Below are 56,680 nucleotides of genomic sequence, written 5' to 3'. Positions count from 1 at the left end.
CGCCCTCCAGGAGCGGGCCGCCGGCTTCGACGTCACCGTGGCCGACGAGTCCGCCGACACCTCGCTGGTCGCCGTCCAGGGCCCCGCCGCGCAGGCGATCCTGCAGGAGCTCGTCCCCGCCGAGCAGCAGGAGCTGGTCGCCGAGCTGAAGTACTACTCGGCCGCGCCGGTCACCGTCGCCGGGACCGACGTGCTGCTCGCCCGCACCGGCTACACCGGGGAGGACGGGTTCGAGCTCTACGTGCCCGACGCCCAGGCGGTGTCCCTGTGGCGGAAGCTCCTGGAGGCCGGGCAGGGCCACGGGCTCGTCCCCTGCGGCCTCGCCTGCCGCGACTCCCTGCGCCTGGAGGCCGGGATGCCGCTCTACGGCCAGGAGCTCACCCTGGACCTCACCCCCTACGAGGCCGGTCTCGGCCCGGTCGTCTCCTTCAAGAAGGAGGAGGACTTCGTGGGCCGCACGGCCCTGGAGGCCCGCAGGGGCGCCGGGACGGACCGCAAGCTGGTCGGTCTGCGGGGCGAGGGCCGGCGCGCGGCCCGCGGCCACTACCCGATCAGCGTGGACGGCGAGGTCGTCGGCGAGGTCACCTCGGGGGCGCTCAGCCCGACCCTGGGCTACCCCATCGCCATGGCCTACGTCGACAACGCGCACGCCGAGCCCGGCACCGAGGTGCAGGTCGACCTGCGCGGCAAGCCGGTCCCGTTCGAGGTCGTGTCCCTGCCGTTCTACCGGCGCGGGCAGTGACCCGGCCGGCTCCGGCAGCCCGTTCCACCACCAGTCGTCCTCCCCTCCTGCTGAAAGGTTCTCGATCATGAGCAACATCCCGTCCCACCTGCGCTACTCCGCCGAGCACGAGTGGGTGGACGAGTCCTCCCCCGTGAAGGTCGGCCTGTCCGCGGTCGCCGTCGACGCCCTCGGCGACGTCGTCTACCTCGACCTGCCCGAGGCCGGTTCCACCGTGACCGCCGGCGAGGTCTGCGGCGAGGTGGAGTCCACCAAGTCCGTCTCCGAGCTCTTCGCCCCGGTCTCCGGCACGGTGGTGGACGTCAACGCGGCCGTCGTCGACGAGCCCGGGCTGGTGAACTCCGACCCGTACGGGGACGGCTGGCTGTTCACCGTCGAGGTCACCGACGAGGGCGAGCTGCTCACCGCGGAGCAGTACGAGCAGGCCCAGGAGGACCAGGCCTGAGCACGCCCCCACGAGCGCAGCAGGACGTCGGGACCCTGGGCGAGGGCTGAGCACCGGCCGCGCCCGGGTACCGTCGAGGACCGTGGTGCGGGCCGGGTCCCGGCCCGCACCACGACCGTTCCACCCACCACCGCCCCGCACCGGGGCACCACCTCCTTTGGAGCATCACCGTCATGGCCATCAGCGTCTTCGAACTGTTCACCGTGGGCATCGGCCCCTCGAGCTCCCACACCGTCGGCCCCATGCGCGCCGCACGGCGCTTCGCCGAGACCCTGACCGGGGACGGGCTGCTGGAGCGCACCGCGGACCTGCGCGTGGACGTCTACGGGTCGCTGGCCGCGACCGGCCGGGGCCACGGCACCTTCACCGCGATCCTGCTCGGCCTGGAGGGCTACGACCCCGAGACCGTGCTGCCCGCCGAGGTGGACGAGCGGCTCGCCGACCTCGCCGAGACCGGGACGCTGCGGCTGTGCGCGGCCCTCGGGCAGCGCAAGGACCTCCCCTACCGGGTCGAGGACATGGTGCAGCACCCGCTGACCGTCCTGGAGCGGCACACCAACGGCATGCGCTTCCAGGCCCTGGACGCCTCCGGCGCCGTGCTGGCCGACGAGACCTGGTTCTCCGTGGGCGGCGGCTTCATCGTCCGCGAGGGCCAGGAGGGCGCCGCCGCGGCCGAGCTGGACGCCGCCAGCGCCCAGGTGCCCCACCCCTTCCGCACCGCCGCACAGCTGCTGGCCCACTGCGAGCGCACCGGCCTGCCGATCAGCGGGGTGATGCTGGCCAACGAGCGGACCTGGCGCGACGAGGACGAGATCCGGCAGCAGCTGCTGCACATCTGGACCGTGATGGAGGAGTGCAAGGACTCCAGCCTCCGGCGCACCGGCCCGCTGCCGGGCGGGCTGAACGTGGCCCGCCGCGCCCCCGAGTGGCACCGGCGCCTGCGCACCGAGGACCCGGACCGGGACCCGGGCTTCTGGCCGGAGTGGGTGAACCTCGTGGCCCTGGCGGTCAACGAGGAGAACGCCTCCGGCGGACGCGTGGTCACCGCCCCCACCAACGGGGCGGCCGGCATCATCCCGGCGGTGCTGTTCTACGCCACCCACTACTCCCCCGCCGCCCGCGCCGCCGCCGCGGAGGGCCCCGAGGCGCTCGCGGCCGCCCGGCGGGACATCGTGGTCCGCTTCCTGCTCACGGCCGGGGCGGTCGGGGTGCTCTACAAGGAGCAGGCCTCGATCTCCGGGGCCGAGGTGGGGTGCCAGGGCGAGGTCGGCTCCGCCTCCTCGATGGCCGCCGCCGGCCTCGCCGAGGTCCTGGACGGGACCCCGGCCCAGGTGGAGAACGCCGCGGAGATCGCCATGGAGCACAACCTCGGGCTGACCTGCGACCCCATCGGCGGACTGGTGCAGATCCCCTGCATCGAGCGCAACGCGATCGCCGCGGCCAAGGCGATCAACGCCGCCAAGATGGCGATGTGGGGCGACGGCACCCACCGGGTCAGCCTCGACGAGGTCATCGTGACCATGCGCGAGACCGGCAGGGACATGAGCCACAAGTACAAGGAGACCGCCCTGGGCGGACTCGCCGTGAACGTCGTGGAGTGCTGACCGTGAGACGCTGAGCCCGTCGGCCCGGACGGTCCTGTCCGTGCGGACCGGCGAGCAGCGTTGGCACCCATCGAGGAGACGAGACCGCACCGTGACAGCCCCCGCCCAGGACACCCGTTCCCCGCAGCGCCCCACCGCCCTGGTGGTGGGGGCCAGCGGCATCGCCGGTTCGGCGATCGTCGAGCAGCTGACCCGCACCGAGGACTGGGACGTGCTCGCCCTCTCCCGCAACCCCGTCCCCGGCAGCTCGGCCCGGCACCTCGGCGCCGACCTCCGCTCCCCCGAGAGCCTGGCCGCGGCCCTGGCCGGGGAGCGGCCCACGCACGTGTTCTTCACCGCCTGGTCCCGCCAGGCCACCGAGAAGGAGAACATCGAGGTCAACGCCGGGATGGTCCGCAACCTCCTGGCCGCCCTGGCCCACGCCCCGGTGGAGCACGTGGCGCTGATGACCGGGCTCAAGCACTACCTGGGCCCCTTCGAGGCCTACGGCAAGGGGGACATGCCCGACACCCCCTTCCTCGAGGAGGAGCCGCGCCTGCCGGTGGAGAACTTCTACTACGCCCAGGAGGACGAGCTCTGGGCGGCCGCCGGCCGCCAGGGCTTCCGCTGGTCCGTGCACCGGGCGCACACGGTCATCGGCCACGCGGTGGGCAACGCCATGAACATGGGGCTGACCCTGGCCGCGCAGGCGGCGATCTGCCGGGAGACGGGCCGCCCGTTCGTGTTCCCCGGCTCCGAGGTCCAGTGGAACAGCCTGACCGACATGACCGACGGGTCCCTGCTGGCCGAGCACATGGTCTGGGCCGCCACCGAGGAGGCCGCCGGCAACGAGGCCTACAACGTGGTCAACGGCGACGTCTTCCGCTGGCGCCGGATGTGGCCGGCGCTGGCCGCCTGGTTCGGGCTTGAGTGGGAGGGCTACCAGGACGCACCGCGGCCGCTGGAGCAGCAGATGCGCGGCGCCGAGGACGTCTGGGCCCGGATCGTCGCCCAGCACGGGCTCGCGGAGCCCGACCTCGCCCGCGTGGCCTCCTGGTGGCACACCGACGCCGACCTCGGCCGGCCCATCGAGGTGGTCGCCGACATGAGCAAGAGCCGGCTGGCCGGGTTCACCGGCTACCGCCGCACCCGGGACTGCTTCACCGGCCTCTTCGACCGCTGCCGGGCCGAGCACATCATCCCCTGACCCCCAGACAGGGACCCGGGAGGGGTCAGCCGCCCACGCGGGAGAGGATCGCGGTGAGGGCGGTCCGCACCCCGGTGGAGAGCGTCGGCTCGATCGCCGGGGCGAAGAACGGCGAGTGGTTCACCGGCACGGGTCCCTCCCCCTCGAGGACGGCTCCGTCGTGGCCGCCGAACATCCAGAACACCGAGGGCACCCCGATCGCCGCGCCGAGGGCCCCGAAGTCCTCCGAGCCCATCATCGGTTCGACCTCCACCACGTTGTCCTCCCCCAGCACCTCGCGGAAGCGCTCGACGAGAGCAGCGGTGGCCGCCGGGTCGTTGTAGTTGCGGGGGAAGGTCGAGAGCTCCTCGATGGTGGGCTCCGGGGCCCCCGAGGCCGCCGCCTCCGCGGTGATGATGCGCCGCAGCGCGCCCAGGACGTGGTCCCGGACGGCGGGGTCGAAGGTGCGCACGTTGAGCGTGAACTCGGCCGAGGCCGGGATGATGTTCTCCTTGAGCCCGCCGTGGAAGGTCGCCACGGTGACCACCGCGGCCCGGCGCGCGTCGATCTCGCGGGAGACGATGGTCTGGATCCGGGTGATCATGTGCGCCCCGAGCACGATCGGGTCGGTGGCGTCCTGCGGCTGGGACGCGTGGGCCCCCTTGCCGTGGACGGTGACCCGCCAGGAGTCGGCCATCGCCATGACGTCCCCCGCAGCCCAGCTGACCGTGCCGGCCCGGGAGGGCATCACGTGCTGGCCGAGGACGACCTCCGGCAGCGGCGCCCGCTCCCACAGCCCGTCCTCGAGCATCGCCCGGGCGCCGGCGGCGGTCTCCTCCCCGGGCTGGAACACGAGCACCACGGTCCCGGCCCAGGCCTCCCGCGCGCCGGCCAGCAGCTCGGCGGCCGTCAGCAGGGCGGCCATGTGCGTGTCGTGGCCGCACCCGTGCATCACGGGGACCTCGGTGCCGTCCTCCAGCCGCCCGGTGGCGGTGCTGGCGTAGTCCAGACCGGTGTCCTCGGCCAGGGGCAGGCCGTCGGTGTCGGCGCGGAAGGCCACCGTGGGCCCGTCCCCGTTGCGCAGCACCCCGACCACCCCGGTGCCGCCGCACCGGAAGTTCTCGATGCCCAGGGCGGTGAGCCGCTGCTCGAGCAGGGCCGCGGTGGCGTGCTCCTGCATGGACAGCTCCGGGTGGGCGTGCAGCTCGCGGTACAGCAGGTGCATCCGCCGGCGCAGGTCGTCGGTCAGCTGGAGGTCCGTGGTGGTGCTCATGGTGCGGGGTCCTTTCGGGAGAACGGTGCTAGCCGATGCGGAGGTCGTCGGAGGAGGCCTCCGGCTGGGGCGCGACGGGATCGGCCTCGGCCGACCTGTCGCGCAGGAACCATGCCAGCACAGCGGTGGCGATCACCGCGATGGCGGTGCCGAAGAACGCCAGGGTGGGCACGGTCGGCACCAGCAGGAACACGACGACCGCGGCGACGACGCCGGCGATCACCGTCATCCGCAGGTTGCGGGTCGAGACGACGGCCTGCACGAGCACCGCGCCCAGCACCGAGGGCAGGATGTAGGTCTGGACCACGGCGACGACGTCAGCGGGCACGACGCTCACCAGCCAGGAGCCCAGGAGACCGACCAGGACGAGCAGCGAGACCAGGTGCACCATGGCCGCTCCGCTGATGGCCATCACCGCCGCCAGCTCCCCGCGGCGGGTGCCGGGCTTCGCGCCGATGGCGGACTGGGCGATCAGCGCCGAGGGCAGCAGCTTGTTGGAGATGTTGCCGATCATGAAGGCCTGGTACATCGAGGCCTGGCCCAGGATCGGGTAGTAGGTCAGCGGCTCCACGATCCAGAGCACCCCGAAGGTGCCGGCGATGGCCAGCAGGGCGGTCCAGATCCGGGCCTGGTCCACGTCCAGGCCGGAGAAGAGCACGAGGTAGGCGGGGCCGGCCAGGGCGAAGAGCAGCCCGGCGATCATCGTCAGCCGGCCCCAGCGGGCGGTGGTCGCGTCGAACTGCTCCAGGGCGGGGACGGCGGCGGGGTTCACGGTGGTCATGGCAGAAGTCCTTCGGTGGGTCTGACGCACGGTCTCGGGCATGGGCTCAGGCGGTCGGTCTCAGACGGTCGGTCTCAGGCGGTCGGGAAGACACCGGCGCCGACGGTGGCGTAGGTGACGACCAGCGCGGTCAGGATGGCGATGCCCAGCGCCCACTCGCGGATCCACTGCGCCCGGAGGGCCTTGGCGATGCCCAGGCACACCGCCATCACGGCCGCGGAGGCGAGGAAGGCCACCACGTGGTTGCCCGACTTCGGCAGCTCCCCGAGCCCGAGGGCGAAGAACGCCCCGAGCAGGGCCGCCCCGGGGACCACGGTCATCACGGCGGGGTTGACCTTGCGCAGGCTGACGTCGCCGCGCTTGAGCAGCGGGGTGAGGACCAGCGTGGCGAGCATCCACATCGCCCCGCCCAGGCTCATCGCCATGAACGCCACGGCGAAGACGCCTGCGTGTACGTCGGGCCGCCCAGGTCGGCCCCCATGGTTCCCGCGGCGATGCTGGCCGCACCGGTCTCGAAGGACACCGACCCGATCAGCCCGATCCGCACCAGCACGGCGGGAGCGCCGAAGACGGTCAGCAGCGCGACGGCCACCAGGGCCACGGCCAGGGACGGCCCGATCGCCGAGACCGCCCCGGCGCGGAAGGAGGTCCTCAGCTCCGCCGGGCTCACCCCGGCGGCGGGGGCCGCCACACGGGCGGCCCGGACGTAGATGACGGTCTGCACGACGATGACGGCGAAGACGCCGAGGGCGCAGATCCACAGCACGGGCAGGTTGGCCACGGACAGGATGTCGGTGGAGGCGCCGTCAACAGCGGTGCGCAGGTTCATGGGAACTCCCGGAGGTGGTCGGATCGGCGGGGAAGGAGAGGCGGGGCCACGAGGAGTCCGTCGCCGGCGGACATCTGCTCCGAGCGTGACGTGACGCCGATCACTCTCATTGGAGATCTTCGATAAACTGCACCGAATGCACTCTCGACCGAAGGAACGAGCATGGAGCTACCACCGGAGGACCTCGAGCTCGTGCACGCCCTGCAGATTGCGCCGCGGGCGTCCTGGACCCAGCTGGGGGCCGCGCTCGGCCGCCACCCCACCACGCTGGCCGCCCGCTGGGACCGGCTCCGGGCCGACGGCCGCAGCTGGGTCACCGCCCACCTGGGCACCTCCGGCACGCAGGGCTGCGCCACCTTCATCGGCCTCGAGTGCCGCCCGGGCCGCCGGGCGGAGGTGCTGGAGCGGCTGTGCGCCGTCCCGGAGATCGGCACCGTGGAGGAGTCCGCGCGCGCCTGGGACGTCCGGCTCACCGTCCTCACCCGCAGCTGGGAGCAGATGACCCGGGACGTGCTGCCGCTGGTGCGCGCCGATCCGGCGATCCTGCGGGCCCAGCTCACGGTGGCCACCCGGCTCCACGCCATCGGCAGCAACTGGCGCCTGGACGTGCTGTCCCCGGAGCAGCAGCGCCGCGTGAGCGCACTGCGCTCGGAGGCGCACCGCCCGCACGGCGCCGTCCCCGCTCACCTCGAGGAGATGACGGCCGTGCTCCAGGCCGACGGGCGGGCCACCGCCGCGCAGATCGCCGCCGCGACCGGGACCCACCCGACGACGGCGGCCCGGCACCTGCGCCAGGCGCTCGAGACCGGCCTCGTGGCTCTCCGCTGCGAACTGGCCCAGCAGCACTCCGGCTACCCGGTGTCCTGCCAGTGGTACGTCCGGGTGCCGCCGGCGCAGCTCGAGGCGGCCGTGCGCTACCTGCGCTCCCACCGGACGCTGCGCCTGTGCGCCTCGACCACGGGCGACACCAACCTCACCTTCCTGCTCTGGCTGCGCACCCCCGGGGACATCTTCGACGTGGAGGCGGAGCTGCAGGCCGCCGCGCCGGGGGTCCAGGTGGTCGAGTCCGACGTGGGGGTGCGGACCCACAAGCGCATGGGCTGGATGCTGCGCGACGACTCGACCGCGACCGGCGAGGTGGTGACCGAGCTCGGTCGGGCCGCCCCGTGACGCCGTGCGCGGTCCTCAGCCCCGGCCCGGCTCCCGCAGGAGGTCCGCCGGGACCAGGTGGGCGTCCCGGACGCCCTCGAGCAGCCGGGGGTCGACCGGCGTGCCGCGCCGGAGGACGCTGATCGTGCCGGCGGCCTCGAAGACCACGCACGCGACCTCGTCGGGGCTGCGCACCCCGGCGCCCCGCAGCGCACCGAAGAGCTCGGACTCCACCACGTGGACCCGGCGGAGGTTGGCCTCCAGGACCCGCTCGCCGGCCATCAGCAGCACCGCCCGGTTGTTCATCAGCGCCGACACGCGGATCCCCGCGCGGAGCCGGCCGAAGCCCGCCTCGAGCGCGAACAGCGTGCCGAGCCCCAGCACGCCCGCGGCGAGCGTGGGCGTGTCCCCCAGGACCGCGCGCCCGGCCACGGCACCGAGCATGACCACCACGACCGCGTCGAAGGTCGACAGCCGGGACAGCACGCGCTGCCCCAGGACCCGCACCATGAGCAGGAACGCCAGGTAGATCCCCACCGCCGAGGCCACCACCGCCAGCGCCCCCGGGGCGTCCACGCCGAGGCGCGCCACGGCGTCGTCGAGCACCGGTCAGACCTCCTGGTCCGCGAACTGCGTCTCGTAGAGCTCCGCGTAGCGCCCGCTCACGGCGAGGAGCTCGGCGTGCCGGCCCCGCTCCACGATCCGGCCGTCCTCGACCACCAGGATCTGGTCGGCGGAGCGGATGGTCGAGAGCCGGTGGGCGATGACCAGGGCGGTGCGCCCTTCCATCGCCTCGCCCAGTGCCGCCTGGACGTAGGCCTCGTTGGTGGAGTCCAGCGCCGAGGTGGCCTCGTCGAGGATCACCACGCGCGGGGCCGCGAGCAGCAGGCGGGCGATGGTCAGCCGCTGCCGCTCGCCGCCGGAGAGCCGGTAGCCGCGCTCGCCCACCACGGTGTCCAGCCCGTCCGGGAGGGCACGGATCACGTGCTCCATGCGGGCCCGGGCCAGGGCGTCCCACAGCTGCTCGTCCGTGGCCTCCGGCTTCACCAGGGCGAGGTTGTCCCGGATCGACTCGTGGAACAGGTGCCCGTCCTGGGTCACCATCCCGATGGTCTCCCGCAGCGAGGCGAAGGTGGCGTCCCGCACGTCCGTGCCCCCGATCCGGACGGCCCCCGAGGTGACGTCGTAGAGCCGGGCCACGAGCTGGGCGATCGTCGACTTGCCCGCGCCGGAGGACCCCACGAGGGCCACCGTCTGCCCCGGCAGGACGGTGAAGCCCACGCCGTGCAGCACCTCCTCGCCGCCCCGGGTGTCGAGCACCGCGACGTCCTCGAGCGAGGCGAGCGAGACCTCCTCGGCGGAGGGGTAGGCGAACCGGACGTCGTCGAACTCCACCGACGCGGGCCCGGCGGGCAGCGACCGGGCCCCGGGCCGCTCCTGGATCAGGGGGACGAGGTCGAGGATCTCGAAGACCCGCTCGAAGCTCACCACGGCGCTCATGACGTCCATCCGGGCGTTCGCGAGCATGGTCAGCGGGGTGTACAGCCGGGTGAGGAGCAGGGCGAGGGTCACGACCGCGCCGGCGTCCAGGTTGCCGAGGATCGCCTGCGCGCCGCCGAGCCCGTAGACGAGCGCCAGGGCGAGCGCCGAGACCAGCGTCAGGGCCGTGACGAACACGGTCTGCAGCATCGCCACCCGCACGCCGATGTCCCGGACGCGGCCGGCACGGCGGGCGAACTCGGCGGCCTCGGCGTCGGGCCGGCCGAAGAGCTTGACCAGGGTGGCGCCGCCGGCGGAGAACCGTTCGGTCATCTGCGTGGACATGGACGCGTTGTGCTGGGCCGCCTCCCGCTGGAGGTTCGCCAGGCGCCCGCCCATGGCCCGGGCCGGGACCAGGAAGATCGGCAGCAGAAGCACGGACAGCGCGGTGACCTGCCACGAGATCGAGACCATGACGACGACGGTCAGGATCAGGGAGACGATGTTGCTCACCACGCCGGAGAGCGTGTTGGAGAACGCCCGCTGGGCGCCGATGACGTCGTTGTTGAGCCGGGAGACCAGGGCCCCGGTGCGCGTGCGGGTGAAGAAGGCGATCGGCATCCGCTGCACGTGGTCGTAGACGGCGGTGCGCAGGTCCAGGATGAGCCCCTCGCCGATCAGGGAGGAGAGCCACCGGTTGAGGATGCTCAGCCCCGCGTCCACGACCGCCACGGCGGCGATGGCCACCGCGAGCCAGACCACCACGGAGACCGCGTCCCCGGCGTTGATCGCACGGACCACGTCGCCGGCCAGGATCGGGGTGACCACGCCCAGCAGCGCCGTGAGCACCGAGATCACCAGGAACACCGTGAGCCTGGTCTTGTGCGGGCGCGCGAAGACGACGATGCGCCGGAGCGTGCCCCGGTCGATCTTCCGGTCCTTGACGTCCTGACCCTGGACGGTGCGCCACAGCACCATGTACGGCGAGTTCTGCATGCTCATGCGGCCAACCCCGATCTGCGGGGATCGCCCGCGCTGCACCAGACGCGGCACCGTGGTGGTCGTGCGCGCCGCGCCGCCACCGATTTTACGCGGCCGCGCCGACACGTCCGCGCCCGCCCGCCGCAGCCCGCCGGAGGAGCCCCGCACGACGGACGACGACGGGCCCCGCGCCGCAGAATGCTGCGGGCGGGGGCGGGTCGCTCCGGCGCGGGAGGGGTCAGGCCCGGGCGGACCGGCGGCGCCGCGCCGCGACCAGGTGGTCCAGCGACCAGCGGCCGGCACCGGCCAGGACGAAGAGGACGGACGCGGCGGCGAGGAGCAGGACGAGCTCGATCCCGCCGTCGGCGGCGAAGAACCCCGCGGGAAGGTGCACCAGCACGAGGGCGCCCAGCATGGTCAGGGCGAGCAGGGCGGCGACCACGCGGGTGCCGAGCCCCAGGAGGAGCATCAGCCCGCCCACGAGCTCGAGGACGGCCGCGAGGGGCGCGGCGAGCTCGGCCGCCGGGACGCCCATCTGGGCGAAGGAGGCCTGGGTGCCGGCGACGGTCCACTCGGTGACCTTCTGCCAGCCGTGCAGGAGGAACGTGGTGCCGAGGACGACGCGCAGGACGGTGAGTCCGAGGGTCGCGGCCGAGGAGTCGGCGGTGGGGACGGTGGGGGCGGAGGAACGGACGGAGGACGTGCGCTGCGGCACCTGTGTTGTGGACATGTCACCACAGTAGGGGGCAGATACTTTCCGTGTCAAGCTTTTGGGCGGAGGGGGCCCGGTGTCACGGCTGATCCGAGGCCAGTCCCCGGGCCGTGGGGCCGGCCGCGGCGTCGTCGACCATGCGGCCGATCAGCGCGAGCTGCTGGACCTGCACCGGCGTCAGCCGGTCGATCACCGTCCGCCGGACGTGCTCCACGTGCCCCGGGGCCACCTGCTGGACCCGCTCCAGGCCGCGGTCGGTGATCTCCGCGAGCACCACCCGCTTGTCCTGCTCCCCGCCGGCGCGCACCACCAGGCCGTCCCGCTCGAGACGCGCGACGATCCGGGACAACCGGGACTGGGAGGTGTTGGTGGCCGCCGCGAGGTCCGACATGCGCCGGCGCCGGTCGGGGGCCTCCGAGAGCATCGCGAGCACCAGGTACTCGGCCAGGCTGAGGTCCGCCTCCGCCTGCAGCTGGGACTCGATGCTGCCGGGCAGCGTGAACATGATGGAGACGAGCGCCAGCCAGGCCTCGCGCTCCTCGGGGGACAGCCATCGGGTCTCGGTCATGGCCCGATTCTACGAGCCGGTCCTTGACGCCTCATGGGAACGCGTCCGCCGAGCGCGCCCCATAATGGAACCCATGGACTCCCTCGGCACCTGGCCCCGGCCCGTACCCGCGGACGACCGCGACTTCGACGTCCAGGTCATGCGGCGGCTGCGCACCGCTCCCGGCGAGGACGGGGCGCCCGACCGCCCCTCCCTGGGCGAGCGCCTGGGCACGTCGCTGCTGCTGGTGGTCCCGGTGCTGACCGCGCTCGCCGTGGTCCTGCTGTGGCAGCAGTGGTCCCGGTCCGGCTCGGTGCTCTACCTCGCCCTCGTCGCCGTGGTGCTGGTGGCCACGGCCCTGTGGTGGACGGCCCGGCTCAAGCGCGCCTTCAGCACCGCGCAGGGCCGGCTGGGCGCCCGCCTGGCGAACGTCGTGGAGCACGGCGTGGGCGTCGTCCGGGAGATCGCCCTCGAGCCGGTCGCCCAGGACGCGTCCGCCGCCGGGCGCACGGACGGGAGCACGGCGGCGGACGCGGCGACCGGCGGCGGCCGCGTCCGCGCCCGGCTCGAGCTGTCCGTGACCCCGGTGCGGGGGGAGCGCTTCAGCACCTCCGTGGAGGCCCTCTACGACGCCGACGCCGCGCTCCTCCTGGAGACCGGCTCGCACGGGCCCGTCCGTTTCCTGCGCGACGACCCGGAGGGCACCACCGTGATCGACACCCGGCTCTCCGAGGAGCAGGTCGCGCAGGTCTACCGGGGCGCAGCCCTCAACTGAGGGCGGTGGCGGCTCGGCCGTCGCGCCGGTCGGCCGCCCGCTGCTCCTTCTCGACCCGCAGCCGGAGCTGCTCGCACAGGTCCTCCCCCGCCCGGAGCAGCTCCGGCATCCGGTGCCGCTCCGTGGTCTGGGCCCGGAAGGCGTCCGCCACGCCCACCCCGTGCCCGGCGCGGCGGACGAGCTCGACCGGCAGACCGGCCCGCAGCGTGCCCGGCTCCAGGACCTTGAGATAGGCCCCGGAGCGGCCCCGCTCCGTGAAGCGGCGCAGCCAGCCGCGGACCTCCATGCTCGCGCGGAACGTGCCGCAGGGGATGCGGGCGTCCGTGACCTGCAGCAGCACCCCGCCGATGCGCCAGACGTCGCCCAGCCGGGCGTCGTCGACGTCGACGCCCGAGAGCGTGAGGTTCTCCCCGAAGGAGCCGTCGGGGATCTCCCGCCCCAGCTCCTGCGCCCAGAAGTCCAGCTCCTCGCGCGCGAACGCGTACACGGCCTGGTCCGTGCCGCCGTGGTACTTGCCGTCCCCGATGAAGTCCCCGGCCAGGCCCGAGCCGAGACCGCCCCTGCGGGGGCCCGGATCGCGGACCTCCACCGGTCCGTCCACAGGGCGCTTGTGGATGCCGGTGGAACGGTTCGGCCGGGCGGGATTGACCCCGGAGCGTCCCACGTTGACGCTGTGCACGCGTCCGGTCACGGCCGGACGTCCTCGCCGGGGCGTCCGGCCTCGTCCCCGGTGCGCTCCTCCAGCTCGTTGTGGTGGGTCGGGGAGTACACGGCCGAGCCGATGAGGTACCCGGACCGGGCCAGCGCCATGCTGCCCACGGCCGAGGTCACGAGCTGCAGGACCACCGCGGCGAGCAGCTTCACCGCGTTCTCCACGCCGGGCAGGAAGAAGAACGCCCCGGTGAGGACGAACGAGACGCCGAGGCCCGCGGCCGTGGCGATCGCCGAGGACCGGGTGTAGAGGTCGGGGAACCGGATGATCCCCACCGTGGCGGTGAGGAAGATCAGCGAGCCCAGGACGATGAACGCCTGCCCCACCACGCTCATCCACAGGGTGTCGTGCATGATCGGGTCGAAGTCCACGGTCATCGCCTCCCCTTGGTCAGTGCGCGGGCCAGGGACAGGGTCGCCAGGAAGCCCACGAGGGTGGCGATGAGGACCAGGTCGAAGACCGGAGGGCTCATCGCCAGCACGCCGAACAGGGCGATGAGCCCCACAACGGAGAAGAACAGCAGGTCCGCGGCGATGGCCCGGTTGGCGTCGTTGGGTCCGCGGAACATCCGCACCCCGGCGACGAGGACGGAGGCGGCGAGCACCAGCACGCCGAAGAGGATGCCGATCATCGGGGTGCCCCTCCCGGTCGGATGCCGTTCAGCATGTGGGTCTCCATCTCCTGCAGGCCCGACCGGGCGTCCTGCGGTCCGTCCGAGTACATGGCGTGCACGAAGATGTCGTACTCCTCCGTGCCGGCGGCCCCGTCGTCCCCCGCGCCCCCGTCGGACGCGAGCTGGTCCGCATCCTCCCGGGGCCGGGCCACGGTGGCCAGGGTCAGCGTCCCCGGGGTCAGGGTGATGAGCACGCTGAGCAGGACCGTCTCGAACTCGCTGCGGCACCGGGTCCGGTAGCGGACCACGATGGGCGAGGACCCCTGGCCCGGGGTGAGCACGTCGCGGGTCACCGCGGCGTTGGAGAGGACCAGCTCCCAGGCGTACCAGAGCAGGAAGCCGATCAGGCGCAGCGGCCAGGTCAACCACTTCACGAGTTCACCACCGCCTCCACGAACGCGCTGGTGTCCACGAGCCCGTCCGCCGCCGTGGCGGCGACGCCCAGCAGCAGCTCACCGCCCACGCCGAGGACGAGGGTGACGACCGCCAGGACGAGGGCCGGTGCGATGAGGCCCACCGGGATGCGGCGCTCCTTCGAGCCGACCGCGGCGACGACCTCGCTCGACGAGTCCTCCGGATTCCCCAGGAACATCTTCCCCCAGATCTTGAGCAGGTACAGGAGCGTGAACAGGCTGACGCCGACCGCCACGAGGGCCACCACGACCTGCTGCTCCTCGAACGCGGCCAGGATCAGCGCCAGCTTGGCCACGAACCCCGAGAACGGCGGGATGCCGGTCAGGGACATGGCGGCGGCGAAGAACACCACGGCGGTGAGCGGCTCCCGCCGCAGCAGTCCCGTGACCTCGCCCAGCGGCTGCCGCCCGTAGGCGATCTCCACCGCGCCGGTGGACAGGAACAGGGACACCTTCACCACCGTGTGGTGCAGCAGGAAGAAGATGCCCGCGGTGAGTCCGGCGGCCCCGAACAGGGCGACGCCCAGCAGGATGTAGCCGATCTGGCTCACGGTGGAGTAGGCGAGGATCGCCCGCGCGTCCCGCTCCCCCACGGCGCCGAGCACACCGACCACCATCGAGACGGTGAAGACCACCAGCCCGATCCACAGGTACTGCTCCGCGCCGTCGAAGATCACGGCGTAGATCCGGTAGATCGCGTAGACCGCGATCTTCGTGTGCAGCCCCGAGAACAGGGCGGTGACGGTGGGCGACATGAAGGGGTAGGTGCGCGCCAGCCACCCGTGCACGGGGACCACCGCCGCCTTCACGGCCAGGGCGGTGAGAGCAACGGCGACCGACACGGCCACGGCGGTGGACTCCGCGGCCCGGCCCGCCAGCTCGGCGAGGTTCACGGTGCCGGCCGTGCCGTAGACGAGCCCCACCCCCGCGAGGAAGATCGTGGAGGCCAGCAGGTTGACGCTCACGTAGATCCGCGAGGACGTGACCTGCATCAGCCGTCCCCGGCCGCGGTGGGCCAGGATGATCAGCGCGTAGGACGGCACGAGCATGACCTCGATGAACACGAACAGGTTGAACAGGTCCGCCGTGAGCAGGGCTCCGTTGAAGCCGGCCGTGAGCACGAGCACCAGGGGGCCGAAGTAGCGCTTCTCCGCCTGCCCCGAGACCACCCCGAACCAGGAGCTGACCAGGGTCACGAAACCAGTCGCGGTGAGCATGAGGGCGGTGAACAGATCGGCCGCGAAGGGGATGGCGATGCCGGCGGGCCAGCCGCTGATCCGGTGGGCCAGCACGGTGCCGCCGTCCAGGAGGGTGGCCACGAGCCACACGGCCCACACCACGTCCGCCCCGAGGACGGCGAGCAGCCCCGCCTTGCCGATCCGCCCGGAGCCGCCGGCGAGCACCAGCAGACCGGCGGCCAGCAGCGGGACGATGACGAAGAACGGGATCAGGTCCGCGCTCATGCGCGACCACCCCGCCCCGGGCGCCGCTCGGGGCGGGTGCCCACCGGATCCGGGTCCGTGGGGGCGTCACCGTGCGTCGCGGCGCTGTCTGCGGGGTCGTCCATCAGGTCAGGGGTCTCCATCTCCCGGCCGGTGAGCTCGAGATCGGTGTCGTCGTCCTCGTCGCCGGTCACGGCGAGCACGAGCATGTACATGGTGATGGCGAACGCGATGACGATCGCCGTCAGCACGAAGGCCTGCGGCAGGGCGTCCGCCGTGGTCGCCGGATCCGGGGAGTAACCGAGGGGCTCACCGCGGCGGTCGATGCCGCCGGTGGACATGATCAGCAGGTTCACCCCGTGGCTGAGGAGGGCGAAGCCGATGATCAGGCGGACCATGCCGCGTCGCAGCATCATGAACACGCCGCCCCCGATGAGCACGCCCACGGTCAGTGCGAGTGCCATCAGGAATCGTCTCCTCGGGGTCGGTCGGGGTGCTCGGCGGACGCCCCGGAAGGCCGTCCGGAACTCCGGTCGAGGACCCGGATGCTGCTGAGGTCCATGGGCGCCGTGCTGGGGTGGTGCGGCTCGTCCGTGGTGGGGGTCGGGCGGGGGGCGGGACCGTCCACCGCGGTGGAGCCCACCCGCCGCAGGGGCGGTGGTTCCTTCTCCTCCACGCCGAGACGGCTGACCGCGGCCAGGATCACGCCGACCACCGCCAGGTACACGCCGACGTCGAAGAACAGCGCCGTGGTGATCGCGACCCCGAACACGTCGAAGTGCAGGGCGCGCAGGAACGAGCCCTCGGCCAGGCCCAGGAGGCCCACGACCACCGCCACGGCGACCCCGGCGCCGATGAGCTTCACGTAGGGCACGCCCAGCCGGCTGACCCGGTCGTCCTGCGCCGAGAGATAGACCAGGGAGATGCCCGCGGCACCGATGAGGGCCGCGATGAACCCGCCGCCGGGCTGGTAGTGCCCGCGGAGCAGGAAGAAGAGGGACAGGACCACGATGACCGGCCCGAGCAGGCGCTCGGTGACCCGCAGGACCATGGTGTTGTCCCCGGCGTCGCTGATCGGCGACCCGGGCGGCTCCGTGATGGGGCTGTGCAGCTTGGGCAGAAGCCCCCGCGACTCCAGGGCCACGACGATCGCGATGCCGGCCACGCCCAGGACGGTCAGCTCACCGAGGGTGTCCAGGGCGCGGAAGTCCACGAGGATCGTGTTCACCACGTTCGACCCGCCGGTCTCCGTCTTGGCCTCCGCGAGGAAGTACTGGCCCGCGTCCGAGAGCCCGCGCCGGCCGGTGAGCGCCCACGTGGCCACGGCGGCGGAGGTGCCCGCGAGGACCGCGACGACGGCCGCCGTGGTCGACCGCCGCTTCCCGGTCCGGTGGAAGGTGGAGGGCAGTCGGTTGAGCAGCAGGACGATCACCACCACGGTGAGGATCTCGACCAGCAGCTGGGTCAGCGCCACGTCCGCGGCGCCGAGCTCGTAGAACCACAGCGCGACCGCGAAGCCCACCACGCCGATGATCGTCACGAGGGCGATCCGGCTGCGCACGCCCAGGGCCAGGAGCACCCCGACCAGGACCACGCCGAGCAGGACCCAGTCCAGGGGGCGCGTCACGTCCCCGTGCAGCGGCGGGACGTCGACCGTGAACACGCCGACGACCGTCAGCGCCACCAGCACGACCACGGGCGGGACCAGGTGCCGGTAGGGGGCGTCGGCGCGGGTGAGGCCGCCGATCCACGCGCCCAGGGCAACGGAGCCGCCGCGCAGCGCCTCGACCGTGCCCACCCCGGTGATGGGCGACAGCTCCCGGTCCAGGAGCCGGTCCACGCTCCTCCGGGCGAGCACCAGGATCGTGCCCAGGGTGAAGACCGCCACGGACATGTACAGCTCGGGGGCGAGGCCGTGCCACAGCCCCAGGTGGGGCTCGGCGTCGGGCCCGGCCACGGCGGCGGCGGCGGCACCGAGCAGCGGCTCGGCCAGCACACCGGCCAGCCCCAGCACCAGACCGGCCACGGAGACCAGGGCCACGGGCGCCAGGAAGGCCGCGGAGGCCTCCTTCGGCGGGTCCTGGGCGGGGCGGCCGGGGAAGATCGTGATGATCATCCGGGCCGAGTAGGCGAAGGTGAAGGACGCGGCCAGGACCGCCACGGCGCCCACGAGCCACACCGCCGCGGTGGGCGCCGGGCTCTCCGCCATGGCCTTGAACATGGCTTCCTTGGAGACGAACCCGAACAGCGGGACGACCCCGGCCATGGAGACCGCCGCGAGCGTCATCACGACGGCCGTGACGGGCATCGTCCGCGCCAGCCCGGAGAGCTTGCGGATGTCCCGGCTGCCGGCCTGGTGGTCGACCACCCCCAGGGACATGAACAGCGCCGACTTGAACAGCGCGTGGGCCGCCACGTGCACCACGGCCCCCACCACCGCGTAGGAGGTGCCGATGCCGATGGTCGCCGTCAGGAAGCCCAGCTGGCTCACGGTGGAGTAGGCGAGCAGCTCCTTGAGGTCGTTGCGCTGCAGCGCGAACACCGCCCCCATCAGGGCGGTGAACAGACCCACGGAGATCAGCAGGACGTTCCACACCGGCACCTCGCTGAGGGCCGTGGAGAAGCGCAGCATGAGGTAGATGCCGGCCTTCACCATGGCCGCCGCGTGCAGGTAGGCGCTCACGGGGGTGATCGCGACCATGGCGTCGGGCAGCCAGGCGTGGAAGGGGAACTGCGCGGACTTGGTGAAGGCCGCGAGGGCGATCAGCACCGCGACGAACGCGGCGAACCCGGGGGACGTGGACCACACGTCGTCGACGAGGATGTCGCTGAGGCGCGTGGTGCCGGTGGCCACCCACATCGCGACCACCGCGGCGAGCAGGCACAGCCCGCCGGCCATGGTCACCAGGAAGGTCCGGATCGCCGGGTCCTTGGCGTGCGGGCCGGAGCGGGCGATGAGCAGGAAGGAGCACAGCGTGGTGAACTCCCACATCACGAACAGCAGGACCACGTCGTCGGCCAGGACCAGCCCGAGCATCGCCGCGGCGAAGAACGTCATGAGGGTGTAGAAGGCGCTGTGCGAGCCCTTGGCGAGGTAGCGGGCCGAGTAGCCGATGACCACCGCGCCGATGACCAGCACGATGAGGCCGAAGAACAGCCCGAGCCCGTCGAGCCGCAGGTGGAAGGTCACGCCCAGGGTCGGCATCCACGGGATCTGCTGGGAGACCGCGTCGGCGTCCCCCCGGCCGTTCCACACCGCGACCAGCGCACCGGCGAGCACGAGGAGGCCCGCGGCGAGCGGCCAGCCGGCGTCACGGCCCGCCCGGCGGCCCAGGACGGCCGCCGCAGGGCACAGCAGGGTGGAGAGAGCAAGAATGATCAGGAGGGACACGCCTGGCAACCGTCCGGTCGGTGGGATGGGAACGAGGTGGACTCGGCCGTCGACTGACCGGCCGCACCGGCCGGTGTCCCGGCCGGAGTGCTCAGGCGTCCCGGGGGCATCCGGAGAGCAGCGGCCCCCAGGAGTTCAGGTAGCCGTTCGTCCCGTTGGACACGCACCGGACCGCCGAGGACAGCACGCGGCCCGGCGGCACAGCGGGGCCGCGGCCGTGGACGTGGTTCCTGGGGCTGGTCATCGCCCCGAATTTACCATGACGGCCACCACAGCCCCCGGCGAGGTGCTGCGGTGCCCGTGACTCCTCCGCGCGCGGTCCGGCCGCCCTTCCGGCCGGTGACGGGGTCAGCGCCGCTCCCGCAGGGGACTCGAACCGGAGTGCGGGACGGTCGGGGTGGCGGCGGTCTCGGCGTCCGGCTCGACGGGCGCGCGGCGTGCCGGCTCCTCCGGCGGGAGCGCGTCCCCGAGGTCCTCGTCCCGGTCCTCGACGAGCTCGCCGTCGCCACCGCGGTCGCCGTCGCGGGGGGCGAGGGCCGGACGACGGCGCGGGGCGTCGTTGATCTCGGTGACGGACACGGCCATCGCGTTGAGCGCGAGACCGGCGAGCACGAACAGCCACGCCGCGACGGGGTACCACGCCAGACCGAGGACCACTCCGACCACGACGAGGGCGACGGAGGTCAGGTAGGCGGGGGTCAGCACGCGCTGGACGTTGAACTTCATGGTTTCCATTCCACCACGCGCGCGTGCGGATCGACCAACGGGCCCGGGCGTTTCCCCGCACCGGCCCGGGCACCCTGGTCCGGGAGCCTCCGTGCGTATACCGTCGGCGGCATGGACGACCTCGACCCCGAGCTGCTCGAGCTGGCGCGCTCCGCGCGCACCGTGACCGTGCTCTCCGGCGCCGGGATGTCGGCCGAGAGCGGGGTGCCCACCTTCCGGGACGCCGGCACCGGACTGTGGGCCCGCTGGTCCCCCGAGGAGCTGGCCACCCCCGAGGCGTGGGACGCCGACCCCGGGCTCGTCTGGTCCTGGTACCTCTGGCGGGCCCGCCAGGTGCGCCGGCTCCGCCCCAACGCCGGACACCGGGCGATCGCCCGGTGGGCGGACCGCGCCCGCGTCCACGTGGTCACCCAGAACGTCGACGACCTCCACGAGCGGGCGGGCTCCGCGGTCCTCGCCCACCTGCACGGCAGTCTGTTCGCGTTCCGCTGCTCGGACTGCGGCGCCCCGTTCCCGGAGCGTCTCCTCCCGGGCCTGGCAGCGGAGGCCCGTCCGGAGGCACCACCCGCTCCCCAGGAGCCCGACCACGAGGAGCCGGGCCGCGAGCGCCCCCCGGCGTGCCCCTCCTGCGGCGGAGCGGTGCGGCCCGCGGTCGTGTGGTTCGGGGAGCAGCTGCCCGAGGGCGCCGTGGAGCGCGCCGCCGCGGCCGTGGCCGAGGCGGAGCTCGTGCTCGTGGTGGGCACGTCCGGGCTCGTGCAGCCCGCCGCCTCCCTGCCGCTGATCGCGGCCGGCCGCGGGACGCCCGTGGTCGAGATCAACCCCGAGGACACCGCGCTCACCCCGCACGCCGACCGGACCGTCCGGGCCGGCGCCGCCGAGGCCCTGCCCCGCCTCCTGCCCCCGTGGGGCGACCGGCGCCCGGCCGCCCGGCGGCCACGCGCCGACGGCTGAGCGCCCGCCGCCGGCTGCGGCTGCGGCCACCGTTCCCCGCCTTCCCGGGGCCTCCCGCTGCGGCTGGGCAGCGGAGGCCGATTGCTGAGAGCAGAAAGCACGCTGTCCTTCTTGTCAGCGCGCGGCGACAGCAGGAGACTGTTCGACGGACACCGGGCCCGGACGAGCTCCTCCCGGCCCTCCCTGTCAGCCCCTGGCTGTCTCCCCACGAAAGGCACGGTCCATGACGCAGTCCACGACGCAGTCCCCGACCCTCACCCTGCACGACGGCAGGACCATCCCCCAGCTCGGCTACGGCGTGTGGCAGGTCGACGCCGACATCGCCGAGGACGTGGTGGGCCAGGCCCTCGAGGCCGGCTACCGCCACATCGACACCGCCATGATCTACGGCAACGAGGAGGGCGTCGGCCGGGCGATCGCGAACAGCGGCATCCCGCGCGACGAGATCTTCGTGACCACCAAGCTGTGGAACGACGACCACGGCCACGACTCCGCGCTGAAGGCCATCGACGCCTCCCTGGAGCGTCTCGGCCTGGAGTACGTCGACCTGTACCTCATCCACTGGCCCACCCCGAAGCGCGGGAAGTACCTGGAGACCTGGAAGGCGTTCCAGGAGATCCGGGAGAGCGGCAAGGCCCGGTCCATCGGCGTCTCGAACTTCCCGCAGGAGGAGCTCCAGGAGATCATCGACGCGACGGGCGTGGTCCCCGTGGTGAACCAGGTGGAGCTGCACCCCTACTTCAACCAGTCCGCGCTGCGGGACTTCAACGCCTCGCACGGCATCCTGACCGAGGCCTGGTCCCCCCTGGGCCAGGGCGGCGACCTGCTGAAGGACCCGGTGATCGACTCGATCGCCCGCAAGCACGGCGCCACCCCGGGACAGGTCATCATCGCGTGGCACCTGGCGATCGGCAACGTGGTCTTCCCCAAGACCGTCACGCCGGAGCGGATCCGCGAGAACTACGCGGCCCTCGACGTCCGGCTCGACGACGAGGACGTCCGGGCGATCAGCGGCCTCGACAACGGCGGGCGGATCGGCTCCGACCCGAAGGACTTCAACTGAGTCCTGGCTCCTTCCCCGGCGACGCCCGGGACCGCGGTGGGTGCACCGCGGTCCCGGGCGTCGCCCGTCCCGCCGCCGGCACCGCCCACCGGGGGGTGAGCGCGACGGGGCCGCCGGCCGCGGGCGCGCACCGATTGGTGCTCGACCGCCCGGCAGGCCGATCATGGTGCGCATGACTTCCCACACCCCCCGCGCGGCGGACGGCGCCACCGGCGCCCCCGACCCGCGCGACCACCACGACAACCGCTCCGACGTCCGGTCCTTCTTCGGCCAGCCGCGCATGCTGGCGAACCTGTTCAGCGTCGAGCTGTGGGAGCGCTTCTCCTTCTACGGCATGCAGGGCATCGTCCTGCTGTACATGTACTTCGCCACCACCGAGGGCGGGCTCGGCATCGACCGCGCCACGGCCGCGGGCATCGTGGGCGCCTACGGCGGCGCCGTCTACCTGTTCGCCATCCTGGGCGGGTGGGTCGCCGACCGGCTCCTCGGCTCCGAGCGGACGATGTTCCTCAGCGGCGTTCTCATCATGGCCGGCCACGTCTCGCTGGCGCTGATCCCCGCCGTCGCGGGCCTCACGATCGGCCTCGTCCTCATCGCGATCGGGTCCGGGGGGCTCAAGGCCACGATCACCAATCTCGTGGGTGCCCTCTACGACCGCCAGGACCCGCGCCGCGACGCCGGCTTCTCGATCTTCTACATGGGCGTGAACATCGGCGGACTCCTCGGGCCGCTCCTGACCGGCTTCGCGCAGAAGACCTGGGGCTTCCACCTCGGCTTCGGCCTGGCCGCGGTGGGCATGGCCTTCGGCCTGGCCCAGTACGCCCTCGGGCGCAGGAGGCTTCCCGCAGACGTCCACCACGTGCCCAACCCCCTGCCGCGCGAGCAGTACGGGAAGTGGGCGGGGATCGCCGCGGCGGCGATCGCCGTCGTCGTGGCCGCCGCCCTCACGGGGGTGCTCAACGCGGCCAACCTCGCCGACGTCGTGGTGGGGGTGATCGTGGTGGCGGCCGTGGCGCTGTTCGTCCTCCTGCTCACCAGCAAGAAGGTCGACGACGACGAGCGCTCCCGCGTGCGGGCGTTCATCCCGCTGTTCATCGGCTCGGCCGCGTTCTGGGCACTGTTCCAGCAGCAGTTCACGGTCATCACGATCTACTCGGACACCCGGCTGGACCGCGCGCTCGGCGACTGGACCATGCCGATCTCCTGGGTCCAGTCCTTCAACCCCTTCTTCATCATCCTGCTCGCGCCGGTGTTCGCGGTGCTGTGGACGAAGCTGGGCGACCGCCAGCCCGGCACGCCCACCAAGTTCGGCCTCGGCATCGTGCTGATGGGATCGGCGTTCCTGATCTTCCTGCCCATGGTCGGGGTGTCCTCGGTGCCGGTCCTGTGGGCCGCGCTGATCCTGCTGGTCGCCACCCTGGGCGAGCTGATGGTCTCCCCGGTGGGCCTGTCCCTGTCCACCCGGCTGGCCCCGCGGGCCTATCCCGTGCTGATGGTCGCCCTCTTCTACCTGTCGGTGGCCCTGGGCACGGCCCTGTCCGGCGCGCTGGCCGGCTACTACAGCGAGCAGACCGAGGCCGCCTACTTCGGGACCCTGGGCGCCGTGACCATCGTCGTCGGCGCCGCCCTGCTCGTGCTGTCCCCCTGGATCCGGCGGATGATGCGCGGGGTGCGCTGACGGCCGTGCCGGGCACCCGCCGTCAGGGACCGGTCGGTGCGCGGAGGATGCCGCGCACCACCTCGGCGGCGGGGACCTCCTGTGCGGCCGCGAACTGCGGACCGGCCCACAGGGCGATGGCCTCGGGGTCCCCGGCCTGCGCCGCGGCCGCCCGGATGGGCTTGGTCATCTGGTTGACCTGGGGATATGCCGCTGGGGCCATATTCGTGAAGCGGTCGAGGAAACCGTTGCGCACCCCGCGCGCCAGCCGTCCCGAGAACGCGCGGGTCACGGCGGTCTCCGTGTAGCGGCCCGAGCCGAGGGCCTCCCGGTACGCGGCGGACGTCCCGGCCTCGTGTGTGCGCAGCAGCAGCGTGCCGACCTGCACGGCGTCCGCCCCGGCGGTCAGGGCCGCGTCCGCGTCCGCCGCGGAGGCGATGCCGCCCGCGGCCACGAGCGGGACGTCCACGGCGGCGCGGACCGCGGCGACGAGCTCCACCAGGGGCTCCTCGCCCGGGACGTCCTCCGCGCGGTGGGTGCCCCGGTGCCCGCCGGCCGCCGGGCCCTGGACCGTCAGCAGGTGGGCACCGGCCCGCACGGCGGCCTGGGCCTCCGGGACCGAGGTCACCGTGACGGACGTCGTGGTGCCCACCGCCGCGAGCCGCGCCAGCACGGAGACCGCGGGGAGCCCGAAGGTGAACGAGACGACCGGGACCCGCAGCGCCTCGACGAGCTCGAGCTTGGCGGCCCACCCGTCGTCGTCGGCGGGGTCCGTGTCCGGCAGCTCCACCCCGTACCGGCGGGCCGTGTCTTCCAGCGCCTCCCGGTAGGCCGCGACCGACCGGTGCACGGCGGGGTCGACCGCCGTCCCGGGGGCCGCGGTGTTCGCCGCCTGCGGGACGAACAGGTTCACCCCGAACGGGCCGTCCGTGCGCGCCCGGACCTCCTCGACGTCCGCGCGGACGCCCGCCGCGGGACGGTTGCCGGCGGCCAGGAAGCCCAGGCCGCCGGCGGCCGTGACCGCCGCGGCCAGCGCCGGGGTCGAGGGCCCGCCGGCCATCGGGGCGCCCAGGAAGGGGAGGCGGAGTTCGGTCAGCCGGAAGCGGGGCGCTGTGCTCGTCATGGTCCCAGGCTAGGAACACGGCGGCTCGTCGTCACCACCTGGGCCGGGCGCGGGGCGTGGCATAGGCTGTGGCCACGGTCACCGCACGCCGGGGCCCGCCAGCCCGTCACCACCGATTCGAGGCATCCGATGGCCCAGTCAGCCGAATCCGGGACCCGGTCCCGCCCCCAGCCGGAGCTCAAGCGCGTCATGGGCCCCGGCCTGCTCCTGCTGTTCATCGTGGGCGACATCCTCGGCACCGGGGTGTACGCCCTCACCGGGAACATCGCCGGAGAGATCGGCGGCGCCGCGTGGGCCCCGATCCTCGTGGCGTTCCTCGTGGCGACCATCACGGCCTTCTCCTACCTCGAGCTCGTGACCAAGTACCCCGGCGCCTCGGGCGCAGCGCTGTACACGCACAAGGCCTTCGGCATCCACTTCATCACCTTCCTCGTGACGTTCGCGGTGCTCAGCTCGGGCCTGACCTCCGCCTCGACGGCGGCCTCGGCCGTGGCCTCGAACTTCGCCCGCGGCTTCGGGCTGGAGGTGGACACCACGACCATCACCGTGATCGCCGTGATCTTCATCGCGATCCTCGCCGCCATCAACATCCGCGGCGTCACCGAGGGCCTCGCGTTCAACGTGGTGCTGACGTCGATCGAGCTCACCGGCCTGCTCATCGTCATCCTCGTGGGGTTCTGGGCGGCGTTCCAGGGCCAGGCCGACTTCAGCCAGACGATGGTGTTCGAGACCTCGGAGGACAAGGGCATCTTCCTGGCCCTCACCGCGGTGACCTCGCTCGCGTTCTTCTCCTTCGTGGGCTTCGAGGACTCCGTCAACATGGTCGAGGAGACCAAGAACCCCAGCCGCGACTTCCCGCGCGTGATGCTCTTCGGCCTCGGCCTGACGGGCGTGGTCTACATCCTGGTCTCGATCTTCACCGTGGCGGTCGTCCCCATCGGCGTGCTCGGGGAGTCGACCACGCCGCTGCTGGACATGGTCCGGATCGGCGCCCCCAACATCCCCATCGACACGATCTACCCGTTCCTGACGATCTTCGCCGTGGCCAACACCGCCCTGATCAACATGCTCATGGCCTCCCGGCTGCTCTACGGCATGGCCCGCCAGGGCGTGCTGCCGGACTTCCTGGGCCACGTCCTGCAGGGCCGGCGCACCCCCTGGTCGGCCATCGTGTTCACGAGCCTTCTCGCCATGGCGCTGATCGTCGTCATCAACAACATCCTCGGCAGCGGCACGGCGAGCGCCCTCGGCGGCACCACGGCCCTTCTCCTCCTGGGCGTGTTCACCATCGTCAACGTCGCGGCGATCATCCTGCGCAAGGACCACAGCCCCACCCACGACTACTTCCACGCCCCCCGGGTCCTGCCCTACCTGGGCGCGATCACCTGCGCCTACCTCGTGGGGCCCTGGGCACAGGACCTCGTCGAGTACCAGATCGCCGTGGTCCTGCTGCTGATCGGGCTGGGCCTGTGGATCGTCAACTTCGTCTACGACCGCCTGTTCCTCGGCCGCAAGGTGCGGTTCGAGCACCCGGAGGCCCTCGCCCGCATGGAGGACGAGCCCGCGGACCAGGACCCCCACCGCGGTCCCTGACCCGTTCCGCCCCACCGTGCCGCTACCCCAGGAGAACCCGTGACCGTCGTCGTCGGATACATGCCCACCGCCCCCGGACACGCGGCACTGGACGCCGCCATCCTCGAGGCAGAGCGCCGCGGCACCGACCTGGTGGTGGTGCAGCCGCGGCCGAGGCGCCACCAGCCGCCGGAGATCGAGGCAGACATCGACGTGGAGCGGGAGAGGCTCGCCCGTGCCGGAGTGCGCTACGAGCTGCGGGAGCCCGACCACGACAGCGACCCCGCCGACGTCATCCTCGACACCGCCCGCGAGCACGGGGCCGAGCTCATCGTGCTGGGCATCCGGCGCCGCTCCCCCGTGGGCAAGATCATCATGGCGAGCACCGCCCAGCGCGTCCTGCTCGAGAGCCCCTGCCCGGTGCTGTGCGTCAAGGCCGTCTACGACTGAGCCCGGGATTTTATTTCTGTTTTCGAAATATTAGTCTGATCCCAGACCCCGGCGCCTCCGGTTCCGCGGTGGGGTCCGTCGGTCGCCGCGGCTCCGACCTGCTCCTGCCGCTCGTGAAAGGCACGCCATGACCACCCCGGCCCCCACCGCGTCCCGTCCCGCCCCGTGGGCCGAGGCCCCCGGGTCCCCCGCACCCCCGCGGCGCTCCCGCTGGACCACGCTGCTGCGGATCCTGCTGCCGGCGCTGCTGATCGTCGGGTGGCTCGCGGTGGCCGGCGTGGGCGGGCCGTACTTCGGGAAGATCTCCGAGGTCTCGACCAACGACCAGTCCAGCTTCCTGCCCGAGTCCACCGAGTCCACGCAGGTCACCCGGCTGCTGGGCGAGTTCCGGGACTCGGAGACGATCCCCGCGATCGTCCTCCTCGCCCGGGAGGGCGGGCTGACCGCCGCCGACCGGGCGTGGGCGGAGGACGCCGCCGCGGCGGTGCAGGAGAGCGGCCTTGCCGAGGGGCAGACCTCGCCGCTGATCCCGTCCGAGGACGGGGAGGCCTTCCAGCTCGTCGTCCCCCTGCCCGACGGCGAGGTCGTCGACGACGTCGAGGCGCTCGCGGAACGGTTCGAGACGGACCGGCCGGAGGGCCTGCAGAGCTACGTGACGGGCCCCGCCGGGTTCACGGCCGATCTCGTGGCCGGTTTCGAGGGCATCGACGGGATCCTGCTGGGCGTGGCGCTGGCCGTGGTGTTCGTGATCCTCCTCGTGGTCTACCGCTCCCCCGTGCTGCCCGTCCTGGTGCTGCTGACCTCGGTCTTCGCCCTCAGCGCCGCCATCCTGGTCGTGTACTGGCTGGCGGCCAACGAGCTCGTGACCATCAGCGGCCAGGTGCAGGGCATCCTGTTCATCCTCGTGGTCGGCGCCGCCACCGACTACTCGCTGCTCTACACGGCCCGGTACCGGGACGCCCTCCTGCACCACCGGGGACGGGCGGACGCGACCCGGGCGGCCCTCAAGGGCTCGGTCGAGCCGATCGTCGCCTCCGGCGCCACCGTCATCGCGGGCCTGCTGTGCCTGTTGCTCTCGGACCTCGCCTCGAACAAGGCGCTGGGCCCGGTGGCCTCCGTCGGCATCGTGATGTCCGTCCTGGCGGCCCTGACCTTCCTGCCCGCGGTCCTCTACGCCACGGGACGGGGGGCCTTCTGGCCGTTCCGGCCCCGCTACGACGCCTCGGGCGCGGAGCGCGTGCGCGTGGTCGAGCACGGGGCCGGCACCCGCCCGACCGTCGAGGGGCGAGGCGTGTGGGCCTCGGTGGCCCGGTTCGTGGCCCGCGCCCCGCGGGCGATCTGGGTGGTGACCACTGTGGTGCTCCTCGCCCTCGCCGGGTTCAGCACCCAGTTCGAGGCCTCGGGCGTGGAGCAGAGCGAGCTCGTGCTCGGCGAGTCCCAGGCGCGGGACGGCCAGGAGGCCCTGGCCCAGCACTTCCCCGGCGGCTCCGGCAGCCCAGCGGTCCTGCTGGTCCCGACCCGTTCCCTGGACGCCGCGGTCGAGGCGGTCGAGGGCACGGAGGGCGTGGCCGGCGTCGTCGCCGTCGCCAACGACTCCCCGTCCGGCACCCTGCCCCTCGGGGAGGACGCCCCGCCCCCGGCCGGGCCCTTCGCCGGGGCCGAGCCGACGGAGGCCGAGGGCCTCTATCAGCTCCAGGCCACGCTGTCCGACGCCGCCGACTCCCCCGAGGCGGAGCAGACCGTCCGGGAGCTGCGCGAGAACCTGCGCGCGGCGGACGCGGAGATCCTCGTGGGCGGCACCACAGCGACGAACATCGACACCAACGAGACCTCGATCGCCGACCGCACGCTGATCATCCCGGTGATCCTCGTGGTCATCACCCTGATCCTCATGCTGCTGCTGCGCTCCGTCCTGGCCCCGGTGCTGCTGATCCTCACCACCGTGGTCTCGTTCTTCACGGCCCTGGGCGTCTCCGCCCTCGTGTTCAACAACGTCCTGGACCTGCCCGGTGCGGACCCCTCGGTCCCGCTCTTCGGCTTCGTCTTCCTCGTGGCGCTGGGCATCGACTACAACATCTTCCTGATGTCCCGGGTGCGGGAGGAGTCGCTGGTGCACGGCACCCGGGCTGGCATCCTCCGGGGTCTCACCCTCACCGGCGGGGTGATCACCTCGGCCGGCATCGTGCTCGCGGCCACGTTCGCGGCGCTGGCCGTCATCCCGATCATGTTCCTGGTGCAGCTGGCGTTCATCGTGGCGTTCGGCGTGCTCCTGGACGCGCTGATCGTCCGGTCGCTGCTGGTGCCGGCCCTGACCTACGACATCGGCCGGGCCATCTGGTGGCCCTTCCACCGGCGGATCGAGCCCTGAGACCCGGCGGGGCGCCCGGTGCCACGGCCGCGGGCGGCGTGTCAGGCGGCGTGGTGGTCCGTCCGCCGGGCCACGACCGGCACCCGTGCCGTGTCCGGACGAGCGTCCTCGGCGGGGCTCTCCTCGGCGGCGCGCCCCTGCTCGACGTCGTGCCACGCCGCGTCCTCCTGCTGCCAGCCGAAGCCGTAGGCGAGCGCGGGCACCAGGTGGTTGGCGAGACCGCACCCCACGGCCAGGCCCGCCCAGGCGACGGGGAACGAGGCGAGGACGTCGAGGGGGTAGTGCACGCCCAGGTAGAGCCGGGACAGCCCGACGAGCACGGCCGTGCCCAGTCCCGCGACGAGGACGGCGGAGGCGGACCTCGACCGGCGCATCGCGAGGCAGAACGCCGCCGCGATGGCCAGCGCGGCACCCGCGTGCCCGGAGGGGAAGGACGTGAGGCCGTCCACGAGGACGAGGGGTTCCGGGAACGCCGTGCTGTCCGGCCGGGGGCGGCCGACGGCGACCTTCACCATCCCGACCGCGGCCCAGCCGGAGAGCGCCGTGACGGCGAAGCCGGCGGCGTCCCAGGGCCGCCGGCGCGCCAGGGCGAGCCAGGCGGTGAGGGCGGCGATGATCGCGAACGCCCCCGGGGTGGAGAACGCGTGGTGCAGGACGAGCGCCAGCGCGTCCAGGACGCCGAGGCGCGCCGCGTCGAGCCGGTGCAGGACCTCGATCTCCTGTGCCGCGACTCCCGGGGAGTACACCAGCAGCCGCCCCACGGTCGCCGTGACGAGCACGACGATGAAGGGGACGACCACCCACTGGTGCAGCTGGGGGAGGGACCAGGTGGAGCGGGCCGGCCGGGGGGAAGAGTGCTGCGCCGGAATTGCCATGCCCACCACCATGACACACGCCACGTTCCGGGAGTCCCCGAACGCCCGGCCCGCAAGAGAGTTCGGGAAGAATTCCCCGAATCGGTACAGAGAATGACAAATCATGAAGCTTGGCGGCGGGAACGGTGCCGTCGGGGCCGCTGTGTGACGCTCCGCGTCCCCCGCGCGACACCGGCAACGCGATCAGCCGAAAAAGGCTGATGCTCGAACGAAGCCGCGCAGTTTCACGTGGAACGCCGGACATTTGCGGGAAGATCAAACCTTATTGGGCGTTCTCGAAGACGGACACCGCCACGACGGGCCTCCGCCACCCTCTTGCCATGCTTCTGCCACTTCCAGTCCCTGTCCCCTCATCGGGGGACAGCTCTTGACGTAGAACGGTCCGGATAGACTGGGCCGCCACTCCCACCCTGCCGCCCGACCCGCGAGGAGCCCCCGTGTTCAAGAAGGACAAGTCCCGCAGCCGCCGCCCGGCCGCCTCCCACGCCGAGGCCGTCCAGCACGTGGCGGAGGGCGGGGTCGCCATCTACTGGCGGCCCGGGTGCCCGTTCTGCGGCATGCTCGAGCGCGGACTCGGACCGGACGCCGAGCGCGCCATGTGGACCGACATCTGGGAGGACCGGGACGCCCTGGCCTTCGTGGAGTCCCTCAACGACGGCAACGCCACGGTGCCCACGGTGGTGACCCGCGACGAGCACTTCGTCGCGGCCTCCCCCGCCCAGGTCGCCGCCGCCAGAGGGCTGATCGCCGAGGCCGGCAAGGTCCTCTGAGAGCAGGCGGGCGGAACCCCCGGGCCGCCCACCCCTGTCTTCGACCTGTGAACGCTGATTAGGATGACAGTCCTGTTCACGTTCACCGGTGAAAGAGGACGATGATGTCCGAGCCCGCGGGGTCCCCCGTTCCACCCGGTTCGCAGACGTCCCTGCGCAACGCCAACCAGCGCCGGGTGCTCGACGCGGTGCGCCGTGACGGGCACCTGACCCAGGCGCAGATCTCCCGGCGCACCGCACTGGCGCCCTCGACGGTGTCCAGCATCGTCCACCAGCTGATCGGCGCCGGCCTGCTCGTCATGGAGACGGACGGCGCCGGCCGCCGGGGTCAGCGCATCGGCTTCCGGGGCTCGGCCGGCCACGTGGTCGGCATCGACGTGGGACACCGCCACGTCACGGTGGCCGTCGCGGACCTGAATCAGAGGATCCTCGCCCAGCGGCGTCACGAGCTGCCTGCCGAGCACCGCTTCGCCGAGGACCTCGAGCTGGTCGGCCGGACCCTCGACGCCCTCCTCCGGGAGCACGGCACGGCACGGTCCGGGCTGCTCGCCGCGGGCCTCACCCTCCCGGCCCCCGTGGACCTCGAGGGCCGGCTGGTCAGTGTGAGCGCGATCCTCCCGGCGTGGAGCGGGATCGACGTGCGCGAGGAGGCCGGCCGCCGGCTCGGACTGCCCGTCGTCGTCGAGAACGACGCCAACGCGGGCGCCCTGGGCGAGCACGCCTGGGGCGCCGGGCGCGGAGCGCAGCACATGGCCTACCTCAAGATCGGCCACGGCGTGGGCGCCGGTCTGATCCTCAACGGGTCCCTCTTCCGCGGCGCCACCGGGTCCGCCGGGGAGCTCGGCCACACGACCGTGGACGAGCACGGCCGGGTGTGCCGGTGCGGAAACCGCGGGTGCCTCGAGACCTACGTGTCCTCCGGGGACGTCACCGGCCTGCTGAGCACCACGCACGGGCCCGACCTGACCGTGCCCGATCTCGTGGCCGCGGCGCTCGCCGGCGACGTCGGCTGCGGGCGGGTCATCGGCGACACCGGCCGCCTGCTCGGCACGGCGGTGGCCAACCTGTGCAACACCATCAACCCGGAGCTCGTGGTCGTCGGCGGCGAGATCGCCCGGGCCGGCGAGCTGCTGCTCGGCCCGCTGCGCGAGGTCGTCTCCCGCCAGGGGGTCCGCGGCAGCGTGCGGGGCCTGCGGATCGAGACCGCCACGCTGGGCATCGAGGCGCACGTGGCGGGCGCGGTGATCCTCGCCCTGCAGCACGCGGAGCTGCCCGTCGGGGCCCTTCCGGCAGGATGACGCGCCGGACGACACCTGTCTTCGACTAATGGACATTCAGCGCACTGAGTTTTAGTGTGGATCGCGTCACACGAACCCTGCGGCGTCGGCGGGTGCGTCCGCCCCGGGGTGCGGCGGACGGCACGTCCCGGGCCCACGCCGTTTCCTCCACCAGCAGCCGATCTCCACCAGCAAGGGAGCTGTCCGATGAGCCAAGACGCCACGACCCCCAGGGTCGCGGAGCACCCGAACACCTCGGCGGTCCTCCGGATCACCATCGTCGCCGCCTTCGGCGGCTTCCTCTTCGGCTACGACTCCGCGGTCATCAACGGCGCGGTCTCGGCCATCCAGGAGGAGTTCGGGGTCGCTCCCGGACCGCTCGGCTTCGCCGTGGCCTCGGCCCTGCTCGGCGCCGCCGCAGGTGCGTTCTTCGGCGGCCGGGTCGCCGACGCCCTGGGCCGCGTCCCGGTGATGAAGATCGCCGCGGTCCTCTTCCTCGTCAGCGCGATCGGCTGCGGTGTGGTGGACAGCTTCGGCTGGCTGATCTTCTGGCGCGTCGTCGGGGGCATCGGCGTGGGTGTCGCCTCCGTCATCGCTCCCGCCTACATCGCCGAGGTCGCCCCGGCTTCCATCCGCGGCCGGCTCGGCTCGCTGCAGCAGATGGGCATCGTGCTCGGCATCTTCATCTCGCTGGCGGTGGACGCCTGGCTCGCCGCCATGGCCGGCGGCTCCACCCAGGAGCTGTGGCTCGGCCTGGAGGCCTGGCGGTGGATGTTCATGGCCGAGGCCATCCCGGCCATCGCCTATCTGATCGGCGCGTTCACGATCCCCGAGTCCCCCCGCTACCTGGTGGAGGACGGTCGCTCCGACGAGGCCGAGGCCGTGCTGGCCAATCTGCAGGGCTCCGCGTCGGCGGCCGAGCGGGTGCGCCTCATCAAGGAGACCCTCCGGATCGAGCACAAGCCCCGGCTGTCCGATCTAAAGGGACGGACGGCCGGTCTCAAGCCGATCGTGTGGGTGGGCATCGGCCTGGCCGCGCTGCAGCAGTTCGTGGGCATCAACGTGATCTTCTACTACTCGAACGTGCTCTGGCAGTCCGTGGGCTTCACCGAGGCCGACTCGTTCACCATCACGGTGATCACGTCCGTGGTCAACGTCGCCGTGACCATCGTGGCGATCGCGCTCGTCGAGAAGGTCGGCCGGCGCCGGCTCCTGCTCATCGGCTCGGCGGGCATGACCCTGTCCCTCGCCACCCTCGCCGTCCTGTTCGCCACGGCCGACGTGGTCGACGGCGCACCGGTGCTCGGCCCCACCGCCGGTCCCCTCGCCCTCGTGGCCGCCAACCTGTTCGTGGTCTTCTTCGGCGTCTCGTGGGGTCCCATGATGTGGGTCCTGCTGGGCGAGATGTTCCCGAACCGGATCCGCGGCGCCGCCCTGGCCGTGGCCGGATTCGTGCAGTGGATCGCCAACTGGCTGGTCACCGTGACCTTCCCGGCCCTGGCGGCCTTCTCCCTGGGCGTCGCGTACGGGCTCTACGCGTTCTTCGGGCTCGTCTCCCTGATCTTCACGATCAAGATGGTCCGCGAGACCACCGGCATCGAGCTCGAGGACATGCAGGACTGAGCACCGCGCAGGATCCACGACGGCGGCGGTGATCGTCCCCTCCGGGGGAGACCACCGCCGCCGTCGTCGTCGTGCCCGGGCCCGGGAGCGCACAGGGCACCGCGGGCGCTGTGCGTCCTTCTTTACTCCTCCGTGACCGCCAGGACACGGATCGCCGCCCGCATCGGGTATTTTCGGATGAACTGCGCCAGGCCCGGACCCCCGAGCCGGTTCCGGCCTGCCCAGCCCCACCGCTCCATTTTCAACGGCGAAAAGGACCCACGTTGACCCAGACCACTGCGGACCCCGCATCCCCCGCACAGACCACTGCCCGCAAGTCGGCGGGCCACGTCATCGTGGACACGCTCGTGGCGCACGGCGTGCAGCGCACCTACGTGGTGCCCGGCGAGTCCTACCTGGACGTGCTCGACGGTCTGCACCACTCGTCGATCGAGACGGTCGTCTGCCGCCACGAGGGCGGTGCGGCCTACATGGCCGAGGCCGACGGCAAGATGGGCCCCGTCCCGGGCGTGGCCATGGTGACCCGCGGCCCCGGCGCGGCCAACGCCCACGTGGGCCTGCACACCTCGTGGCAGGACTCCACCCCGATGGTGCTGTTCGTGGGCCTGATCCCGTTCGAGCACCGCGACAAGGAGGCGTTCCAGGAGTTCGACCCGCACGCGTGGTTCGACTCCGGGGCCAAGCGCGTGATGGTCCTCGACCACGCCGAGCGGGCCTCCGAGATCGTGGCCGAGGCGATGTTCGCCGCCAACTCCGGCCGCCCCGGCCCCGTGGTCGTGGGTCTGCCCGAGGACATCATCCGGGCCGAGATCGACGCGACCCTGCACCCGCCGATCCCCGTGGCCCACGGCGGGATGACGGTCAACGACTGGAAGGCGCTGCGCGACGCGCTCTCGACCGCGGAGAAGCCCCTGTTCGTGACCGGCGGCAACGACTGGACCGTCGAGGGTGCGGCCGGCCTCACGGACTGGCTCGAGGAGCACCACCTCCCGGCCGCGGCCGAGTGGCGCACCGAGGGCACCGTCCCGTTCGACTCGGACTCCTACGTGGGCCCGATCGGCTACGGCCGCCCGAAGGCGACCTTCGAGATGCTCGAGGAGACCGACCTGCTGGTCTTCGTGGGCACCGTCCCCGGCGACGTCATCACCAACGGGTTCCTGGTCCGCCAGGACTGGGAGAAGAAGAACTTCCTGGTCACCATCGACCCGTCCCTGCGCGGGCGCTCCGGGCCGGTGTCCTACCAGATCGTGGCCAAGCCCGACGTGTTCGTGCGCGACCTCGTGCGCATCGACCTGCCGGCCAAGCCGGCGTGGAAGGAGTGGACCGCCCGGCTGCGGGCGCAGCAGGTCGAGTTCTCCACCCCCGTGTCCACGGAGCCGTCCGGGGGCCGGGCCCGGATGGACACCATGATGGCCCATCTCGTGGCGGGTCTGCCCGACGACGCCATGTGCACCTTCGGCGCCGGTGAGCACACCAACTGGGCCCACCGCTACTTCCCCGCCAAGGGGTACGCCTCGATGATCTCGGCCCGCAACGGCTCCATGGGCTACTCGGTGCCCTCGGCCGTGGCGGCCTCGCTGCGCTTCCCGGGGCGTCGGGTGGTGACCATCGCCGGGGACGGGGAGTTCCTGATGAACGGGCAGGAGCTGGCCACCGCGGCCCAGTACGGGGCCACGCCGCTGGTGGTCGTGATGGACAACCAGGAGTACGGCACGATCCGCACCCACCAGGAGCGGGACTACCCGGACCGGGTCTCGGGCACGCAGCTGAAGAACCCGGACTTCGCCCTGATGGCCCAGGCCTTCGGCGGGTTCGGGGTGCGCGTGGAGACCGACGCCGAGATCCCCGGCGCGCTGCAGGCCGCCCTGAGGGCGATCGACGAGGAAGGGCAGTTCGCCCTGATCCACCTGATCGTGGAGCAGCGCGTCAAGGCCTACTGACCCGCGGGCCGTCCACCGCTCGTGCGGTGAGCGGAGCGGTGCCGCGTCCGGTCGGGACGCGGCACCGCCCCCGGTCCGCACGTCCCCGTCCCTGCGCCCTGTGGGGTGCAACGGCGGCGCTCAGCCGGCCAGCGAGTGCGCCAGCTCGTCCTCGCGCATCCGCCCGGCCCACAGGGCCACCAGCCCCAGCGCCGGGGTCAGCAGGGCCACGGTCCAGAAGATCACCGGCAGGGGCACCACCTGGGCCACGGGTCCCGCGACCGCCATCGACACCGGCATGAGGGCGATCGAGACGAAGAAGTCGAGGCTCGAGACCCGCCCCAACATGTGGCGCGGGACCCGGCGCTGCAGGAGAGTGCCCCACAGCACCATGCCCGCGCCGTCCCCGGCGCCCACGAAGGCCAGGCACAGCGCCATGACCCAGAACGAGTCGGTGGTCGCGACGAGACCGAAGGGCAGCGTCCCGAACCCCCACAGCACGATCATCCAGCTGAGATAGCGCCGCGGCAGGGGCAGCGACGCGACCACCAGGGAGGCCACCGCGCTGGCCCCGCCGTAGCACGCCAGCAGGTAGCCGAACGTGGAGGCGTCCCCGCCCAGCCGGTCCCGGACCAGGAACGGGACGAGGACCTCCAGGGGACCCAGCAGCAGGAAGACCGCGAGCACCGCCCACAGCAGGGTCCACAGCAGCCACGGGGTCCGCACCGTGTAGCTCACGCCCTCCATGAGGTCCTGCCGCACGGACCGCAGGGCGCCCACCGCCTCCCGCGGCGGGGACGGCTCCCCCGCGCCTGGATCCGTGTCCGCGCCGGCGTCCGCGCCGGCGTCCGCGCCGGCGTCCGAATCGGCGTCGTGGCCGGGCACGTGCAGGCGCAGCAGCAGTACGAGCGCGGCGGCGTGGCAGAGCGCGATCAGGGCGAGCGCGCCGCCGGGAGCGACCAGCCCGATGAGCAGACCCGCCACGGCCGGTCCCGCCGCCTGCTGCAGCAGCGGGCGCGCCGTGCCCTCCACCCCGTTGGCCGCGAGCAGCTGCCGGGCGGGCAGGATCCGGGGCAGCGAGGCCGAGTAGGCCGGATAGAAGAAGCCGAGACCCGCGCCGAACACGAACGCCGCCGCGGCGAGGTGCCCCATGCGCAGCCCGTCCGCCAGGGCCAGGACGGCGAGCGTCCCCGCCGTCAGGAGGTTGGCGGTCTCGACGAGGCGCAGCACCCGGGCCAGGGGGAGGCGGTCGGCCGCGATCCCGCCCACGAGCACGAAGACGAGCATGCCGAGCGCGCCCACCGCCGTCACGGCCGAGAGGTCCACGGCCGTGCCGTCCAGCTGCAGGACCTGGTGCACGAGGGCCACCGCCCACATCCCGGCGCCGAAGACGCTGCTGAACATCGCGAAGGCGAGCACACGGTACCGGCCGAGCCGGAACGGCTCCAGCGCGCGGGGCAGGGGCATGCCCCCAGTGTCCCCCCCGCGCGGGCTCCGGCGCACGGGCCGGTGCGGTGGTGGAGGCCGCGGATCCGTAGGACACTGGGGCGGTGCAGACCTTCCTCCCGTACCCGGACTTCGCCCGCTCGGCCCGCGTCCTCGACCGCAAGCGGCTGGGCAAGCAGCGGGTGGAGACCCTGCAGGTGCTGCGCGCGGCCACCGTGCCGGGCTACGGGTGGTACCGCCACCCGGCCACGGCGATGTGGTCCGGGCACGTGCCCGCACTGGTCGCCTACGGCCGCGCGATGGTCGACGAGTGGACGGCCCGCGGCGGGGCCGACAGCACGGGGTGGCAGATCCGCGAGTTCGCCCCCGAGGCCTGGGACCGCGCCCCCGACGACGACGTGGCGCCGCCGCCGCCCTGGCTGGGCGACGAGGCGTTCCACCGCTCGCACCGGTCGAACCTGCTGCGCAAGGACGAGGAGCTCTACCGCGCGGTCTTCCCCGGCGACCCCGCCGGCCTGGACTACGTGTGGCCCGTGCCCGCGGAGGGCCGCACGCCCCCCGCCGAGCCGCCGCACGGCCGGCGGGCGTGGGTCCTGGCGCCGGGCGCGCACGAGGCGGCGGGCGGCGCCGTCGTCGTGCCCTTCCGCGTCCCGGACGGCGTGCGGGAGAGCCACTGGGTGCAGGCGGTGGCCCGCGTCGAGGAGGAGCTGCGGGAGGGTGAGCCGGTGCTGCTGCTGCACGGGCCGCCCGGCCCGGAGCAGGTCGTGGAGCGGACGGTGCTGGGCGAGAACGTGCACCACGCCGTCGGCGGGTTCTCCCTCGAGCTCGAGCGCGGGGACCGGGTGCTGCGCCGCGACCTGCCCGCACCCGCCCGGCTGCAGTCCCCCCGCCCCGTCTTCGCGGTCCCCGCCGAGGCCGTCGGCGCGGATCCGGGCGCGCCGCGGGTTTAATCCGGCGTCACGCCCGTCCCAGGCACCAAACCGTGGGTAGCATGTCACCCACCGGCGCCCGGCGCGCCCGACCCCAGGAGGCGCGCATGCGAGCATCCCACGTCCCCACCACGGGCACCGTCACGGTCACCGACTGGCCCGATCCGCACGCCCGGGAACCCGGTCAGCTGGTGGTGCGCATGCTGCACGCCTCGATCTGCGGATCCGACCTGCACGCGGCCTTCCACGGCCTGCTCCACGCGGAGGGCCCGCGCCGCCCCGGCTACCCCGGCCACGAAGGGGTCGGGGTAGTGGTCGAGTCCCGCTCGGAGCGCGTCCCGGAGGGCACCCTGGTGCTGACGGTCCCCCAGGGCGAGATGGGCGGGTGCTTCGCGGAACTCCAGCTGCTGGACGACCTGCACGTCGTGGAGCTGCCCGCCGGCACGGACCCGAACGACTCCCTGCAGCTGCGGCGGCTCATGATGGCCCAGCAGTACGGCACGTGCCTCTACGCCATGCGCCAGTTCTGGCCCGTGGAGACGCCTGCCCGCCGGGCGCACACGTGCGTGGTGATGGGCGCGGGGTCCGCCGGGCTGTTCTTCGTGGAGGAGGCCCGCCGACTGGGCTTCGCGCACGTCGTCGCCTCCGACCTGGACACGGGCAGGCTCGAGGTCGCCCGCCGGCTGGGCGCCGTCCCCGTGCGGGTGCCGGAGGAGGATCTCGCCGCGGTCGTGGCCGAGGTCACCGGGGGCCGCGGCGCCGACCTCGTCATCGAGGCCGTGGGGCACGACGTGCTGCGCGACCAGGCCGTCGAGCTCGCGGCCGACCGGGGCATCGTCGGCTTCTTCGGCCTGCCGGAGCGGCACGGGCACACCGAGGTCCCGCTGTGGACGGCGTTCCGCAAGAACCTGCGGCTGCAGTGCTCCGTGGCGGCGCAGGCCGAGCCGGGGCTGACGTCCTTCCGCGAGGCCCTGCGGCGGATCTCCGAGGGCGAGATCGACGTGGAGCACTGTCTCGGGCCCGAGTTCCCCCTCGAGCGGATCGCGGAGGCCATGCAGCGGGCCGAGGAGCACCGGCCCGGGGACATCAAGCTGACGATCACCCCGTGACCACCCCACCCCGCTCCGTCACCGGGTCCCCGGCCGGCGACCGTCCCGGGCCGGCGGCCCCCGCGCTGCCGTCCGTCACCGCCACGACCGGGAGCTCGCTCGCCGTGCAGGTGATGGCCGCGGTGCGCCGGGCGATCACGGCGGGCGAGATGGAGCCCGGGCGCCTCTACTCGGTGCAGCAGCTGGCCTCCGCCATGGACGTCTCCCGCAGCCCGGTGCGGGAGGGCCTGCTGCGGCTGGGCGAGGCCGGGCTGATCCGGTTCCACCGCAACCGCGGCTTCGAGATCGTCGAGGTCAGTCCCGACGACGTCGCCGAGATCTTCGCGGTGCGCACCGCCCTGGAGGTCCCGGCCGCCCGCCGGGCCGCACGTCTCGCGGCGCCCGAGGAGCTGGACCGGATCCGGGCCCGGTGGGAGGCGCTGCACGAGGCGGCCGGGACCGGGGACCTCGAGGCCACCGCCGAGGCGGACGAGGGACTGCACCGTGCGCTGCTGCTCGTCGCCGGCAACGCCCAGGCCGTCCAGCTCGTGGAGCGGCTGCGCACCACCACGTCCTTCCTGGGCGTCGTCGCCGCCACGTCGCGGCGGCCCGTCGGGGAGCTCGCGCGCGAGCACGACGCGCTGGTCCGGGCCGTGCTCGCCCGGGACGAGGCGGAGGCGGCACGCGCCATGCGCGAGCACCTCGCCTCCACCGCGCAGCGGCTCGTCGCCCAGGCCCTGCGCGCCCAGCGCACACCCGAGGAGCGCCTCGAGGAACTCACCGCGCAGGTCTGGGGCGCCGCCGCCGCCGGGTACTGAGAGCCCGGCGGGTGAGCCGCCGGAGGCCGGGGATCCCGGCCGGCGGCCCGGGGCCCCCGGTCGCGGAGCAGTCGAATGCCCCGGTCCGCCGACGGACCGGGGCATTCCGCACGGCTGCCCGGGGGTGCATCCGTGCTCGTCGGAGCGGGGTCGGGGGGCTCCCGCCGACCAGGGAGACGCTAGGCGGCCCGCGTGACGGTGCCGCCAACGGGAGGTGAACGCGAGGTGCTCAGCCCTCGCCGTCCCCGCCCTCCCGCGGGAGACGCACCTGGAAGCGGCACCGGCCCTCCGGGTCCTCGCCCGCGCCGATCGTCCCCCCGTGGGCCGCGACGATCTCCCGACTGATGGCCAGGCCCAGCCCGGATCCGCCCGTGTCCCGGGTCCGGGAGTCGTCGAGCCGCACGAACCGCTCGAAGACCCGTTCCCGGTCCTCCGGCGCGATGCGGTCGCCGTCGTTGACCACGGTCACGACCGCCTCGTCCCCCTCGGCCACCAGGGAGACGGCGATCCAGGTGTCCGCGTGCCGCTCCGCGTTGGAGAGCAGGTTGCGGACCACCTGCTGGAGCCGGCTGGCGTCCCCGCGGACCCGCACGGGGTCCACGTGCACGCGCACCTCGTGCCGCGAGGCCGGCCGCATCCGGGCGATCTCCTCCCGGACCACCTCGTCCAGGTCGGTGTCCGCGGTGCGCAGCCGCAGCCCGGCGTCGTCGACCTTGGCGAGGGTCAGGAGGTCCTCCACGAGCTGGCCCATGCGGCGGGACTGGGACCTCAGGACGGGGGCGACCTCGGGCCACGTCGCCCCGGACGGGTCGGAGGCGGCCACCTCGATCGTGGTGGTGAGGGTGGCGAGCGGGCTGCGGAGCTCGTGGGAGGCGTCCGCCACGAACCGCCGCTGTGCCCGGTCGGAGGTCTGCAGCCGGTCCAGCATCCCGTTCATGGTCTCGGCGAGCGCCGCGATCTCGTCCCGGGTGGGGGGCACGTCGACCCGTTCCCCCAGGCGGGCCGTGCCGATGCGCCGGACCTGTCCGGTGATGCGGCGCACCGGGGCCAGGGAGCGGCCGACCAGGAACCACATGAGCGCGGCGCCGAGCAGCGCCAGCACCGGCCCGCCGACCAGCAGGAACAGGGACACGGTCTGGAGGGTGCCCTGCTGCAGCGCCATGGGCACGGCCACGGTGAGGGTCAGGGGCACCCCGTTGATGTACATGCCGTGAGCGACATACACGTGGTCGTCGGTCCTGAGCGCGAGCCCGTCCCCGGTCGCCGCGGAGTCGAAGGACCGCCCCGGCTCCAGGACCGGCACGGACAGGTCCGTGCCCAGCGCGCTGGCGGGGGACGCGGCCACCACCTGTCCGTCGGCGTCCTGGAGCTGCACGATGACCCCCGGGCGGCCGAGCCGCAGCATCAGCTCGCCGAGCCCGGCCTGCGTGAACACGGCCGTCTCCCCCGCCGCGCCCCCGGCGCTGCGCGGGCCCCACGGGAGCCCCAGGTCCTGGAGGATCTCCGTCTGCCGGGCCACGGCCTGGTCGTGGGCGGCCCCCACGGCCGCGCGGCTGAGGACCTCGAGCAGCACGGCTCCGGCCACGGCCATCACCAGGAGGATGAGCAGCGCCGCGGCGGCGGTGCTGCGCTCCCGCACCCCCCACCGGTCGAGGAGCCCCCTCCTGGCGGAGGTCACGACGCCGGCGCCCCGGGCTCGTCCGGGACCAGCCGGTAGCCCATGCCGCGGACCGTCTGCAGGGTGGAGAGGCCGAAGGGCGCGTCGATCTTCTTCCGGAGATAGCCCACGTAGACCTCGACGATGTTCTCGGAGCCCTCGAAGCCGGCGTCCCACGCGTTGTCCATGATCTCCAGCTTCGAGACGACCTTCTCCGCGTTCTGCATCAGGTACTGGAGGATGACGTACTCCTTCGCGGTGAGCTCGAGCGCCGTCCCCCGGCGGGTCACGGTCCGGCGGACGGGGTCGAGCTGCAGGGACCCGACCGTGAGCACCACGGGCCGCTCGGGCGCCCCCCGGCGGATGAGGGCGCGCAGCCGCGCCACGAGCACGAGGAAGCTGAAGGGCTTGGTGAGGTAGTCGTCGGCGCCGAGGTCGAAGGCGTCGGTCTGGTCGTACTCGCCGTCCTTGGCGGTGAGCATCAGGACGGGGACCCAGTTCTCGGCGGCGCGCAGCCCCTCGAGCACCGCGTAGCCGTTCCTGCCGGGCAGCATCAGGTCCAGGACCACGACGTCGTAGGGGTTCTCGCCGGCCAGCCACCCCCCGGTGATGCCGTCGTGGGCGACGTCGACGACGAAGCCCTCGTTCGTGAGCCCGCGGCGCAGCGACTCCGCGAGGTCCACCTCGTCCTCCACCAGCAGCACGCGCACGTGTCCTCCCGTTCTCCTCCGTGGGCGCGGCGGGATCCGCACCCCTCCAGTTTTCCGCACGCCGCCTGAGGATCCGATGAGGACGGCATCCCGGCCGGCACGGTCGTGCCCCTTCTCCCCAACCGGTGCACAACGTTGTCCACAGGTGTGGAGAACTGTGTGCACAGCTCGCTCTCCACAGCGTTATTAACAGCTGTGGAAGCCGCCCCGGCCCTGTCCACACCGTTGCTCACAGGTGTGGAATTCCACCGGTGTAACTTGTCGACAGGTGGGGACAACCCCTGTGGAGAACACGGTCGTCCGCCGGCGCGCGAGTGCTCGGGGACGGGCTGCGGCCGGCGTCACCGGCGGCCGCCGGCACCCCGGCGCCGGCGGCTGGCGGCCGTGTAGCCGAAGGCGACGATGGCTCCCGTGACGAGTCCGCCGAGGTGCGCCTGCCAGGCGATGCCGGGGAAGAGGAAGCCGAAGACGACGTTCACGCCGATCAGCACCGCGATGGGCGTGATGGACTGCCCCAGGTGGCGCTGCAGCACGAACAGGGCGCCGAACAGGCCGAAGACGCCCCCGGACGCGCCGACCACGAGGCTGAGCGGGTGCGACAGGAGCAGGACGCCCACGGATCCGCCCAGGACGGAGAGCAGGAACAGCAGCAGGAACCGGCCGCGACCCAGCGCCGGCTCGAGCATCCGCCCGAACAGGTAGAGCATGTACATGTTCAGGATCAGGTGCAGCGGACTGGACATCGAGTGCAGGAAACCGCTCGTGAGCATCCGCCACGGCTCGGAGGTCGTGGTCACGGGGGCGTAGGCGAACATCTGCAGCAGGCTCACGCCCGCCGCCTGCCCGAGCCACTGCAGCGCGTAGACCACCGCGTTGACGCCGACGAGCCACCAGGTGACGAGCATCGGGGAGCCCTGGGCCGCGCGGCCGCCGAGGCTCGTGCGGACGGCGGGGCGCGAGCGCGTCGCCTCCTGCACGCAGTCGACGCAGTGGACGCCCACCGCGGCCGTGCGCTGGCACTCCGGGCACGTCGGCCGGCCGCACCGCTGGCACCGCACGTACGCCGGACGGTCGGGGTGGCGCGGGCACACCGGGATGTCTCCCCCGGTGGACGCGCCGTACTGCGGTCGCTCGCCGCTCACTGGGACTCCTCCTGGGCCGGTTCTCCGCGGGCCCGGTTCGCTGGACGGGATGGACGAGGTGGGACGGGACGGCAACGGCGCAGGCCCGTCCGGATCGCTCCGGACGGGCCTGCGCCGCTGGTCCCCGTCCCGGCGGTGCCAGGACGGGGAGACTGCTCGGATCTAGAGCTGCTCGATGTCGATCGAGGTGACCACGCAGTCCTCGACCGGGCGGTCCATGCCGCCGGTGCGGACGCTGTTCAGCTCGTCCACGACCTTCCGCGACGCGTCGTCGGCCACCTCTCCGAAGATGGTGTGCTTGCCCTGCAGCCAAGTGGTGGGGGCGGTGGTGATGAAGAACTGGGACCCGTTGGTGCCCTTGCCGTTGCGCTTGCCGGCGTTGGCCATCGCCAGGATGTAGGGCTCGTTGAAGTCGAGCTCGGGGTGGATCTCGTCGTCGAACTCGTAGCCCGGTCCGCCGATGCCCTGGCCCAGGGGGTCCCCGCCCTGGATCATGAAGTCCTTGATGATGCGGTGGAAGACCACGTCCTTGTAGAGGGGACCGGTCTGCTTCTCACCGGTGCGCGGGTCGCTCCACTCCTGGGTGCCGTCCGAGAGACCGATGAAGTTCTTGACGGTCTTCGGGGCGTGGTTGCCGAACAGGTTCACGACGATGTCGCCGTGGTTCGTGTGGATGGTCGCCTTGGCGGTGGGGATGGCAGAAGTCATGCGCCCATTCTTGCACGGCCCCCGGAGGCCCCTCGCGGTGGGGCAGCGGGGTTCAGCGCACAGTGAAAAGGCCCGGGATTGCGCGGCGCACCCTCCTGCCCCGACGGCTCTGCCCGTATGCTGACAGTGGATTGTCACGACCCGAGGAGGGATGGATTCATGAGCTTCAAGAAGTCCAAGAGCGAGAAGAAGGCCGTCGCGGCGCAGAAGGCCGCGGAGAGCAAGGTCCTGGACGCCGGCAAGTGGGCGTCCAAGGAGATCGGTGACCTCGCGCCCCGGCTCCAGCACAGCGTCGAGGCGGGCGCCGCGGCCCTCGCCGGTGGCGTCGCGACCGCCGGGCCGAAGGTCCAGGAGGGTCTGGGCCGCGCCCATGAGCTCTCCGGCTCCGCCAAGCTGAAGGCCGCCGCGGTGACCGCCCCGGTCGCGGCGAAGGCCGCGAAGACCGCCGGCCCCGTGGCCGCGAAGGCCGCGGACCGGGCCTCCGAGAGCCGCGCCGCGATGCAGGCGAAGTACGCCGGTGCCGCCGCCCTGCTCGCGGGCAAGTTCGCCGACGCGGACACCCCCGAGCAGCTCGAGGCGATCGTCGCGAAGCTGACCGGTGACAAGAAGGCCGTGGCCAACGCGAAGAAGGCCGCCTCGAAGGTCGCCAAGGACTACGCCAGGCAGCAGAAGAAGGCCGAGAAGTCCCACAAGGGTCTCCTGCTGCTGGGCCTGCTCGTGGCCGGCGGTGCGGCCGGCGTGGCCGCCTGGAAGGCCTCGCGCCCGGTCGAGGACCCCTGGAAGACCCCGGCGGCCACGTCCCCGCGCGTGACCGCCTCCCCGGTGGCCCAGCAGTCCACCGTGGCCGCCGGCACCGGTGTGCAGGTCGACGACGTCAAGGACGCGACCACCCCGGCCGGTCAGTCCGGTGGTGTCTCGGAGGCCGCCGCCGAGGTCAAGGACAGCGCCAAGACCGTCGGCGAGGACGCCAAGACCACGATCCACGAGGTCAAGGAGCAGATCCAGGGCAAGAAGGACGAGAACGAGGCCTGACCCCCGCCCGTTCGGGCAGAGGCCCCCGCTCCCGGCAGGGAGCGGGGGCCTCTGCCGTTGCGGCGGCGCGCGGTGATGCGCCCGGGGATGCGGCCGGGAACGAGAAGATCCCGACCGAGCGTCTGCTCGATCGGGATCCGATGTGGTGGAGACGAGGGGACTCGAACCCCTAACCCTCTGCTTGCAAAGCAGATGCGCTACCAATTGCGCCACGTCCCCGCGGTGTACCGGGCTACTCCACCTCGTCGGTGGCGTCCGCCCAGGCATTCCTGTCGGCGTCGGCCTCCCGCAGCTTGGTGAGCAGCGCGACCGACGCGCCGACCAGGGCGAGAGCCGCAGCCATCTTCCTGTTCACGCCTGCCTCCTGAGCTGCGGAAAAGGGAAACCGTGGGCGTACCAGGAATTGAACCTGGGACCTCTTCGTTATCAGCGAAGCGCTCTAACCGTCTGAGCTATACGCCCTCTCACGGCCCTTGCGGACCGAGAAGAAACGATACCGGAGTTGCCGACCCGTGCCAAATCGCCCCGGCCGGGCCGGACTCCCCGGAACCGCGCCGGATCAGTCGTCCGTGAGGGTGAGCCCGATCCCGCCCACGAGGGCCGCCGCGATGTTGTACAGCAGGGCGGCGAGCACCGACAGGGCAGTCAGCAGGATGACGTTGACCACGGACACGATGGTCGCGAAGATCGCGATCTGCCCCAAGGACAGGAAGTCCTTGATGTTCAGGGCCCCGCCCGCGCCGCCCAGCATCCCGAGCAGCTCGTTGATCCCGTCGAACAGGCCCGTGAGGTCCAGGACGATCCACAGCACGACCGCGGCGACCACGGTGATGATCCCCAGCGCGACCGACAGCAGGAACGCGAGCTTGAGCACCGACCAGGTGTCCACCTTCGAGACCACGAGCCGCGCCCGGCGCACCCGCGGCCGTGGGGCCGGGCGGACCAGGCCCTTCGTCGAGCTCGCGGGCCGGGCGCTCTTCGCCGGGCCGGAGCCGGACCGGGCAGCGCTCGACTTCGCGGGACCCGAGCCCGACTTCGCCGGCTTCGGCGCGGTCCGGGCGCTCGTCGAGGGCCTCGCCGTCCCGGACGGCGACCCGTTCCCGGGGCGGGGTGCGGACGCCAGGGGGGAGCGTCCGGACCGGCCGGCGGTGTTGGAGCCGGAACTCGAGCTCATGCGTTACCTCCGTTGTTGTTCGGGTCCAACGCTACTTCATCGTCCGTCGTGTCCCCGGAACCGGGGACCGGACCGAGCTCGTCGGCCTCTCCGTCTGCCTCGCCCGTGTCCAGGACGTCGGCCGTCTCCATCGTCTCGTCGAGCTGGACGTCGACCTCGGCCACGGCCTCGGCGTCGACCTCCTCGGCGATCTCCCGGTCGGCGTTGCGGGCCACCCCGGTGATCGTGTCGCCCTGGGCGGGCTTCGCGAAGATCACGCCCATCGTGTCGCGGCCCTTGGCCGGGACCTCGGAGGCGCCGGTGCGCACGACCTTGCCGGACTCCATGACCACGAGGACCTCGTCCTCCTCGCCCACGATGATCCCGCCGACCAGCCGGCCGCGCTGCTCCGCGAGCTTGGCCACCTTGATGCCGATGCCGCCGCGGCCCTGCACCCGGTACTCCTCCACCTTGGTGCGCTTGGCGTAGCCGCCCTCGGTGACCACGAAGACGTAGGCGTCGTCGGTGACCACGTTGGCGGAGAGCAGCTCGTCGCCGTCCCGGAACTTCATGCCGGTGACCCCGGAGGTCGCCCGCCCCATGGGACGCAGCACCTCGTCGCTCGCGGTGAAGCGCAGGGACATCCCGTTGCGGGAGACCAGGAGCAGGTCGTCCTGCGCGGACGCCAGCTGGGCCGAGACGAGCTCGTCGTCGTCGCGCAGGTTGATCGCGATCACCCCGGCCGTGCGGTTGGTGTCGTAGTCCATCAGCCGGGACTTCTTGATCAGGCCCCTGCGGGTGGCGAGCACCAGGTACGGGGCGTCGCTGTACGAGCGCAGCTCCATGACCTGGGCGATCCGCTCCCCCGGCTGGAAGGCCATCAGGTTCGCCACGTGCTGGCCCTTGGAGTCCCGGCCCGCCTCCAGCAGCTCGTACGCCTTGGTGCGGTAGACCCGGCCCAGGTTCGTGAAGAACAGGATCCAGTTGTGGGTGGTGGTGACGAAGAAGTGCTCCACGACGTCGTCCCCGCGCAGCTGCGCGCCCTTCACGCCCTTGCCGCCGCGCCGCTGGGAGCGGTACTGGTCGGAGCGCGTGCGCTTGACGTATCCGCCGCGGGTGATGGTCACGACCATCTCCTCCTCGGGGATCAGGTCCTCCATCGACATGTCGCCGTCGTAGCCGTACATGATCTCGGAGCGGCGGTCGTCGCCGTAGCGGCCCACGATCTCGTCGAGCTCCGAGGAGATGATGCCGCGCTGGCGCTCCTCCGAGGCGATGATCTCGGTGTACTCGGCGATGAGCCGCTCGAGCTCCGCGTGCCGGTCCTGGATCTTCTGCCGCTCGAGGGCCGCGAGCCGGCGCAGCTGCATGTTGAGGATGGCCTGCGCCTGGTCCTCGTCGATCTGCAGCAGCTCCATGAGCCCGCTGCGGGCGTCGTCGGCCGTCGGGGAGCGGCGGATGAGCGCGATGACCTCGTCGAGGGCGTCGAGCGCCTTGAGCAGACCCCGCAGGATGTGGGCCTCCGCCTCGGCCTGCCGCAGGCGGTACTCGGTGCGGCGGACGATGACGTCCATCTGGTGGGTGACCCAGTGCCGGATGAACGCGTCGAGGCTCAGCGTGCGGGGCACCCCGTCCACGAGCGCGAGCATGTTGGCGGAGAAGTTGTCCTGCAGCTGCGTGTGCTTGTAGAGGTTGTTGAGCACCACCTTGGCCACGGCGTCGCGCTTGAGCACGATCACCAGCCGCTGCCCGGTGCGCCCGGAGGTCTCGTCCCGGATGTCGGCGATGCCGGTGATGCGGCCGTCCTTGACGAGGTCCGCGATCTTCATCGCGAGGTTGTCCGGGTTCGCCTGGTAGGGCAGCTCGGTGACCACCAGGCAGGTGCGGTTGTGGATCTCCTCGACGCTGACCACGGCGCGCATGGAGATCGAGCCGCGGCCGGTGCGGTAGGCGTCCTCGATGCCCTTGTGCCCGAGGATCTGTGCGCCGGTCGGGAAGTCCGGGCCCTTGATCCGCTGCAGCAGCTCCTCGAGCAGCGTCTCGTTGGAGACGTCCGGGTGCTGGAGGTACCACTGCACGCCGTCCGCGACCTCGCGCAGGTTGTGCGGCGGGATGTTGGTGGCCATGCCCACGGCGATGCCGGACGAGCCGTTGACCAGCAGGTTGGGGAACCGGGACGGCAGCACCGACGGCTCCTGGTTCTTGCCGTCGTAGTTGTCCTGGAAGTCGACGGTCTCCTCGTGGATGTCCCGGACCATCTCCATGGCGATGGGCGCCATCTTGGTCTCGGTGTACCGCGGGGCGGCCGCGCCGTCGTTGCCCGGGGAGCCGAAGTTGCCCTGCCCCAGGGCGAGCGGATAGCGCATCACCCAGCCCTGGATCAGCCGCACGAGGGCGTCGTAGATCGCGGAGTCGCCGTGCGGGTGGTACTGGCCCATGACCTCGCCCACCACGCGGGCGCACTTGTTGAAGGAGCGGTCGGGGCGGTAGCCGCCGTCGTACATCGCGTACAGCACGCGCCGGTGCACCGGCTTGAGCCCGTCCCGGACGTCCGGCAGGGCGCGGCCCACGATGACAGCCATCGCGTAGTCGAGGTAGGACCGCTGCATCTCGGTCTGCAGGTCCACCTGCTCCACGCGGTCGGTCAGCACGGGGGTGTGCTCGAGGTCGCCGGCGAGGCCGGCGTCCTCCGGGGTCGGTCCGTCCTGGGTCTCGTCACTCATGCGGTCTTTCCGTTCTGTCTGCTCGTCCTCGTGGTCCTGCGCAGGTCCCGCCCCCGGTCATTGCATGCCGAGTGGGACATATGTCGCGGGTCAGATGTCGAGGAACCGGATGTCCTTGGCGTTCTGCTGGATAAACTCGCGGCGGGACTCGACGTCCTCGCCCATGAGCACGGAGAAGATCTGGTCGGCGGCGGCCGCGTCCTCCATGGTCACCTGCAGCAGGGTGCGGTGGTCGGGGTCCATCGTGGTGTCCCACAGCTCGGTGTAGTCCATCTCGCCGAGGCCCTTGTAGCGCTGGATGCCGTTGTCCTTGGGGATGCGCTGGTTGTTGGCGAGCCCGCGCGCCAGCGCCTCGTCCCGCTCGGCGTCCGTGTAGACGTAGTCGTGCGGGGCGTTGGACCACTTGATCCGGTACAGCGGCGGCTGGGCCAGGTAGACGAAGCCGTGCTCGATCAGCGGGCGCATGAACCGGAACAGCAGGGTCAACAGCAGCGTGGTGATGTGCTGTCCGTCCACGTCGGCGTCGGCCATCAGCACGATCTTGTGGTACCGCGCCTTCTCGATGTCGAAGTCGTCGCCGATGCCGGCGCCGAACGCGGTGATCATCGACTGCACCTCGGTGTTGGACAGCGCCCGGTCCAGCCGCGCGCGCTCCACGTTGAGGATCTTGCCGCGCAGCGGCAGGATCGCCTGATGCGCGGGGTCCCGGCCCTGCACCGCCGAGCCGCCCGCGGAGTCACCCTCCACGATGTAGATCTCGGACAGGGAGGGGTCCTTGGAGGAGCAGTCCTTGAGCTTGCCGGGCATCCCGCCCGACTCGAGCAGGCCCTTGCGCCGGGTGGTCTCGCGCGCCTTGCGGGCCGCGAGCCGCGCCTGCGAGGCGTTGATCGCCTTGCGGATGATCTCCCGTGCCGCGGCCGGGTTGCGCTCGAGCCAGTCGCCGAACCGGTTGTTCACCTCGCGCTGGACGAAGGTCTTCGCCTCGGAGTTGCCGAGCTTCGTCTTGGTCTGGCCCTCGAACTGGGGCTCGGCGAGCTTGATCGAGATGACGGCCGTGAGGCCCTCGCGGACGTCGTCGCCGGTGAGGTTCTCGTCCTTGTCCCGGAGCAGCTTGTTCTCCCGGGCGTAGCGGTTCACGAGGGACGTCATCGCCGAGCGGAAGCCCTCCTCGTGGGTGCCGCCCTCGTGGGTGTTGATCGTGTTCGCGTACGTGTGCACGGACTCGGTGTAGGCCGTGGTCCACTGCATGGCGAGCTCGAGGGACATCTTGCGCTCCGTGTCCTCGGACTCGAGCGCGATGACGTCGTCGTGGACGAGGTCGGCCTTCTTGGACGTGTTCAGGAACGTCACGTAGTCCAGCAGGCCGTGGTCGTACTTGTAGACGACCCGGCGGTGGCCGGCGCCGTCCTCGTCCTCGTGGTTGAGCCGGGCGACGTCGGTGCCGCCGTCGCGGCCCTCGACCGGCTCGGCGTCCGCGTGGACGGCGGTGCGGTCCGAGGCGGAGCCGGCGATCTCCTCGCCGGACTCCTCCGGCGCCCGCTCGTCCGTGAGGGTGATCCGCAAACCCTTGTTGAGGAACGCCATCTGCTGGAAGCGGGCCCGCAGCGTCTCGAAGTCGAAGTCGACGGTCTCGAAGATGTCGGGGTCCGGGTAGAAGACCTGGGTGGTGCCGGTCTCCGAGGTCTCCTCACCCCGGACGAGCTCGCCCTGGGGCATGCCGCCGTCGGCGAAGACCATCCGCCAGACGTGGCCCTGGCGCCGCACCTCGGTCTCGACGCGCCGGGACAGCGCGTTGACCACGGAGATGCCCACGCCGTGCAGCCCGCCCGAGACGGCGTAGCCGCCGCCGCCGAACTTGCCGCCCGCGTGCAGGATCGTCATGACGACCTCGACCGTGGGCCGGCCCTCGGTCGGGTGGATGTCCACGGGGATGCCGCGGCCGTTGTCCACGACCTTGACGCCGCCGTCGGCCTGCAGGGTGATCTCGATGTGGTCGCAGTAGCCCGCCAGGGCCTCGTCGACCGAGTTGTCGACCACCTCGTACACGAGGTGGTGCAGCCCCCGCGGGCCGGTCGAGCCGATGTACATGCCGGGTCGCTTCCGGACGGCCTCGAGACCTTCCAGGACGGTGATGTCACCGGCACCGTACTCGCGCTTCTGCGGATCCTCTGTTGCCACGGGTTCCTGGCTCCTCCTGTTGGGCACACCGGTCCCGCTCCGGACGGCACAAGAGAACGCCGATGAGACGTTCGGGCGGCTCATCGGCTCGTGCGGGGTCGGAACGGGTCGACGACTCCGGGTGCCCGCGCCGCGGGCGAGGTGGTCGCGATCGGCCGTGGGGGCCCGGTCCGTCGATTGCTGTCTGGAACCGATTCTATCGGAAAACCGTGGGCTCGGGGTGCTCACAGGTCCCTCTGAGCGGCCGGGAAAGGGCCTCAGGACCACTTTTCCTCCGCTCCGCCACCCCCAGGACGCCACCGGGGGGCCGCAGCGCGCCACGAGGCCGCTCAGCGGTCCGGACCGCCGGCCTCAGCCGTAGGTGTCGCGGGGCCCCCGGCCCTGCACGGAGCGGCGGCCGCGCTTCCAGCTCGGGGCCGTGGGACCGAGGATCTCGATCCGGGTGACGATGCCCTCCCCCAGGTGCTCGTCGAACATGCGCAGCAGCTGCGGGACCATGAGGCGCAGGTTCGCGGCGTAGGCGGTGGAGTCGCACCGGACCCGCACCACGGTCTCGTCGAAGCTCTCCGGCCGGCAGTGCCCGGCGATGCCCGGGCCCACGAGGTCGTCCCAGCGGGCCAGCACCGAGCCCACGGCGACCGGCGCCTTCCAGCCGCGCCCGGACACGAGCCCGTCCAGCACCGTGCCGACCCCCCGGGGGTCGCGGGCGGAGCGGCCCGCCCCGGAGTACCCGCCGAGCGCCCGCGGGTCGACGTCGTTGCCGCGGCGGCCCAGGCGCTCGGCGGCCGACGCGGTGGCCGCCTCCATGGCGGCGCCGAAGCCCTTGAGGTTGCGCCGGGCGGCCGCCCCGTAGAGCCGCCCGTCCCCGCGCGCCTCCGCCGCGTGGCGCATCCGGGTGAGCAGCGCCGCCGGCGCGTCGATCTCGTCCTCGATCCGCACGACGTTCGCCTCGGGGACAGGGGGCTCCTGGGGCTCCCCGGCGGGGAGCGGGTCGTCCTCGCGCCGCGGCCCGGTCACGACGACGACGCCTCCTCCGGCTCCGGACCGGTCCCGGCGGGCGCCTGCTCGTCGTCCCGGACGGCGGTGCCGGGACCCACCCGCACCACGTCGTGCGGACCGGCCACGAGCTCGGCCGGGAGGTCCTCCTCGACCGCGGCGGTCACGAGCACCTGCTCCGCGGAGGCCACGATCGCGGCGAGACGGCTGCGGCGGCGGGCGTCGAGCTCCGCGAACACGTCGTCCAGGACGAGGATCGGCGCGGCGCCCTCCGTGGGGTCGTCCGCCAGGTGGACGTACCAGGAGCCGAGGCGGAGCGCGAGGGCGTAGGACCAGGTCTCGCCGTGGGAGGCGTAGCCCCGGGCCGGCGCCGTCCCGAGCAGCAGCTCGAGCTCGTCGCGGTGCGGGCCCACGAGGGTCAGTCCCCGCTCGAGCTCCCGCTGCTCCGAGGCCTCGCACGCGTCGAGGATCAGCTGGTGCAGGTCCGCGGGCGTGAACCCGCGCAGCCGCTCGGCGTCCCCGGCCGCGCTCTCGGGCAGCACCGAGGACACGTAGCGCAGGGTCGTCTCCTTGGTCCCGTCCGTGAGCTGGCCGTAGGCGGTCGCCACCTGGGGCGCCAGGGCGTCGATGAGCTGCAGGCGCGCGTGCAGGATGCCGGCCCCGGCGCGGGCGAACTGGTCGTTCCACGCCGCCAGGGTCGACCGGTGGGTGTCCGTGAACCGGCCGCTCCGGCGGGCCGACTTCAGCAGCGCGTTGCGCTGCCGGAGCACCTTCTCGTAGTCGGCCAGGGTGCCCGCGAGGACCGGGCGCATGGACTTCGCGAGGTCGTCGAGGAAGCGCCGGCGGTGGGAGGGGTCCCCCTTCACCAGCGCCAGGTCCTCCGGCGAGAACAGGACGGTCCGCACGATGCCGAGCGCGTCCCGGGCCCGCACCGGGGAGGCCCGGTTGATGCGCACCCGGTTGGCGCGGCCGTCGTTGAGCTCGAGCTCCAGGACGGTCTGCTGCCCGCCCCGCCGCACCCGGACGCGGACGATCGCGCGGTCGGCGCCGAAGCGGATCAGCGGGCCGTCGGAGGACACCCGGTGCGAGGACAGGCCCGCCGTGTAGTCGAGGGCCTCGACGATGTTCGTCTTGCCCACGCCGTTCGGCCCGAGGAACACGGTGGTCCCGGGAGCGAGACGTATGTCCAGATGGGCATACGTCCGGTAGTCGAGCAGGGAGAGGTGGTCGACGAACACGCCGGGATCAGCAGCTTCCGGTTCCGGGCCGGCCGGTCACTGGCTGGGGAGCCGCACCGGCATCAGCAGGTACTTGTAGTCGTCCTTGTCCTCGCCCTCGGGCTCGGCCTGGGCGGAGAGCACGGCCGGCTTGGGCGGGGCGGTGAAGGAGAACCGGACGTAGTCGGAGGCGAAGGCGTGCAGGCCCTCCGAGAGGTACGTCGGGTTGAAGGCCACCGTGATGTCGTCACCGGTGAGGTGCGCGTCGAGGACCTCGGAGGCCTGGGCGTCCTCGCCGGTCCCGGCGTCCAGGGCCACCTGCCCCTGGGTGAAGGCCAGGCGCACGGGGGTGTTGCGCTCGGCCACGAGCGAGACGCGCCGGACGGCCTCGACGAGCTCGGTGGTCCGCACCGCCGCGGTGATCGGCGTGTGCTCCGGGAACAGCGACCGGATCTTGGGGTACTCGCCGTCGATGAGCAGGCTCGTGGTGCGGCGGCCGCCGGACTCGAAGCCGACGAGCTCCGCGGAGTCGGACAGGGCGATGTTGATGTCACCGGCCGGGCCGAGGGTCTTGGCGATGTCGTTGAGGGTGCGCGCCTTGATCAGCGCGGCCGTGGAGATGTCCTGGGTGCTGGGCCGCCAGGTGAGCTCGCGCATCGCGAGCCGGTAGCGGTCCGTGGCGAGCAGCGTCATCTTCTCGCCCTCGATCTCCACGCGGACGCCGGTGAGGATAGGCAGGGTGTCGTCCTTGCTCGCGGCGATGTTCACCTGCGCCACGGCGTGGGCGAACTCGTCGCCGGCCACCACGCCGGAGACATCCGGCAGCGCCGGCAGCTCCGGGTAGTCGCCGACCGGCATGGCCGCGAGGTTGAAGCGCGAGGAGCGGCAGGTCAGGGTGACCTTCCCCTCGTCGGCGTGCACCTCGACCGGGGCGGAGGGCAGGGAGCGGCAGATGTCCGCGAGCAGACGGCCGGAGACGAGGGTGGTGCCCTCCTCCTGGACGTCGGCGCTGATCGACAGCCGCGCGGAGATCTCGTAGTCGAAGCTCGCGATGGACAGCTGACCGCCCTCCGCACGGATGAGCAGACCGGACAGCACGGGGACCGGGGGCCGAGGAGAGAGGGACCGAGCGGTCCAGGTGACGGCCTCGGCGAGAACATCGCGTTCGACGGAGAACTTCACGAGAGGTTGCTGCCTTTCAGTCTGAGCAAGGACGGCGGAGCCACGGTCCCGGACAGGGTCCGGTGCGGGCCGCGCCGCGGGGTGCAGCGGTGCGAACAGGGTCTTCGCCCTCTGCATCGTATCGGTCCGTTTCATAGGACGGCCATTCGGCCGCTCCGTGGCGGCGTCCGGGTGATCCCGGGCCCGGGAGGTCCCGGACGGGGTCGGCGTTCCAGGATTCTTGTTGTTTGGCCAGATGTCTCTTTAAGGATGGGAGTGTTAATAACCGCTGTGGAATCTGTGGATAACTGCCCCTCGGCCAGCACCCGGGCGGTGGCGGCCTGTTGAGTTCCTGTGGTTCGGGGTCCACCGGAACGCGTGCTGCCGGTGGACGAGATCCGCGTGGTTCCGCGGGTTCCACAGCCCTCCACCGAGTTGTACCGAGGTTCTCCACCGGTCGGACGGAGAATTCCACAATTTTATCCACAGGTGTGGGTTCTGTCCTGTGCACAGGCGCTCCACAAGCGCCGACATCCTGTGCAGGAGGGTGCCCCCGGGCCCGGGATCCCGCGGGCGGAGCCTGTGGACGAACTACACGAAAAGGCCCCGGCGGTGCTCCGCCGGGGCCTTCGAGGAGGGGTGGGGCCGGGCTCAGCCCTCGCGCTGCTGCTGCTTGATCCGGTTGGTGAGCTCCGTGACCTGGTTGAAGATCTGCCGGCGCTCGGCCATCAGCGTGCGGATCTTGCGGTCGGCGTGCATCACCGTGGTGTGGTCGCGGCCGCCGAGCTCCTGGCCGATCTTCGGCAGGGACATGTCGGTGAGCTCGCGCAGCAGGTACATCGCGATCTGCCGGGCGGTGACCAGGGTGCGCGTGCGGGACTTGCTCTTGAGCTCCTCGAGGCTGATGTCGAAGTACACCGCGGTCTGGGCCAGGATCGAGGCCGCGGTGATCTCCTGCGCGCCGTCGTCGGTGATGAGGTCCTTGAGCACCAGCTCGGCCAGGGGCAGGTCCACCGACTGCTTGTTCAGGGAGGCGAACGCGGTGACCCGGATCAGGGCGCCCTCGAGCTCGCGGATGTTGGTGGAGATGTGGGAGGCGATGTACTCCAGCACGTCGTCGGGGGCGTCCATGCCCTCGCTCGTGGCCTTCTTGCGCAGGATCGCGATGCGCGTCTCCAGCTCCGGCGGCTGCACGTCGGTGATCAGGCCCCACTCGAAGCGGGACCGCATCCGCTCGGCGAAGCCGGTCAGCTGCTTGGGCGGCATGTCGGAGGTGATCACGATCTGCTTCTCGTGGTTGTGCAGCGCGTTGAAGGTGTGGAAGAACTCCTCCTGCGTGTGCTCCTTGCCCGCCAGGAACTGGATGTCGTCGATCAGCAGCATGTCCACGTTGCGGTAGATCTCCTTGAAGGAGGAGCCCTCGTCGTCGCGGATCGAGTTGATGAAGTCGTTGGTGAACTCCTCCGAGTTCACGTAGCGCACCCGCACCTGGGGGTAGAGACGCTTGGCGTAGTGGCCGATCGCGTGCAGCAGGTGCGTCTTGCCCAGCCCGGACTCCCCGTAGATGAACAGGGGGTTGTAGGCCTTGGCCGGGGTCTCGGCCACCGCGAAGGCCGCGGCGTGGGCGAACCGGTTGGACTGGCCGATCACGAAGGAGTCGAAGACGTACTTGGGGTTCAGCCGCGCGGAGCTGTCCCACTCCCCCACCACGGCGGGAGCGGTGCCGGTGTCCTGGACGGGGCGGCGGGGCGGGGCGGCCTGCGGGTCCCGCGGCGGCGGCAGGGTCCGGTCGGCCCCGCCCATCTCGGAGCGGTGTGCCGGCTCCGGGGGCGGCGCCATGAGCCCGGCGGGCTGCCGGTCGAGGCCGGCCGTCCGCCGGTCGACCTCCACCGCGTCGGCGGTGTCGGCGTGGTCGACCCGTGCGGGCAGGTCGGTGCGGTTGCGCTCCGCCTCGAGCTCGCTGATCGGGGGCAGGGCCGCGGTGGGCGTCGAGGCGCCCGCCTCCGGTGCGGGAGCGGTCTCGAGGTCGGCGTCCACCACGAACGCCACGAGCGTCTCGGGGCTGAAGGCCCGGCCCACGGAGGACCGGAGCACGGACGCCATCTGGTTCTGGAAGAACTCGCGGGTGAGCTCGTTCGGGACCGCGACGAGCAGCGTGGTGCCGATGAGGCCCTGGGGCTGGGCCAGGGAGATGAACCCCCGGTAGCGCCCCGTGGTCATCGGGTCCTCGTACAT

General features: G+C 72.4%; 50 protein-coding genes, 2 tRNA genes and 1 pseudogene (1 of these 53 cut by a window edge). 20 read left to right on the top strand and 33 right to left on the bottom strand.

What is annotated here, in order from left to right; translation table 11 throughout:
- From gcvT to EQG70_RS00240, 4 genes are all read left to right on the top strand, one after another.
- Positions 1-742, top strand: partial view of a glycine cleavage system aminomethyltransferase GcvT gene (gene gcvT, locus EQG70_RS00255; protein ID WP_095650015.1) — the 3' portion only. It extends 380 nt beyond the left edge of the window; 742 of the gene's 1,122 nt are visible here — the last part of the coding sequence; the start codon falls outside the window, past its left edge; the stop codon is at positions 740-742.
- Positions 743-809: 67 nt separating this feature from the next.
- On the top strand, positions 810-1,187 hold the full coding sequence (gene gcvH, locus EQG70_RS00250; protein ID WP_035924297.1) for a glycine cleavage system protein GcvH: 378 nt from the start codon (positions 810-812) through the stop codon (positions 1,185-1,187).
- A 173-nt stretch (positions 1,188-1,360) separates the two neighbouring features.
- Positions 1,361-2,791 carry an L-serine ammonia-lyase gene (locus EQG70_RS00245; RefSeq protein ID WP_109268878.1) on the top strand — a complete coding sequence of 477 codons (1,431 nt, stop codon included), beginning with the start codon at positions 1,361-1,363 and terminating at the stop codon, positions 2,789-2,791.
- Positions 2,792-2,882: 91 nt separating this feature from the next.
- Positions 2,883-3,977: an SDR family oxidoreductase gene (locus EQG70_RS00240; RefSeq protein WP_109268879.1), complete on the top strand. Its 1,095-nt coding sequence runs from the start codon at positions 2,883-2,885 to the stop codon at positions 3,975-3,977.
- 25 nt (positions 3,978-4,002) lie between these two features.
- On the opposite strand, the gene EQG70_RS00235 is transcribed toward EQG70_RS00240, so the two are convergent.
- The 3 genes and pseudogenes from EQG70_RS00235 to EQG70_RS00225 form a co-directional block, all read right to left on the bottom strand.
- The gene (locus tag EQG70_RS00235) at positions 4,003-5,229 is read right to left on the bottom strand and encodes an amidohydrolase (RefSeq protein WP_109268880.1); all 1,227 of its coding nucleotides are present in this window, start codon (positions 5,227-5,229) and stop codon (positions 4,003-4,005) included.
- Positions 5,230-5,257: 28 nt separating this feature from the next.
- Positions 5,258-6,010, bottom strand: coding sequence for a hypothetical protein (locus EQG70_RS00230; protein ID WP_109268881.1), 753 nt, complete (start codon positions 6,008-6,010; stop codon positions 5,258-5,260).
- A 74-nt stretch (positions 6,011-6,084) separates the two neighbouring features.
- Positions 6,085-6,839 (bottom strand): annotated as a pseudogene (locus EQG70_RS00225) (DUF5058 family protein).
- 162 nt (positions 6,840-7,001) lie between these two features.
- Between EQG70_RS00225 and EQG70_RS00220 the strand changes: the two are divergent.
- Positions 7,002-8,009 carry an AsnC family protein gene (locus EQG70_RS00220; protein WP_109268882.1) on the top strand — a complete coding sequence of 336 codons (1,008 nt, stop codon included), beginning with the start codon at positions 7,002-7,004 and terminating at the stop codon, positions 8,007-8,009.
- 15 nt (positions 8,010-8,024) lie between these two features.
- Here EQG70_RS00220 and EQG70_RS00215 read toward each other — a convergent pair whose 3' ends face one another.
- From EQG70_RS00215 to EQG70_RS00200, 4 genes are all read right to left on the bottom strand, one after another.
- Positions 8,025-8,594, bottom strand: a complete 570-nt coding sequence (locus EQG70_RS00215) for a DUF421 domain-containing protein (protein WP_017831724.1) — start codon at positions 8,592-8,594, stop codon at positions 8,025-8,027.
- A 3-nt stretch (positions 8,595-8,597) separates the two neighbouring features.
- Positions 8,598-10,445, bottom strand: a complete 1,848-nt coding sequence (locus EQG70_RS00210; protein ID WP_232035361.1) for an ABC transporter ATP-binding protein — start codon at positions 10,443-10,445, stop codon at positions 8,598-8,600.
- Between the two features lie 241 nt (positions 10,446-10,686).
- Positions 10,687-11,178 (bottom strand): DoxX family protein, encoded by a 492-nt coding sequence (locus tag EQG70_RS00205; protein ID WP_232035218.1) that lies wholly within the window; start codon positions 11,176-11,178, stop codon positions 10,687-10,689.
- Positions 11,179-11,239: 61 nt separating this feature from the next.
- Complete coding sequence (locus EQG70_RS00200) at positions 11,240-11,728, bottom strand: MarR family winged helix-turn-helix transcriptional regulator (protein WP_017831721.1); 489 nt, start codon at positions 11,726-11,728, stop codon at positions 11,240-11,242.
- A gap of 73 nt (positions 11,729-11,801) precedes the next feature.
- Here EQG70_RS00200 and EQG70_RS18030 point away from each other — a divergent pair, with 73 nt between their 5' ends.
- A complete protein-coding gene (locus EQG70_RS18030; protein ID WP_148669345.1) occupies positions 11,802-12,482 on the top strand; it encodes a hypothetical protein in 681 nt (226 codons plus the stop codon).
- Here EQG70_RS18030 and EQG70_RS00190 read toward each other — a convergent pair.
- The 9 genes from EQG70_RS00190 to EQG70_RS00155 all read right to left on the bottom strand — a co-directional run bounded on the left by EQG70_RS00190 (position 12,475) and on the right by EQG70_RS00155 (position 19,839).
- On the bottom strand, positions 12,475-13,173 hold the full coding sequence (locus tag EQG70_RS00190; RefSeq protein ID WP_172604896.1) for an MOSC domain-containing protein: 699 nt from the start codon (positions 13,171-13,173) through the stop codon (positions 12,475-12,477). The genes EQG70_RS18030 and EQG70_RS00190 overlap by 8 nt on opposite strands.
- Positions 13,170-13,571, bottom strand: a complete 402-nt coding sequence (locus EQG70_RS00185; RefSeq protein WP_095650022.1) for a cation:proton antiporter — start codon at positions 13,569-13,571, stop codon at positions 13,170-13,172. The genes EQG70_RS00190 and EQG70_RS00185 overlap by 4 nt, the downstream gene beginning before the upstream one ends.
- Complete coding sequence (locus tag EQG70_RS00180) at positions 13,568-13,825, bottom strand: monovalent cation/H+ antiporter complex subunit F (RefSeq protein ID WP_095650023.1); 258 nt, start codon at positions 13,823-13,825, stop codon at positions 13,568-13,570. The genes EQG70_RS00185 and EQG70_RS00180 overlap by 4 nt, the downstream gene beginning before the upstream one ends.
- Positions 13,822-14,241: a Na+/H+ antiporter subunit E gene (locus EQG70_RS00175; protein ID WP_109268883.1), complete on the bottom strand. Its 420-nt coding sequence runs from the start codon at positions 14,239-14,241 to the stop codon at positions 13,822-13,824. The genes EQG70_RS00180 and EQG70_RS00175 overlap by 4 nt, the downstream gene beginning before the upstream one ends.
- Positions 14,238-15,743 carry a monovalent cation/H+ antiporter subunit D family protein gene (locus EQG70_RS00170; RefSeq protein WP_109268884.1) on the bottom strand — a complete coding sequence of 502 codons (1,506 nt, stop codon included), beginning with the start codon at positions 15,741-15,743 and terminating at the stop codon, positions 14,238-14,240. The genes EQG70_RS00175 and EQG70_RS00170 overlap by 4 nt, the downstream gene beginning before the upstream one ends.
- Complete coding sequence (locus EQG70_RS00165) at positions 15,740-16,186, bottom strand: sodium:proton antiporter (RefSeq protein WP_052132767.1); 447 nt, start codon at positions 16,184-16,186, stop codon at positions 15,740-15,742. Before EQG70_RS00165 ends, EQG70_RS00170 begins: the two co-directional genes overlap by 4 nt.
- Positions 16,186-19,113 (bottom strand): DUF4040 family protein, encoded by a 2,928-nt coding sequence (locus EQG70_RS00160; RefSeq protein WP_109268885.1) that lies wholly within the window; start codon positions 19,111-19,113, stop codon positions 16,186-16,188. The genes EQG70_RS00165 and EQG70_RS00160 overlap by 1 nt, the downstream gene beginning before the upstream one ends.
- Positions 19,114-19,204: 91 nt before the next feature.
- A complete protein-coding gene (locus EQG70_RS18025) occupies positions 19,205-19,357 on the bottom strand; it encodes a hypothetical protein (RefSeq protein ID WP_160291625.1) in 153 nt (50 codons plus the stop codon).
- Between the two features lie 104 nt (positions 19,358-19,461).
- Positions 19,462-19,839: a hypothetical protein gene (locus EQG70_RS00155; RefSeq protein ID WP_017835101.1), complete on the bottom strand. Its 378-nt coding sequence runs from the start codon at positions 19,837-19,839 to the stop codon at positions 19,462-19,464.
- A 111-nt stretch (positions 19,840-19,950) separates the two neighbouring features.
- Here EQG70_RS00155 and EQG70_RS00150 point away from each other — a divergent pair, with 111 nt between their 5' ends.
- The 3 genes from EQG70_RS00150 (at position 19,951) to EQG70_RS00140 (ending at position 23,531) form a co-directional block, all read left to right on the top strand.
- Entirely contained in the window at positions 19,951-20,790 is an 840-nt protein-coding gene (locus tag EQG70_RS00150) for an SIR2 family NAD-dependent protein deacylase (RefSeq protein WP_109268886.1), read from the top strand.
- A gap of 223 nt (positions 20,791-21,013) precedes the next feature.
- Positions 21,014-21,853: an aldo/keto reductase gene (locus tag EQG70_RS00145; protein WP_017835099.1), complete on the top strand. Its 840-nt coding sequence runs from the start codon at positions 21,014-21,016 to the stop codon at positions 21,851-21,853.
- Between the two features lie 172 nt (positions 21,854-22,025).
- A complete protein-coding gene (locus EQG70_RS00140) occupies positions 22,026-23,531 on the top strand; it encodes a peptide MFS transporter (protein WP_035924324.1) in 1,506 nt (501 codons plus the stop codon).
- Positions 23,532-23,553: 22 nt separating this feature from the next.
- On the opposite strand, the gene EQG70_RS00135 is transcribed toward EQG70_RS00140, so the two are convergent.
- Positions 23,554-24,633, bottom strand: coding sequence for a nitronate monooxygenase (locus EQG70_RS00135; protein ID WP_017835097.1), 1,080 nt, complete (start codon positions 24,631-24,633; stop codon positions 23,554-23,556).
- 129 nt (positions 24,634-24,762) lie between these two features.
- Here EQG70_RS00135 and EQG70_RS00130 point away from each other — a divergent pair, with 129 nt between their 5' ends.
- From EQG70_RS00130 to EQG70_RS00120, 3 genes are all read left to right on the top strand, one after another.
- Positions 24,763-26,226, top strand: coding sequence for an APC family permease (locus tag EQG70_RS00130; protein WP_051063846.1), 1,464 nt, complete (start codon positions 24,763-24,765; stop codon positions 26,224-26,226).
- Between the two features lie 39 nt (positions 26,227-26,265).
- Positions 26,266-26,655, top strand: a complete 390-nt coding sequence (locus tag EQG70_RS00125; protein ID WP_017835095.1) for a universal stress protein — start codon at positions 26,266-26,268, stop codon at positions 26,653-26,655.
- A 127-nt stretch (positions 26,656-26,782) separates the two neighbouring features.
- Complete coding sequence (locus tag EQG70_RS00120) at positions 26,783-29,023, top strand: MMPL family transporter (protein ID WP_109268887.1); 2,241 nt, start codon at positions 26,783-26,785, stop codon at positions 29,021-29,023.
- A gap of 41 nt (positions 29,024-29,064) precedes the next feature.
- Here the strand turns inward: EQG70_RS00120 and EQG70_RS00115 are convergent, their stop codons facing one another.
- Positions 29,065-29,898, bottom strand: a complete 834-nt coding sequence (locus tag EQG70_RS00115; protein WP_244296610.1) for a phosphatase PAP2 family protein — start codon at positions 29,896-29,898, stop codon at positions 29,065-29,067.
- A 437-nt stretch (positions 29,899-30,335) separates the two neighbouring features.
- On the opposite strand from EQG70_RS00115, the gene EQG70_RS00110 reads away from it, so the two are divergent.
- The 4 genes from EQG70_RS00110 (at position 30,336) to EQG70_RS00095 (ending at position 35,508) form a co-directional block, all read left to right on the top strand.
- Entirely contained in the window at positions 30,336-30,668 is a 333-nt protein-coding gene (locus tag EQG70_RS00110; protein WP_208746230.1) for a glutaredoxin domain-containing protein, read from the top strand.
- Positions 30,669-30,769: 101 nt separating this feature from the next.
- Positions 30,770-31,966: an ROK family transcriptional regulator gene (locus EQG70_RS00105; protein WP_244296608.1), complete on the top strand. Its 1,197-nt coding sequence runs from the start codon at positions 30,770-30,772 to the stop codon at positions 31,964-31,966.
- A gap of 186 nt (positions 31,967-32,152) precedes the next feature.
- A complete protein-coding gene (locus EQG70_RS00100; protein ID WP_017835090.1) occupies positions 32,153-33,568 on the top strand; it encodes a sugar porter family MFS transporter in 1,416 nt (471 codons plus the stop codon).
- A gap of 263 nt (positions 33,569-33,831) precedes the next feature.
- Entirely contained in the window at positions 33,832-35,508 is a 1,677-nt protein-coding gene (locus tag EQG70_RS00095; protein ID WP_109268890.1) for a thiamine pyrophosphate-dependent enzyme, read from the top strand.
- A gap of 120 nt (positions 35,509-35,628) precedes the next feature.
- Here the strand turns inward: EQG70_RS00095 and EQG70_RS00090 are convergent, their stop codons facing one another.
- Complete coding sequence (locus EQG70_RS00090; RefSeq protein WP_109268891.1) at positions 35,629-36,954, bottom strand: MFS transporter; 1,326 nt, start codon at positions 36,952-36,954, stop codon at positions 35,629-35,631.
- Between the two features lie 83 nt (positions 36,955-37,037).
- Between EQG70_RS00090 and EQG70_RS18380 the strand changes: the two genes are divergently transcribed.
- The 3 genes from EQG70_RS18380 (at position 37,038) to EQG70_RS00075 (ending at position 39,768) form a co-directional block, all read left to right on the top strand.
- Positions 37,038-37,883: an MSMEG_6728 family protein gene (locus EQG70_RS18380; protein WP_109268892.1), complete on the top strand. Its 846-nt coding sequence runs from the start codon at positions 37,038-37,040 to the stop codon at positions 37,881-37,883.
- 86 nt (positions 37,884-37,969) lie between these two features.
- On the top strand, positions 37,970-38,971 hold the full coding sequence (locus tag EQG70_RS00080) for a zinc-binding dehydrogenase (protein ID WP_109268893.1): 1,002 nt from the start codon (positions 37,970-37,972) through the stop codon (positions 38,969-38,971).
- Entirely contained in the window at positions 38,968-39,768 is an 801-nt protein-coding gene (locus EQG70_RS00075) for a GntR family transcriptional regulator (RefSeq protein ID WP_017835085.1), read from the top strand. Before EQG70_RS00080 ends, EQG70_RS00075 begins: the two co-directional genes overlap by 4 nt.
- A 229-nt stretch (positions 39,769-39,997) precedes the next feature.
- Here the strand turns inward: EQG70_RS00075 and EQG70_RS00070 are convergent, their stop codons facing one another.
- The 4 genes from EQG70_RS00070 to EQG70_RS00055 all read right to left on the bottom strand — a co-directional run bounded on the left by EQG70_RS00070 (position 39,998) and on the right by EQG70_RS00055 (position 43,985).
- Positions 39,998-41,446: a sensor histidine kinase gene (locus tag EQG70_RS00070; RefSeq protein ID WP_126349595.1), complete on the bottom strand. Its 1,449-nt coding sequence runs from the start codon at positions 41,444-41,446 to the stop codon at positions 39,998-40,000.
- A complete protein-coding gene (locus EQG70_RS00065; protein WP_017835083.1) occupies positions 41,443-42,135 on the bottom strand; it encodes a response regulator transcription factor in 693 nt (230 codons plus the stop codon). Before EQG70_RS00065 ends, EQG70_RS00070 begins: the two co-directional genes overlap by 4 nt.
- Before the next feature lie 341 nt (positions 42,136-42,476).
- Positions 42,477-43,277: a rhomboid family intramembrane serine protease gene (locus EQG70_RS00060; RefSeq protein WP_109268894.1), complete on the bottom strand. Its 801-nt coding sequence runs from the start codon at positions 43,275-43,277 to the stop codon at positions 42,477-42,479.
- Positions 43,278-43,439: 162 nt separating this feature from the next.
- A complete protein-coding gene (locus EQG70_RS00055; protein WP_017835081.1) occupies positions 43,440-43,985 on the bottom strand; it encodes a peptidylprolyl isomerase in 546 nt (181 codons plus the stop codon).
- A 159-nt stretch (positions 43,986-44,144) separates the two neighbouring features.
- On the opposite strand from EQG70_RS00055, the gene EQG70_RS00050 reads away from it, so the two are divergent.
- The gene (locus EQG70_RS00050; protein ID WP_109268895.1) at positions 44,145-45,017 is read left to right on the top strand and encodes a hypothetical protein; all 873 of its coding nucleotides are present in this window, start codon (positions 44,145-44,147) and stop codon (positions 45,015-45,017) included.
- A gap of 143 nt (positions 45,018-45,160) precedes the next feature.
- On the opposite strand, the gene EQG70_RS00045 is transcribed toward EQG70_RS00050, so the two are convergent.
- The 10 genes from EQG70_RS00045 to dnaA form a co-directional block, all read right to left on the bottom strand.
- A tRNA-Ala gene (locus tag EQG70_RS00045) sits at positions 45,161-45,236 on the bottom strand.
- A gap of 13 nt (positions 45,237-45,249) precedes the next feature.
- Positions 45,250-45,372: a hypothetical protein gene (locus EQG70_RS18680; RefSeq protein WP_017835079.1), complete on the bottom strand. Its 123-nt coding sequence runs from the start codon at positions 45,370-45,372 to the stop codon at positions 45,250-45,252.
- Between the two features lie 33 nt (positions 45,373-45,405).
- A tRNA-Ile gene (locus EQG70_RS00040) sits at positions 45,406-45,479 on the bottom strand.
- 97 nt (positions 45,480-45,576) lie between these two features.
- Positions 45,577-46,191, bottom strand: coding sequence for a DUF3566 domain-containing protein (locus EQG70_RS00035; RefSeq protein ID WP_081615871.1), 615 nt, complete (start codon positions 46,189-46,191; stop codon positions 45,577-45,579).
- On the bottom strand, positions 46,188-48,893 hold the full coding sequence (gene gyrA / locus EQG70_RS00030) for a DNA gyrase subunit A (protein WP_017835077.1): 2,706 nt from the start codon (positions 48,891-48,893) through the stop codon (positions 46,188-46,190). Before gyrA ends, EQG70_RS00035 begins: the two co-directional genes overlap by 4 nt.
- Before the next feature lie 90 nt (positions 48,894-48,983).
- A complete protein-coding gene (gene gyrB / locus EQG70_RS00025; RefSeq protein WP_017835076.1) occupies positions 48,984-51,071 on the bottom strand; it encodes a DNA topoisomerase (ATP-hydrolyzing) subunit B in 2,088 nt (695 codons plus the stop codon).
- Between the two features lie 351 nt (positions 51,072-51,422).
- On the bottom strand, positions 51,423-52,088 hold the full coding sequence (locus EQG70_RS00020; RefSeq protein ID WP_017835075.1) for a DciA family protein: 666 nt from the start codon (positions 52,086-52,088) through the stop codon (positions 51,423-51,425).
- Positions 52,085-53,305 (bottom strand): DNA replication/repair protein RecF, encoded by a 1,221-nt coding sequence (gene recF, locus EQG70_RS00015; protein WP_017835074.1) that lies wholly within the window; start codon positions 53,303-53,305, stop codon positions 52,085-52,087. The genes EQG70_RS00020 and recF overlap by 4 nt, the downstream gene beginning before the upstream one ends.
- A 36-nt stretch (positions 53,306-53,341) precedes the next feature.
- Complete coding sequence (gene dnaN, locus EQG70_RS00010) at positions 53,342-54,466, bottom strand: DNA polymerase III subunit beta (RefSeq protein WP_035924354.1); 1,125 nt, start codon at positions 54,464-54,466, stop codon at positions 53,342-53,344.
- 630 nt (positions 54,467-55,096) lie between these two features.
- Positions 55,097-56,680, bottom strand: coding sequence for a chromosomal replication initiator protein DnaA (gene dnaA, locus EQG70_RS00005; RefSeq protein WP_051063853.1), 1,584 nt, complete (start codon positions 56,678-56,680; stop codon positions 55,097-55,099).

This window comes from Kocuria rosea, assembly GCF_006094695.1.
GTDB classification, from domain to species: Bacteria; Actinomycetota; Actinomycetes; order Actinomycetales; family Micrococcaceae; genus Kocuria; species Kocuria rosea.
Note: the sequence above shows the minus strand (reverse complement) of the source record. Positions and strands in the feature narration are given on the sequence as shown.

Bases quoted from the DNA above. Each gene is read 5' to 3' on its own strand.
- gcvH (WP_035924297.1), top strand. From the start codon at position 810: ATGAGCAACATCCCGTCCCACCTGCGCTACTCCGCCGAGCACGAGTGG.
- EQG70_RS00245 (WP_109268878.1), top strand. From the start codon at position 1,361: ATGGCCATCAGCGTCTTCGAACTGTTCACCGTGGGCATCGGCCCCTCG.
- EQG70_RS00235 (WP_109268880.1), bottom strand. From the start codon at position 5,229: ATGAGCACCACCACGGACCTCCAGCTGACCGACGACCTGCGCCGGCGG.
- EQG70_RS00230 (WP_109268881.1), bottom strand. From the start codon at position 6,010: ATGACCACCGTGAACCCCGCCGCCGTCCCCGCCCTGGAGCAGTTCGAC.
- EQG70_RS00220 (WP_109268882.1), top strand. From the start codon at position 7,002: ATGGAGCTACCACCGGAGGACCTCGAGCTCGTGCACGCCCTGCAGATT.
- EQG70_RS00210 (WP_232035361.1), bottom strand. From the start codon at position 10,445: ATGGTGCTGTGGCGCACCGTCCAGGGTCAGGACGTCAAGGACCGGAAG.
- EQG70_RS00205 (WP_232035218.1), bottom strand. From the start codon at position 11,178: ATGTCCACAACACAGGTGCCGCAGCGCACGTCCTCCGTCCGTTCCTCC.
- EQG70_RS00200 (WP_017831721.1), bottom strand. From the start codon at position 11,728: ATGACCGAGACCCGATGGCTGTCCCCCGAGGAGCGCGAGGCCTGGCTG.
- EQG70_RS18030 (WP_148669345.1), top strand. From the start codon at position 11,802: ATGGACTCCCTCGGCACCTGGCCCCGGCCCGTACCCGCGGACGACCGC.
- EQG70_RS00185 (WP_095650022.1), bottom strand. From the start codon at position 13,571: ATGACCGTGGACTTCGACCCGATCATGCACGACACCCTGTGGATGAGC.
- EQG70_RS00180 (WP_095650023.1), bottom strand. From the start codon at position 13,825: ATGATCGGCATCCTCTTCGGCGTGCTGGTGCTCGCCGCCTCCGTCCTC.
- EQG70_RS00170 (WP_109268884.1), bottom strand. From the start codon at position 15,743: ATGAGCGCGGACCTGATCCCGTTCTTCGTCATCGTCCCGCTGCTGGCC.
- EQG70_RS00165 (WP_052132767.1), bottom strand. From the start codon at position 16,186: ATGGCACTCGCACTGACCGTGGGCGTGCTCATCGGGGGCGGCGTGTTC.
- EQG70_RS18025 (WP_160291625.1), bottom strand. From the start codon at position 19,357: ATGACCAGCCCCAGGAACCACGTCCACGGCCGCGGCCCCGCTGTGCCG.
- EQG70_RS00155 (WP_017835101.1), bottom strand. From the start codon at position 19,839: ATGAAGTTCAACGTCCAGCGCGTGCTGACCCCCGCCTACCTGACCTCC.
- EQG70_RS00150 (WP_109268886.1), top strand. From the start codon at position 19,951: ATGGACGACCTCGACCCCGAGCTGCTCGAGCTGGCGCGCTCCGCGCGC.
- EQG70_RS00145 (WP_017835099.1), top strand. From the start codon at position 21,014: ATGACGCAGTCCACGACGCAGTCCCCGACCCTCACCCTGCACGACGGC.
- EQG70_RS00140 (WP_035924324.1), top strand. From the start codon at position 22,026: ATGACTTCCCACACCCCCCGCGCGGCGGACGGCGCCACCGGCGCCCCC.
- EQG70_RS00135 (WP_017835097.1), bottom strand. From the start codon at position 24,633: ATGACGAGCACAGCGCCCCGCTTCCGGCTGACCGAACTCCGCCTCCCC.
- EQG70_RS00130 (WP_051063846.1), top strand. From the start codon at position 24,763: ATGGCCCAGTCAGCCGAATCCGGGACCCGGTCCCGCCCCCAGCCGGAG.
- EQG70_RS00120 (WP_109268887.1), top strand. From the start codon at position 26,783: ATGACCACCCCGGCCCCCACCGCGTCCCGTCCCGCCCCGTGGGCCGAG.
- EQG70_RS00115 (WP_244296610.1), bottom strand. From the start codon at position 29,898: ATGGCAATTCCGGCGCAGCACTCTTCCCCCCGGCCGGCCCGCTCCACC.
- EQG70_RS00105 (WP_244296608.1), top strand. From the start codon at position 30,770: ATGATGTCCGAGCCCGCGGGGTCCCCCGTTCCACCCGGTTCGCAGACG.
- EQG70_RS00100 (WP_017835090.1), top strand. From the start codon at position 32,153: ATGAGCCAAGACGCCACGACCCCCAGGGTCGCGGAGCACCCGAACACC.
- EQG70_RS00090 (WP_109268891.1), bottom strand. From the start codon at position 36,954: ATGCCCCTGCCCCGCGCGCTGGAGCCGTTCCGGCTCGGCCGGTACCGT.
- EQG70_RS00080 (WP_109268893.1), top strand. From the start codon at position 37,970: ATGCGAGCATCCCACGTCCCCACCACGGGCACCGTCACGGTCACCGAC.
- EQG70_RS00055 (WP_017835081.1), bottom strand. From the start codon at position 43,985: ATGACTTCTGCCATCCCCACCGCCAAGGCGACCATCCACACGAACCAC.
- EQG70_RS00050 (WP_109268895.1), top strand. From the start codon at position 44,145: ATGAGCTTCAAGAAGTCCAAGAGCGAGAAGAAGGCCGTCGCGGCGCAG.
- EQG70_RS00035 (WP_081615871.1), bottom strand. From the start codon at position 46,191: ATGAGCTCGAGTTCCGGCTCCAACACCGCCGGCCGGTCCGGACGCTCC.
- gyrA (WP_017835077.1), bottom strand. From the start codon at position 48,893: ATGAGTGACGAGACCCAGGACGGACCGACCCCGGAGGACGCCGGCCTC.
- dnaA (WP_051063853.1), bottom strand. From the start codon at position 56,680: ATGTACGAGGACCCGATGACCACGGGGCGCTACCGGGGGTTCATCTCC.